Source organism: Mesorhizobium sp. M0029, assembly GCF_040323735.1.
GTDB lineage: Bacteria > Pseudomonadota > Alphaproteobacteria > Rhizobiales > Rhizobiaceae > Mesorhizobium.
In genome coordinates this window covers 1-55988 of record NZ_JAMYVF010000012.1, presented here as the reverse complement: position 1 = coordinate 55988, position 55988 = coordinate 1, and the positions used below count along the sequence as shown (strand labels likewise).

Annotated in this window: 53 protein-coding genes and 4 tRNA genes (1 of these 57 running past the window's edge); 42 read left to right on the top strand and 15 right to left on the bottom strand. The window is 62.1% G+C overall.

All coding sequences use genetic code 11. The features are described 5' to 3' along the window. From prfB to NKJ76_RS20040, 3 genes are all read left to right on the top strand, one after another. The gene (prfB, locus tag NKJ76_RS20050) for a peptide chain release factor 2 (RefSeq protein ID WP_155922402.1) occupies positions 1-75 on the top strand; it begins 1057 nt to the left of the window's first position. Within the gene, positions 1-75 belong to an annotated coding region that runs on past the window's edge; the region does not span the whole gene. Positions 76-194: 119 nt separating this feature from the next. Continuing rightward, positions 195-614: a GFA family protein gene (locus tag NKJ76_RS20045; RefSeq protein WP_352538197.1), complete on the top strand. Its 420-nt coding sequence runs from the start codon at positions 195-197 to the stop codon at positions 612-614. Between the two features lie 287 nt (positions 615-901). Continuing rightward, entirely contained in the window at positions 902-1300 is a 399-nt protein-coding gene (locus tag NKJ76_RS20040; RefSeq protein WP_352538196.1) for a hypothetical protein, read from the top strand. A gap of 54 nt (positions 1301-1354) precedes the next feature. Here NKJ76_RS20040 and NKJ76_RS20035 read toward each other — a convergent pair whose 3' ends face one another. Continuing rightward, positions 1355-2224, bottom strand: coding sequence for an NmrA/HSCARG family protein (locus tag NKJ76_RS20035; RefSeq protein WP_352538195.1), 870 nt, complete (start codon positions 2222-2224; stop codon positions 1355-1357). Between the two features lie 103 nt (positions 2225-2327). On the opposite strand from NKJ76_RS20035, the gene NKJ76_RS20030 reads away from it, so the two are divergent. The 4 genes from NKJ76_RS20030 (at position 2328) to NKJ76_RS20015 (ending at position 5381) form a co-directional block, all read left to right on the top strand. Beyond that, on the top strand, positions 2328-3218 hold the full coding sequence (locus NKJ76_RS20030) for a LysR family transcriptional regulator (RefSeq protein WP_023681487.1): 891 nt from the start codon (positions 2328-2330) through the stop codon (positions 3216-3218). A 148-nt stretch (positions 3219-3366) separates the two neighbouring features. Then, on the top strand, positions 3367-3735 hold the full coding sequence (locus NKJ76_RS20025) for a GFA family protein (RefSeq protein ID WP_023667471.1): 369 nt from the start codon (positions 3367-3369) through the stop codon (positions 3733-3735). 150 nt (positions 3736-3885) lie between these two features. Then, positions 3886-4536 (top strand): YiaD family glycine zipper/OmpA-like lipoprotein, encoded by a 651-nt coding sequence (locus NKJ76_RS20020; RefSeq protein WP_023667470.1) that lies wholly within the window; start codon positions 3886-3888, stop codon positions 4534-4536. 236 nt (positions 4537-4772) lie between these two features. After that, complete coding sequence (locus NKJ76_RS20015) at positions 4773-5381, top strand: hypothetical protein (RefSeq protein WP_352538194.1); 609 nt, start codon at positions 4773-4775, stop codon at positions 5379-5381. A gap of 237 nt (positions 5382-5618) precedes the next feature. Here the strand turns inward: NKJ76_RS20015 and NKJ76_RS20010 are convergent, their stop codons facing one another. Both NKJ76_RS20010 and NKJ76_RS20005 read right to left on the bottom strand, forming a co-directional pair. Further along, positions 5619-5888, bottom strand: a complete 270-nt coding sequence (locus NKJ76_RS20010) for a DUF2798 domain-containing protein (RefSeq protein ID WP_352538193.1) — start codon at positions 5886-5888, stop codon at positions 5619-5621. Next, entirely contained in the window at positions 5888-6820 is a 933-nt protein-coding gene (locus tag NKJ76_RS20005; RefSeq protein WP_352538192.1) for an NmrA/HSCARG family protein, read from the bottom strand. The genes NKJ76_RS20010 and NKJ76_RS20005 overlap by 1 nt, the downstream gene beginning before the upstream one ends. A gap of 119 nt (positions 6821-6939) precedes the next feature. On the opposite strand from NKJ76_RS20005, the gene NKJ76_RS20000 reads away from it, so the two are divergent. After that, positions 6940-7833 (top strand): LysR family transcriptional regulator, encoded by an 894-nt coding sequence (locus NKJ76_RS20000; RefSeq protein WP_023691233.1) that lies wholly within the window; start codon positions 6940-6942, stop codon positions 7831-7833. Positions 7834-7999: 166 nt separating this feature from the next. On the opposite strand, the gene NKJ76_RS19995 is transcribed toward NKJ76_RS20000, so the two are convergent. From NKJ76_RS19995 to NKJ76_RS19985, 3 genes are all read right to left on the bottom strand, one after another. Next, a complete protein-coding gene (locus NKJ76_RS19995) occupies positions 8000-9613 on the bottom strand; it encodes a DEAD/DEAH box helicase (RefSeq protein WP_352538191.1) in 1614 nt (537 codons plus the stop codon). A gap of 192 nt (positions 9614-9805) precedes the next feature. Further along, positions 9806-10573 carry an NAD kinase gene (locus NKJ76_RS19990; RefSeq protein ID WP_023667464.1) on the bottom strand — a complete coding sequence of 256 codons (768 nt, stop codon included), beginning with the start codon at positions 10571-10573 and terminating at the stop codon, positions 9806-9808. Between the two features lie 445 nt (positions 10574-11018). Continuing rightward, the gene (locus NKJ76_RS19985) at positions 11019-13994 is read right to left on the bottom strand and encodes a caspase family protein (protein WP_352538190.1); all 2976 of its coding nucleotides are present in this window, start codon (positions 13992-13994) and stop codon (positions 11019-11021) included. A gap of 285 nt (positions 13995-14279) precedes the next feature. Between NKJ76_RS19985 and NKJ76_RS19980 the strand changes: the two genes are divergently transcribed. The 4 genes from NKJ76_RS19980 (at position 14280) to NKJ76_RS19965 (ending at position 18292) form a co-directional block, all read left to right on the top strand. Beyond that, positions 14280-15314 carry an extracellular solute-binding protein gene (locus tag NKJ76_RS19980; RefSeq protein WP_023688398.1) on the top strand — a complete coding sequence of 345 codons (1035 nt, stop codon included), beginning with the start codon at positions 14280-14282 and terminating at the stop codon, positions 15312-15314. A gap of 97 nt (positions 15315-15411) precedes the next feature. Further along, positions 15412-16839, top strand: coding sequence for an amidase (locus tag NKJ76_RS19975; protein WP_023738916.1), 1428 nt, complete (start codon positions 15412-15414; stop codon positions 16837-16839). Positions 16840-16908: 69 nt separating this feature from the next. Further along, a complete protein-coding gene (locus tag NKJ76_RS19970; protein WP_023681477.1) occupies positions 16909-17598 on the top strand; it encodes a TetR/AcrR family transcriptional regulator in 690 nt (229 codons plus the stop codon). Positions 17599-17764: 166 nt separating this feature from the next. Then, the gene (locus tag NKJ76_RS19965) at positions 17765-18292 is read left to right on the top strand and encodes a DUF2569 family protein (protein ID WP_352538189.1); all 528 of its coding nucleotides are present in this window, start codon (positions 17765-17767) and stop codon (positions 18290-18292) included. Positions 18293-18420: 128 nt separating this feature from the next. Here the strand turns inward: NKJ76_RS19965 and NKJ76_RS19960 are convergent. After that, a tRNA-Thr gene (locus tag NKJ76_RS19960) sits at positions 18421-18496 on the bottom strand. A 157-nt stretch (positions 18497-18653) separates the two neighbouring features. Here NKJ76_RS19960 and NKJ76_RS19955 point away from each other — a divergent pair. The 3 genes from NKJ76_RS19955 to NKJ76_RS19945 all read left to right on the top strand — a co-directional run bounded on the left by NKJ76_RS19955 (position 18654) and on the right by NKJ76_RS19945 (position 19674). Then, positions 18654-18821 (top strand): hypothetical protein, encoded by a 168-nt coding sequence (locus NKJ76_RS19955; RefSeq protein ID WP_023695307.1) that lies wholly within the window; start codon positions 18654-18656, stop codon positions 18819-18821. 128 nt (positions 18822-18949) lie between these two features. Continuing rightward, positions 18950-19162: a hypothetical protein gene (locus NKJ76_RS19950; protein WP_023695306.1), complete on the top strand. Its 213-nt coding sequence runs from the start codon at positions 18950-18952 to the stop codon at positions 19160-19162. A 203-nt stretch (positions 19163-19365) separates the two neighbouring features. Next, a complete protein-coding gene (locus NKJ76_RS19945) occupies positions 19366-19674 on the top strand; it encodes a BA14K family protein (RefSeq protein ID WP_023667455.1) in 309 nt (102 codons plus the stop codon). Between the two features lie 74 nt (positions 19675-19748). Here the strand turns inward: NKJ76_RS19945 and NKJ76_RS19940 are convergent, their stop codons facing one another. Both NKJ76_RS19940 and bhcR read right to left on the bottom strand, forming a co-directional pair. After that, positions 19749-20159 (bottom strand): hypothetical protein, encoded by a 411-nt coding sequence (locus NKJ76_RS19940; protein WP_352538188.1) that lies wholly within the window; start codon positions 20157-20159, stop codon positions 19749-19751. Continuing rightward, positions 20159-20977 (bottom strand): HTH-type transcriptional regulator BhcR, encoded by an 819-nt coding sequence (bhcR, locus tag NKJ76_RS19935; protein WP_352538187.1) that lies wholly within the window; start codon positions 20975-20977, stop codon positions 20159-20161. The genes NKJ76_RS19940 and bhcR overlap by 1 nt, the downstream gene beginning before the upstream one ends. Before the next feature lie 204 nt (positions 20978-21181). Between bhcR and gcl the strand changes: the two genes are divergently transcribed. The 3 genes from gcl (at position 21182) to NKJ76_RS19920 (ending at position 24976) form a co-directional block, all read left to right on the top strand. After that, a complete protein-coding gene (gcl, locus tag NKJ76_RS19930) occupies positions 21182-22963 on the top strand; it encodes a glyoxylate carboligase (RefSeq protein ID WP_352538186.1) in 1782 nt (593 codons plus the stop codon). 168 nt (positions 22964-23131) lie between these two features. Continuing rightward, positions 23132-23929 carry a hydroxypyruvate isomerase gene (gene hyi, locus NKJ76_RS19925; RefSeq protein ID WP_352538185.1) on the top strand — a complete coding sequence of 266 codons (798 nt, stop codon included), beginning with the start codon at positions 23132-23134 and terminating at the stop codon, positions 23927-23929. A gap of 162 nt (positions 23930-24091) precedes the next feature. Beyond that, positions 24092-24976 carry a 2-hydroxy-3-oxopropionate reductase gene (locus NKJ76_RS19920; RefSeq protein ID WP_352538184.1) on the top strand — a complete coding sequence of 295 codons (885 nt, stop codon included), beginning with the start codon at positions 24092-24094 and terminating at the stop codon, positions 24974-24976. Positions 24977-25031: 55 nt separating this feature from the next. Here NKJ76_RS19920 and rlmB read toward each other — a convergent pair whose 3' ends face one another. Continuing rightward, positions 25032-25883, bottom strand: a complete 852-nt coding sequence (gene rlmB / locus NKJ76_RS19915) for a 23S rRNA (guanosine(2251)-2'-O)-methyltransferase RlmB (protein WP_352538183.1) — start codon at positions 25881-25883, stop codon at positions 25032-25034. Between the two features lie 210 nt (positions 25884-26093). On the opposite strand from rlmB, the gene NKJ76_RS19910 reads away from it, so the two are divergent. Beyond that, positions 26094-26178: transfer RNA gene (locus NKJ76_RS19910), tRNA-Tyr, on the top strand. 28 nt (positions 26179-26206) lie between these two features. After that, a tRNA-Gly gene (locus tag NKJ76_RS19905) sits at positions 26207-26280 on the top strand. 8 nt (positions 26281-26288) lie between these two features. On the opposite strand, the gene NKJ76_RS19900 is transcribed toward NKJ76_RS19905, so the two are convergent. Next, positions 26289-26678 (bottom strand): VOC family protein, encoded by a 390-nt coding sequence (locus tag NKJ76_RS19900; RefSeq protein ID WP_023695300.1) that lies wholly within the window; start codon positions 26676-26678, stop codon positions 26289-26291. A gap of 98 nt (positions 26679-26776) precedes the next feature. On the opposite strand from NKJ76_RS19900, the gene NKJ76_RS19895 reads away from it, so the two are divergent. After that, a complete protein-coding gene (locus NKJ76_RS19895) occupies positions 26777-27664 on the top strand; it encodes a helix-turn-helix transcriptional regulator (protein WP_352538182.1) in 888 nt (295 codons plus the stop codon). Here NKJ76_RS19895 and NKJ76_RS19890 read toward each other — a convergent pair. Further along, entirely contained in the window at positions 27661-28137 is a 477-nt protein-coding gene (locus NKJ76_RS19890; protein WP_023667447.1) for a YidB family protein, read from the bottom strand. The genes NKJ76_RS19895 and NKJ76_RS19890 overlap by 4 nt on opposite strands. Before the next feature lie 131 nt (positions 28138-28268). Here NKJ76_RS19890 and NKJ76_RS19885 point away from each other — a divergent pair, with 131 nt between their 5' ends. Next, on the top strand, positions 28269-28526 hold the full coding sequence (locus NKJ76_RS19885) for a GlsB/YeaQ/YmgE family stress response membrane protein (RefSeq protein WP_023667446.1): 258 nt from the start codon (positions 28269-28271) through the stop codon (positions 28524-28526). Positions 28527-28591: 65 nt separating this feature from the next. Here NKJ76_RS19885 and NKJ76_RS19880 read toward each other — a convergent pair whose 3' ends face one another. Further along, complete coding sequence (locus NKJ76_RS19880) at positions 28592-29479, bottom strand: DMT family transporter (protein ID WP_023681464.1); 888 nt, start codon at positions 29477-29479, stop codon at positions 28592-28594. A gap of 312 nt (positions 29480-29791) precedes the next feature. Here NKJ76_RS19880 and tuf point away from each other — a divergent pair, with 312 nt between their 5' ends. The 16 genes from tuf (at position 29792) to NKJ76_RS19800 (ending at position 50328) form a co-directional block, all read left to right on the top strand. Then, a complete protein-coding gene (gene tuf / locus NKJ76_RS19875; protein ID WP_023723394.1) occupies positions 29792-30967 on the top strand; it encodes an elongation factor Tu in 1176 nt (391 codons plus the stop codon). Positions 30968-31249: 282 nt separating this feature from the next. Beyond that, entirely contained in the window at positions 31250-32749 is a 1500-nt protein-coding gene (locus NKJ76_RS19870) for a COG3904 family protein (RefSeq protein ID WP_245272012.1), read from the top strand. Between the two features lie 14 nt (positions 32750-32763). Further along, a complete protein-coding gene (locus tag NKJ76_RS19865) occupies positions 32764-34734 on the top strand; it encodes a COG3904 family protein (RefSeq protein WP_352538181.1) in 1971 nt (656 codons plus the stop codon). A 92-nt stretch (positions 34735-34826) separates the two neighbouring features. Then, a complete protein-coding gene (locus tag NKJ76_RS19860) occupies positions 34827-35309 on the top strand; it encodes a group II truncated hemoglobin (RefSeq protein ID WP_352538180.1) in 483 nt (160 codons plus the stop codon). A gap of 159 nt (positions 35310-35468) precedes the next feature. Next, positions 35469-35544, top strand: a tRNA-Trp gene (locus tag NKJ76_RS19855). Positions 35545-35972: 428 nt separating this feature from the next. Next, positions 35973-36437 (top strand): Hsp20 family protein, encoded by a 465-nt coding sequence (locus NKJ76_RS19850; RefSeq protein WP_023695292.1) that lies wholly within the window; start codon positions 35973-35975, stop codon positions 36435-36437. Positions 36438-36510: 73 nt separating this feature from the next. Further along, positions 36511-36909: a hypothetical protein gene (locus NKJ76_RS19845; RefSeq protein ID WP_352538179.1), complete on the top strand. Its 399-nt coding sequence runs from the start codon at positions 36511-36513 to the stop codon at positions 36907-36909. A 557-nt stretch (positions 36910-37466) separates the two neighbouring features. Then, a complete protein-coding gene (gene secE / locus NKJ76_RS19840; RefSeq protein ID WP_352538178.1) occupies positions 37467-37670 on the top strand; it encodes a preprotein translocase subunit SecE in 204 nt (67 codons plus the stop codon). A gap of 27 nt (positions 37671-37697) precedes the next feature. Next, positions 37698-38225: a transcription termination/antitermination protein NusG gene (gene nusG, locus NKJ76_RS19835; RefSeq protein ID WP_006333333.1), complete on the top strand. Its 528-nt coding sequence runs from the start codon at positions 37698-37700 to the stop codon at positions 38223-38225. A gap of 172 nt (positions 38226-38397) precedes the next feature. Beyond that, positions 38398-38826: a 50S ribosomal protein L11 gene (gene rplK, locus NKJ76_RS19830; protein ID WP_006333334.1), complete on the top strand. Its 429-nt coding sequence runs from the start codon at positions 38398-38400 to the stop codon at positions 38824-38826. Positions 38827-38830: 4 nt separating this feature from the next. Beyond that, the gene (gene rplA / locus NKJ76_RS19825; protein ID WP_023667438.1) at positions 38831-39529 is read left to right on the top strand and encodes a 50S ribosomal protein L1; all 699 of its coding nucleotides are present in this window, start codon (positions 38831-38833) and stop codon (positions 39527-39529) included. A 374-nt stretch (positions 39530-39903) separates the two neighbouring features. Next, a complete protein-coding gene (gene rplJ, locus NKJ76_RS19820) occupies positions 39904-40422 on the top strand; it encodes a 50S ribosomal protein L10 (protein WP_023667437.1) in 519 nt (172 codons plus the stop codon). Between the two features lie 54 nt (positions 40423-40476). Then, positions 40477-40854 (top strand): 50S ribosomal protein L7/L12, encoded by a 378-nt coding sequence (gene rplL, locus NKJ76_RS19815; protein ID WP_023667436.1) that lies wholly within the window; start codon positions 40477-40479, stop codon positions 40852-40854. Between the two features lie 248 nt (positions 40855-41102). Continuing rightward, positions 41103-45239 carry a DNA-directed RNA polymerase subunit beta gene (gene rpoB, locus NKJ76_RS19810; RefSeq protein WP_023686024.1) on the top strand — a complete coding sequence of 1379 codons (4137 nt, stop codon included), beginning with the start codon at positions 41103-41105 and terminating at the stop codon, positions 45237-45239. A 147-nt stretch (positions 45240-45386) separates the two neighbouring features. After that, entirely contained in the window at positions 45387-49583 is a 4197-nt protein-coding gene (gene rpoC, locus NKJ76_RS19805; protein ID WP_023667434.1) for a DNA-directed RNA polymerase subunit beta', read from the top strand. A 79-nt stretch (positions 49584-49662) separates the two neighbouring features. Continuing rightward, positions 49663-50328 carry an O-methyltransferase gene (locus NKJ76_RS19800; protein ID WP_023667433.1) on the top strand — a complete coding sequence of 222 codons (666 nt, stop codon included), beginning with the start codon at positions 49663-49665 and terminating at the stop codon, positions 50326-50328. 46 nt (positions 50329-50374) lie between these two features. Here the strand turns inward: NKJ76_RS19800 and NKJ76_RS19795 are convergent, their stop codons facing one another. Both NKJ76_RS19795 and NKJ76_RS19790 read right to left on the bottom strand, forming a co-directional pair. Then, positions 50375-51310, bottom strand: a complete 936-nt coding sequence (locus NKJ76_RS19795; RefSeq protein ID WP_352538177.1) for a Gfo/Idh/MocA family protein — start codon at positions 51308-51310, stop codon at positions 50375-50377. Positions 51311-51415: 105 nt separating this feature from the next. Next, positions 51416-51697 carry a hypothetical protein gene (locus tag NKJ76_RS19790; RefSeq protein WP_023746378.1) on the bottom strand — a complete coding sequence of 94 codons (282 nt, stop codon included), beginning with the start codon at positions 51695-51697 and terminating at the stop codon, positions 51416-51418. A 495-nt stretch (positions 51698-52192) separates the two neighbouring features. On the opposite strand from NKJ76_RS19790, the gene rpsL reads away from it, so the two are divergent. The 4 genes from rpsL to NKJ76_RS19770 all read left to right on the top strand — a co-directional run. Beyond that, positions 52193-52564 carry a 30S ribosomal protein S12 gene (rpsL, locus tag NKJ76_RS19785; RefSeq protein WP_006333356.1) on the top strand — a complete coding sequence of 124 codons (372 nt, stop codon included), beginning with the start codon at positions 52193-52195 and terminating at the stop codon, positions 52562-52564. 76 nt (positions 52565-52640) lie between these two features. Beyond that, positions 52641-53111, top strand: coding sequence for a 30S ribosomal protein S7 (gene rpsG / locus NKJ76_RS19780; RefSeq protein ID WP_008875664.1), 471 nt, complete (start codon positions 52641-52643; stop codon positions 53109-53111). A gap of 30 nt (positions 53112-53141) precedes the next feature. Then, entirely contained in the window at positions 53142-55232 is a 2091-nt protein-coding gene (fusA, locus tag NKJ76_RS19775; RefSeq protein ID WP_023667430.1) for an elongation factor G, read from the top strand. A gap of 65 nt (positions 55233-55297) precedes the next feature. Beyond that, positions 55298-55988, top strand: a 691-nt coding sequence (locus tag NKJ76_RS19770) for a GTP-binding protein (RefSeq protein WP_352538176.1), incomplete at its 3' end; no start/stop codon positions are given.

Sequence of the window (55988 nt, the reverse complement as noted above, 5' to 3'; positions counted from 1 at the left end):
GACGACTTCATGGAAGCCTCGTTGTCGCAGCGCATCGAGGGCGGTGCCGGTGAAGCCGTGGCCGACCTCGACTAGGATATGTCCATATTCAGGTGAGGCCGGGCTGCGAATGGCTGATTCCTGCGCTTCCGCCACTCTCGACTCGGCCGACTTGAATCAGAAGGATCCCTGGGAGGGGGAGCGAAGGAGGAACCATGAGTCGCAGGCTCACCGGCAAATGCTTTTGCGGCCCGGTCCAGTATGAAGTGGCGGACGAGTTCGTCTATGCCGCCAACTGCCATTGTTCAAACTGCCGGCGCACCACAGGTTCCGCCTTCAAGCCTTTCGCCGGCATCGAGCGCGAGAAACTTGCCCTTGCCGAAGGGCATCACGGGCTCATCCATTTCGGCGATGACAGCGGCCACGATGCGCATTGCAGCCGCTGCGGCTCGTTGCTGTATTCGCTGGTCCGCGACGGCGCCTATGTCCACGTCGCCATGGGCACGCTGGTCGACGATCCAACGATCCGGCCGACCGCGCACATCTTCGTCGGCTCCAAGGCGCCATGGTTCACCATCGCCGACGACTTGCCGCAATATGAAGGGCATGTGATCGCCGGTCCAGGCGACGTATAGGCTGGAACCACATACGGCCAATCCCGTTGTTTCGTTGCCCGTCTGCCGGGAGTTGAGCCTGGCCTTGGATCTCGTCAGCGGTTGCAGATAGCGGCGTAGATGTGCGGCCTCGCGCAGCAACTTCTTGCGCCGGCCAAGGAATCAGCCCAGCATCCGAGGGCTGGAAGAGAAAAAGCATTTATGGCCGGACGCGGCATATCTGCGACCTGACGATCCGGCCACTGGGAAGACACGTTCCGGGAACGGGCAAGCGAAACGCTTGATGCTCGTTTGAAAGGAACGCTTCCATGTCTGCTGCCACTCTCCGACCGGCTAGAGCCGTTCAACCGGCTGGCCGACTCCTGTTTTCCTTGTTCGTCACCCCGATCTTTGCAATCGCGATGCTTGCTATGGCGGTGCTGACGGCACCCGCCTTCGCACATGACGCCAAGCCCACGGCGGCGAAGCCGCAAGGCTGGAGTTATCCCTTCGCCTGCTGCGCAAACTACGACTGCCGCACCACCCACACCGGCGAGGTGCTGGAAAAGCCGGAGGGCTATGTCATCGCCGGAACGGGGGAGGTCGTTCCGATGAGCGACAAGCGGGTCAAGGACTCACCCGACGGCGATTTCCACTGGTGCGCGCACCAGGCCGGCCTCGACGCAGGCAAGACGATCTGCCTGTTCGTGCCACCGCGTTCCTACTGAGTTCTGTTGGCAGTTCTCATCGGAAGGCCGGCCTTGGTGCTGAAGGCGCTTGCGTCAGACGGAAGCAGCGAGTGCTGAGGCGAAGTCGCGATACGGGCGCAGTGGGCGACCCAGAAGTGCCGTCAGGCGCTCGACGTCGCCGGCCTCAGGCAGCATCCCGTCGGTGAAGAAGCGCTCGCCCATCAGACGCATGTCGTAGGCCATCCAGGCGGGCAAGAACTGCTTGAGATTTTGCTCATAACCCTCCGTATTGTCGCCGCTGTAGCTGATCGGGCGGGCGAGTACGTCTGACCAGATTGCGGCAATGTCCGTCCCGGTCAGTGTCTGCGGACCGACGAGGTTGATCCGCTCGAACGCAAGCGGCTCATTGGACCGTTCGCGACGCAGCAGCTCAAGAGCGGCGATCTCGGCGATATCGCGGGCATCGATCATGGCGAGACCCTTGGGGCCGATCGGCATTGGGTAGGTGCCGTAGCCGGTGATGACGTCTTCGACCGTCAGATCGTTCTGAATGAAGTAGGCCGGGCGCAAGATCGTAGCTTTGAAGTCCATCTGTTCGATCATTCGCTCGACGCCGAACTTGCCCGCGAAATGCGGCACGTTCACATAGACGTCAGCGTGGATCACCGAGAGATAGACGATCCGCTCGATGCCGGCCGATCGGGCGACATTCAAGGCGATCAAAGCCTGGGTGAATTCGTCCGGCACCACGGCGTTCAAGAGGAACAGCGTGGAAACGCCAGACATGGCTTTGCGCAGCGAATCGACATCGAGAAAGTCGCCTTGCACGACGGATACGCCTGCCGGAAAACTGGTTTTCGACGGATCGCGCACGAGAGCACGCACATCGGCGCCGCGCTTGGCGAGCTGTTCGACGACTTGGCGGCCGATATTGCCGGTGGCGCCGGTAACGAGAATGGTCATGGAATTTCTCCTGTTGGGTTGCTTGACAGCCCTAATATGTGTGGCTCACAAAGAGCCCAGTAGACGGCAGTTTTAGACACGTCGTCTCACTGGTGGGACAGTCATGGATCTTTTAGCCCTTGCCGATTTTAACCTCGTGGCTCGCCATGGCGGCTTCGGCAAAGCGGCAAGGTCCACCGGCCGGCCCAAAGCAACATTGTCCCGGCGCGTTGGCGAATTGGAAAGCAGTCTCGATCTGCGTCTGTTCGAACGGGGTGCGCGTAACCTGAAGCTGACCGAAGAAGGACGGGCGCTCTTCGAGCGGACGGGGGCGTTGCTTGCCGAGCTGGACGAGACGGCATCGGCGATTGCCTCGGGCGGCCAGAGACCCAAGGGCAGATTGCGGATCAGCGCGCCTTTGCATTTTTCGCAGACTGCAATGGGGAGGATCGCCGCGGGATTTGCCCTGAGGTATCCTGAGGTGAGGCTTGAAGTGACCACCGAAGACCGGCATGTCGACATGATCGAGGAAGGCTACGATCTGGTAATCCGGGTCAATCCGGATCCCGATGAAAGCCTGGTCGGACGGGCGTTTCTCCGCGACCGCCTGGTCGTCGTCGCGAGCCCGGACCTTCCTCGCCCGGCCGACGGGCTCGCCGCTCCTGGCGTTGCGCGCGGGACGGGCGAGCGGCAAACATGGCAGGTGAAGACACCAGGTGGCCGGGCAACACTTAGAATCGAGCCGGTCCTCGCCTTGTCGACGCTCATCATGGTCCGGGATGCGGTGCGAGCCGGCATCGGCGCAGGACGGCTTCCCATTTCGTTGGTGGCCCACGACCTGGCTGACGGCACACTGGTGAATTGGGGGGATATCGACGGCCCGGAGATCTCTCTATGGACGCTCTACCCGTCGCGGCGGCTGCTCAGCGCGCGCGTGTCGGCGTTCCTGGATTTTCTGAAACAGGCTTTCCCAAACGGGACGCCGGACGAACTGGCCGCCTATATCGGCAGGTGACGACGATTGGGAGGTGGCGACGGGGCCTGCTTCAGCCAGAGCGCCGCTCGGCTCGATCGACCGGAGCCTGCTGACAGACAGTTGTCAGGAGCCTTCCTTTATGGTGCCTTGCCGCATGGGTGGCGAGCAACGGAGAGGAAAGCTTTTCATGACCATCAAGGCCAGCTGTCATTGCAAGGCGACGACGTTCGAGGTCTCGCAGGCGCCCGAGACGGTAACGCAATGCACCTGCTCGTTCTGCTCCAAGCGCGGTTCGCTGTGGGCTTACTACGTTCCGTCGCAATTCAAGCTCACCAGCTCGCCGGAAAACGTTTCCTTCTATCAATGGGGATCGAAGACCGTCAAACACGGGTTTTGCGCCATTTGCGGCTGCGGCACCTTCACCGAAACGCCGGACTGGTCAACCGGCAAACCGGACTTCGACAATCCCAAGATATCAGTCAATTCGCGGCTGTTCGACGATTTCGACCTCGATAAGGTCGAGGTGGTCGTCATTGACGGCAAGAACCTCTGGTAGGCCAGCACCAGCCACCGAAGCGGAAGAGTGGCGCGAGCGGGGAAAATCCGCTTTCGTCGCTCGGTTTTTCGCCGCATTTCATGTTACAAGACCGGAGAAGGGCTTATATGCGCGAGCCGCAAAGGCCGCGCTTTGGAGAGGGACGATTCTATGAAAAAGACTGTGCTCGTCGCCGTTGCGACGGCTGTGCTGGTGAGTGCCTGCACCACGACCGATCCGTACACCGGCGAGCAGAAGGTTTCGAACACCGCAGCCGGCGCCGGCCTTGGCGCCCTGGCGGGTGCGGGCCTCGGCCTGCTTGCCGGCGGCAATGACCGCCGCAACGCGCTGATCGGCGCCGGTATCGGCGCGCTGGCCGGCGGCGCCATCGGCGCGACCATGGACCAGAACGAGGCTGAACTGCGCCGCCAGCTCGAAGGCACCGGCGTCAGCGTCACCCGCACCGGCGACCAGATCATCCTCAACATGCCGTCCGACATTACTTTCAACGTCGACCAGGATGCGGTGAAGCCCGGCTTCTACCAGGTGCTGAACTCGGTTGCGCTGGTGCTGAAGAAGTTCAAGCAGACCACGGTCGACGTGTTCGGCCATACCGATTCGACCGGTGGCGACGAACACAATTTCGATCTGTCGCAGCGCCGCGCATTGGCGGTCGCCAACTATCTCTCAGGCCAAGGTGTCGATTCGCGCCGCTTCGCCGTCACCGGTTTCGGCAAGACCCGTCCGATCGCGTCCAACGGAACGGCGGCCGGCCGTGCGCAGAACCGGCGCGTCGAGATCCAGCTTTCGCCGCTGACCTGAATTGTTCGGCATCGAAATGCGAAGGCGGCCCCCGCAAGGGGCCGCTTTCTTTTTGGGCTCCTGTGGTCCGTCAAAAGGTCTAACGCATTAGAGATTTCTAATAATTCCTTTCCGGAGGCCTTGGAAGGGATTAGCATTGGTGCGGTTCCAGAGGGGATGGGGCGATATAAACGGCCGCGCAGTAACTTAGTCGGCCCCGGTCCTGCACGGCCAGATAGAAAATCTGGGAGGAATGCATGACAAGAACAGCTCGTCTTGGGCGTTGCGGCGTCCTCATTTTGACAGGTCTGGTCTCCGCTTGGTGCGCAGCGGCCACGGCTCGAGCCGAGGACGCCAACAAAGCCGACATTGAAGCGTTGAAGAAATCGCTCGCCAAATATGAAGACTACACGGTCGCCGTCCGCGACCTTTATCTGTCGACTGTCGGGTGCGTCTATTACAGCGGGGACAGGATCGAGGGCGCAATGGACTATCCGAAGGGCGCTATGGGCGTCCATTTCGTCAACGTCCCGAGTGTCGGTCAGAAACTCGATCCGATGCGCCCCAATGTGCTGATCTACGAGCCGACCAAGAAAGGCTTGAGATTGGTTGGCGTGGAATGGCTGGTGCCCCTGACGCCAGACACCAAGGAACCTCCAAAACTATTTGGCCAGACCTTCATGGGACCGATGGAAGGGCACTATCCGCTCATTCCGAGGGAGTTCGTCCACTACGACCTTCATGCCTGGCTGTTCAGAGACAATCCGAACGGCATGTTCAGTCCGACCAACCCGAACGTGAAATGCAGCAAGGCAGAGTTTCCGATGCTGGAAAAACCGACCAAGATGATGCCCGGCCCTATGTGACGGACGGGCCAGGATAGGAGCGTGCCAAGAGTGCAAGCTGGCCGGCTGCATTTGAGAGCGCTCGGGATCGGGCTCGGACGACGATCGGCATGAGGGCCGGCGCGCATGAAGGCTGCCCGCTTGAAGACGGGTATCTGGTCGCGGAAGCCGACAATGGCGCTGCGAGCCGTCAGTCGAAGGTAAAAGCGGCCCGCAAGGGCCGTTTTTGTTTGGCATGTCGGACCTTGTAATCAAGGCCTACGAGGTCGGCTGATCGACAATTGCCGCAACGATACGGCGCACGATCGGCAAGACCGGCAGCAGACTTGGAAAGCCCACTAGCCATGATGCTCCCCATGCATACGGCCAGGTCGCCACGAAACCGGTTGTCCAGCCGGCATTGATCAGCGTCGCTACCGCGGAAACAATGCACGACATCAGGATGGAAAGTACGAATGGCATTACCAGCGCATTGTAGGAGGCCGGTAGCTTCCTCGATTTCAAAACCTTGTGGGATGACGGTCGCATCACCTATCTCCTTCTCGAAAAGTGAAAGTATGCGCGGCTGGGCGCAGCCAGGCGGCCTGCGCCATTTGCTGGGCCAGGTTCCGAATAAAGCCGCGCAACGAACGCGGTTCGCGGCCCAGGGCGGCGCGCAATGTCAGACTGTTTCCGCCAAGGCCATAGTGGGCATAGTGGGCGTATATTTTGGCCAGCACCTGCATTTGGCGGTCATTGTAGGGAAGGCGTGCCTCGGCCGCCCACTCGCCAAATGTCGGCTCACCAGAAGAGATGGGTCGGCCAAGTTCCTCACTCATCATCGCAACGAGGTCTTCCCGGCTGTGCATGCCGTCAGCGCACAGATCGAGGGTCGCGTAGGACAATCGCGCTTCGGTTAGGGCGATCGCCGCCACCTCAGCGACATCGCGGTAGTCGACGCGGGCCAGCTTCGCCGTCTTTGGAAACGGTTCCGAGAAAACACCATGTTCAACGACGGACGGCCAGGCCGCTGCGAGGTTCTGCATGAAATTGGCAGGGTGCAGAATCGTATATTCCATCGTCGTCGAGTAGAGAGCAGCCTCGACAGGCACCTTGCTGGCATGGTTCTTCAGTCGCGTATTGGTAGGCTGGATCACCGACGAGAAGACGAACTTTCGAACTCCTGCTCGCGTGGCGGCCTCAACCATGGCAACGCCCATGGCTGCTTCATCGGGAGCAAAAGCCGGCCCAATGTGAAAGACGCCGTCGACGCCCGCGACCGCCCTTTCGAGGCTCTGACGATTTCGCAAATCTCCTGTCGCAACCTCGGATGCCCCCAGCTTCCGGGCCTTTTCGGCATTCGCAGGGTCGCGAACGAGCGCTCGAACATTGGCATTGCGGCGGACAAGTTCAGGCACGACAAGTCCCGCAACTCGGCCTGTGGCACCAACAACCAGAACAGTTGGATTGGCTACTTGCATGACGATTTCCTTCCATCAAGCCTGTCCTCGCGGGACAACTTGCAGAGAGGTACGACGTCGCAATTGTCGTTACAATTACCCTTTTTTGCGATATATTATGTCGAATTTCGGGAGAATGCATGAGCCGGATGGACGATTTCGAGGCTTTCATCGCGATCGTCGAGCATGGAAGTCTGACGACTGCCGCACATCGGCTGAACCGCTCGCTGCAGTCGGTCAGCCGGTCCCTGGCGGCACTGGAGCAATCAGTCGGCGTCGAGCTGATCCACAGGACAACGCGTCGCTCGACACCGAGTGAAGTCGGAGCAGCCTTTTTCAACCGGATCAAACCCGCGGTCGACGAAATAAACGACGCAAGACTTCAGGCGATCAATCAACGATCGGAGCCGGCAGGCGTCCTGCGCATCGGGGCGCCGGTTCTGTTTGGCCCGAACGTCCTGATGCCTGTCATCGCGGAATACATGCGGACATTTCCCCGGGTCGAGGTCGATCTTCAACTTTCCGATGGATTTGCCGATCTTGGCGCCGAAGGTCTCGACCTGGCAATACGCATCGGCGATTTGCCGGATTCCAACTTGAAAGCCAAACGCCTGGGAGCGTTGCGGCGCGTTGTGTTCGGCGCGCCTTCCTATTTCGCGCGGTGCGACCGGCCGGCCCATCCCTTCCAGCTGAGTGAGCACAGTTGCATCATCAGAACCGCTAACGAGCGTCCAGGTGAATGGACGTTTCAGATCGACGGGAAACCCCGGACCGTGAAGGTCGCAGGCGCTTTTCGCTCCAATCTGATGACCTCGGTCTATGCCGCCGCAATCCACGGACTGGGTTTGGGCTTCTCGCCTCTGTGGCAGATAAGACATTTGGTCGACGACGGTCTCGTCGAACTGGTTTTGACGGAATTCGAGCCGGCACCGGTGCCGATCCATGCCTTGTGGCAGGAAGGCCGGTCATCTTCGGCCAAGGTTCGGGCATTTCTGGATTTATTGGCATCCCGCCTGGAACTCAAAAGCCTGTAGCATCGACGGGTATTTGAAGCGCTCCAGGCCGGAAGAGATCGGGCAGATCGAGCCTGTTTTGCGATTACCGCGCATGGCGCTGATTGATCCTGAGCGGGCTCCAGATCTCACATCCCCGTCGCGTCCAGGAAAGCCGCGCGTCCTCGGGACGCCGCGGCTCATGGAATCAGACCTTGGCGACGATCTTCATGAAGGCCGGCATGTCGTCGCCGAAGCCGACGGTGCCGTCATTGTCTTCACCGCGGTTGTTGCCGCGGGCAGGGCGGCTGTTGCTGGCGCGCTGCGGCCTTGTGTCGCCGCGTTCCGGGGCGCGGTTCTCGTTGTTGCGATCGGAGACCTTGCGGTCGCTGTTTTCGGAGCGGATCGCTTCCTTGCGCTGATGCCGTTCGCCGATGTCGGCGACCGCGGCCTCGGCTACCACCGGCTGTTCCTCGCGCGCGGCATCTGCCGCTGGCGCGTCGTCGCTGCGCTTGGCATGGCGTTCGCGCGGCTTGCGCTCGCCACCCTCCTTGCGATCATGGGGCTTGCGGTCCTCGTCCTTGCGGCCGGCGCGGCGCGGAGCGCCACGGCCACGGCGGGGCGCTTCGTCCTCGCCGCCTTCGCTGGCGACCACGGTCGACAGGTCGCCGTCATGCCACTCGATCTTGTTGCCGATCAGCCGCTCGATGGCGTCGATGTATTTGGTGTCGGACTTGGTGGCGATGGTGAAGGACTTGCCCGAGCGGCCGGCACGGCCGGTGCGGCCGATACGGTGGACATAGTCTTCGGCGTGGATCGGCACGTCGTAATTGAAGACGTGGCTGACGTCGGGAATGTCGAGGCCGCGCGCGGCGACGTCGGACGCCACGAGATAGCGCAATTTGCCATCGCGGAAATTGGCCAGCATCTGCATGCGGGCGCGCTGGTCCATGTCGCCATGCAGGGCGCCGGCGTCGAAGTCATACTTCAACAGCGAGCGGAACAGCTCCGCGACCTCGACCTTGCGGTTGCAGAAAATGATAGCGTTCTTCAGCTCGGCGTCTTCGGCCTTTATCAGATTGCGTAGCGTCTCGCGCTTGTCCCACGGCTTGGAGCCGGACTTGACCAGGCGCTGGATGATGTTGGTGGCAGCGGATGCCGCCTTGGACACCTCGACGCGCACCGGCGCATGCAGGAATTTCTCGGTGAGCTTGGTGATCTCCGGCGGCATGGTCGCTGAGAAGAACAGCGTCTGCCTGGTGAACGGGATCATCTCGCAGATGCGCTCGATGTCGGGGATGAAGCCCATGTCCAGCATGCGGTCGGCCTCGTCGATGACGAGGATCTCGACGCCGTTGAGCAACAGCTTGCCGCGCTCGCGGTGATCGAGCAGACGGCCGGGTGTGGCGATCAGCACGTCGGCGCCGCGCTCGAGCTTCTTGTCCTGCTCGTCGAAAGAGACGCCGCCGATCAGCAGCGCGATGTTGAGCTTGTGGTTCTTGCCGTATCTGATGAAATTCTCTTCGACCTGCGCGGCGAGCTCGCGCGTCGGCTCGAGGATCAGCGTGCGCGGCATGCGTGCACGGGCCCGGCCTTTTTCGAGGCGGGTCAGCATCGGCAGCACGAAGGAGGCCGTCTTGCCGGTGCCGGTCTGTGCTATGCCCAGAATATCCTTGCCGAGCAAGGCATGCGGGATGGCCCCAGCCTGGATCGGCGTCGGCACGGTGTAGCCGGCATCGGTGACTGCGGAAAGGACCTTCGGCGACAGGCCGAGGTCTGAAAAGGTCAACGCTTCTGGAGCGGTCGTGGTGTCTGAGGACAAGAGTTGCTGTCTTTGGCTGGTTCGGGGAAGCGCAACGGCATCCGTCGCGGCAAGCACAGCGTGCCTGCAAGATTGGTATTGCGATTAGGCGCAAGCCCGCGATTTGTCAACAGAAACGGGCGGGATTGGCACGATTGTGAAAACGTAAGCTTAATCGCGATGCTTAATTAGGTAGTCACTCTTTGCGCCGGCTCAATAGCGAAATTGCTCGGCGAGAATGCGTTCGTTCCACGAATGGTTGGGATCAAACAGCAGCGTCGCTGTCGCAGTCGGCGATTCCCGGACCGTCACGGAAGCCACCGCCTTGACCTCGGTATGGTCGGCGGCGGTGTTCACCGGGCGCTTTTCCGACTCCAGAATATCGAAGCGTACGGTCGCCTTGTTTGACAACAGGGCACCCCGCCAACGGCGCGGCCGGAACGGGCTTACCGGGGTCAGCGCCAGCAGCGGCGCATCCAGCGGCAGGATCGGACCGTGCGCCGACAGATTGTAGGCGGTCGAGCCGGCCGGCGTCGCGATCATCACGCCGTCGCAGTTCAGTTCCTCGATTCGTACCTGCTCATCGACGGTGATGCGGATCTTTGCCGTCTGGTAGGACTGACGCCACAGCGCCACCTCGTTGATGGCGAGTGCCGAAACCGTCTCACCCTCATGCGTCACCGCCAGCATTTCCAGCGGGCGGATCGTTTCGGCGACCGCGGCAGCAATGCGCTCGGTGAGGCCGCCGACGCGGTACTCGTTCATCAGGAAGCCGATGGTGCCACGGTTCATGCCGTAGACCTTCTTTCCCGTGCTCATCGTGTCGCGCAAGGTCTGCAGCAGGAAGCCGTCGCCACCCAGCGCCACCACCACCTGGGCGTCGTCGAAGGATGCCTGGCCATAGCGGGCCGACAGGCTCTCCATCGCCGCCTTGGCATCGGCAGTGTCGGAGGAGACGAAGGCGAGATTGGCTTTGCTCATGACATTCCGATGGCGGTCGGCCGATGGCGGTCGGCGGCGGTTGCGTGGGGTAGCATGGGCAAGCGCATCTGCAAAGGGAGGCATCGTCCGGCGCAGTTGCGGCCGCGGCGAAACGAAATCGGCGGCTCGCGCTTCATGTCGCCGGAACGGCGAATGTGATGGTTAAGAGCGAGCTTAAACACTCGTAAAGCCTGATCGATCATGTTAGCCGACAGAGGATGGGTGGCTGGGGGGCTAGCCAGTCGAGACCTGTCTATTGCCGGTGACACGCCTGATTATCGTCTTCCTTGTGATGGGAAGTTTCGCCCTTCTGTTTGCGGAGCTTGTGCGGCAGTCCGAAGACATGAGCTCCAGGCCGATGGCCTCACGCTGCGGCGGCGCCGGCGTGCCATGCCCCCAAAACGCGTTGTAGGCTGAAGCCAATCTGCCAACGAAGATCCGTCGCCTACTGCGCGACAATCCTCAGGTTGGCGTTGCCGTAGAATGTGTAGGCGAGATAGGTCGGATCGCCGGTCTGGTAGAATTCTCTGCGGACATCCTGCAGGATCTCGGCCAGATAGACCGGCCCGTCCGTGATCCGCGTGCTGATGCCGCCATAGAAATCGGTCGAGAAGGCCGCTGCCGCGCGGTCGGTCAGTGGCCACATGCCGCCGATGAAGCCGGAAGCGCCGCCCGCCAGCACTGCCGGACCCCAGCCCTGCACGAAGCCGCCGAGCATCTGCGAACGGCCGGTGTCGCAGGCGTTGAAAAAGTAGAACGGATTGCCCTTGCCATGCGCGGTCGCGACCAACGCAGCCCATGTATCCGGGTCGAGCGACTGATCGACGAGATCGATGGCAAAGACCGGCCGGCCGCTGCTCGGCTGGTTGACCTCGCCGTGACCGGAGAAATGAATGAAACCGGTCGAGACTTCACCGACCAGTTTCTCGAAAGAGATGAAATCGCCATCGAAGCGGCGGTAGCCGGCAAGCTTGCTCAGTGCCGCGATCTCGTCCTGCTGAAAGCGCAGCGACTGCTTGTCGACATAGGAGGGCGCGACGGCCGCGACGCCGGTGAAGGTCATGCGGTCGAGCGGGTTGTCGACCTGTGAGGCACTGCTGCGCGGAGCCCAGCGCGCCAGCCGGTAGCCCATGCCGAGAAAACCGTCGGCTATAGCGCCGTCGACGCTGCGCGGACGGATCAATTCCCAGGGCAGTGTCGGGCTGTTCGAGGTGATCTGGATCGAATGCAGCTCGCCTTTGCCGCGCAGCGACCAGAACACGTCCTTGAACGCTTTCGGCACATAGTCGCGGTAGAGCGCATCGCCAAAACCTTCGGCGGCCAGCGTGACAAAGCGCTTTTGCGCGCCCGGATCGCTGCTTGCGGCAGGCTGCTGCAGCGAAACCGCGCCGCGCAAGCTCAGGCCGAGCTGCAGCAGGCGGCGGTATTCGGAGTCCAGCCACGCCGCCATCTCAGGTGGCGTCGAGAAGGTATCGGTCACCGGACCGGCCAGATGCGGCGAATGGATGATGATCTGCCCCGAACCCAGCCCGCTCGGATCGTCATAGAGGATGGTCACGTCGAGATCGGGAACGTCATCGCCGCCCGCGCCGCCAAGCGTGACATCGCCTGTCACCGCCGGTTGCGGCGGCGCTGCGGCCAGCATCAGCATGGCAGGTGCTGCGGAGCGTTCGGCTGCGGCGCTCCGAGCGGCTGCCTCGACAGGCGCCGTGCGACGGATGACAACGGACCGCGATGCCGATCCCAGGAACCTCCCGGCGCTGTAGATGCGCGCGATGAACTGGGCCGGCTTGCTGTCCTTGGCGATCGGCCGCGCCTTGACGTCGAAGCGGACGAAGTCGCTGTCGCCCTGGCGGTAGAGCGTCGTCCGTCGGCTCCATTTGCCGCCGTCAGCGAGATCGAAGCCGGAGGCGAACAGATCGATATCGATCGGCCATTGCTCGGCTCCCGCCGGCATCGCCATGGCCAGGGCGCCATCTTCTGTCACCGACGAGCCCGGCGCTGCCTTTACCTTCACTTCGGGCGTCAATTGCTCCTCGGTCAGAGCGATCGAAACGGTCACCGTCCCGCCGGCGACAATCTCATCCGGCGCATCGATGGTTGGATGGCGCACCACCTCGACAGCGCCCGTCTCGGGTTGTGGAAGGGCGCCGCCGGAAGGAGGGCTTTGCGTCTGGTCGATGGGCGGCGGCGCTGGTTTCGGTTGCGCCTGCGCCTCCGGCTGACTTTCGGCGCCGGTCGCGGGTGGCGGGGCCGATGTCATGCCGTCCTCAGGGGGGATCCCTGCCTTATCGGGGGGCGGTTCGGCGCCGGTGGCTCCGCCATCCTGCGGATAGGTCCCGCCGAGATTGTTCTGGGCAGCGGCCGCAGCCGCGTCTTCAAGACGTTGCTTTTCCTCTTCGTATCGTTGCCGAGCCTGCTCTTCCTGCAATTGGCGCTGCTGTTCCTGGCGTTTGTATTCCTCGTAGAGCGCCGCCTCCTTGGCGCTGTCGCCCATCGCGGCATCGGGACTGCCGGAGCCCGGTGCAACGTCCATGGGGTAGGGCTCCTGACCGCTGCCATCGGCGTAGTCGCTGCCATCAGGCTCCCAACCGCCACTCCCGGAGATGTAGCCGCCGCTCGCCATCGCCGGCGGTGCCGGTTCCGGCACAAGCGGCAGCGCCGGTGCCGCGCCGGCCACCTGGTCCGGCGTCAGCACAAAGGCAGCGTCTGCCGAGCGGCCATATGCCATCCATGGCCACTGGGCGCCTGACGTTTTGTCGATAGTGGTTTGCCTGACCGAGGCGAGGATGATGGCTATGTCCGCGCCGCGCTTGACCAGCGCAGCGGTGAGCGCATCGGCAAATACGGTGACGGGGCGGGCTTCGTCCAGTGCAACGGTTCCGGGTTTGGCCGACAGGGCGACGATGGCGTGGGTGAGGGGATCGACCGCCGCCAGACCCTGCATCACGCCGGAAGTAGGGTTGTGGCCATCGCCGGGATTGTCGAGCAGAACCACCTTCAATGTCGGGGTTGCCTCGAGCGCCTGCATGAACAGATCGAGGGGCAATGCCGTCTGGTCGACCGTTTCCTTTGAATCGATCCGGGTGCCGCGCGTCAGTAAATAGTTCCTGCCGTTGGCCTGCGCGGTGTGGCCGACATAGTAGAAGATGCCGATTGAGTCCGGATTGGCCAGGGATTGGGCGAAATCATGCATGGCGCGCGCGACATCGGCGCGGTCGCCATCCGACACCTGCCGGACGGTGAAGCCAAGCGATCGTAGTGTCGCTGCAACGAGTTCGGCACTGAGGTCGGCGTTGGCGATTGCCGGTGAGCCCTCATAGGCCGGATTGGCGACAACCAGCGCTATCCGCTCTTCGCCGCGCGCAGCGGAGAAGAGCGCCATGGTCATCAGCAGCACGACCGCCAGAAAAAGGCGCATGACCGTGATCCAAGCCCTGCAGGCTGCGGCGCTCACGCCACGGCTTGCCCCAATTCATCAATGGCCCAACCTTGACCATATCATGTCGGCTTCGCCGGCGCACTGCCGGTGCCGATGATGCAGTTGTGTCGCTAAAAGATATTGACTGTATGTTTAGTAATTAATACCGTTGCCCGAGATACCGAGTTGGTCAGCCGGCATTCGCCGGTGAATGATCACCAGGACGAAGGGAACTTAGGGGCTCGAGGCGCAATCCCGCCGGTCCCAACAATGGGAGACACAAGCATGCAGTTGAAATCGACCGCCACGGCGCTCGGCCTGTCGCTGCTGGCGATGACCGGCATTGCCCGCGCCGAGGGCGAACTCCAAATCTACAATTGGGGCAACTACACCAGCCCGGACCTGATCAAGAAGTTCGAGGAAACCTACAAGGTCAAGGTTACCGTCACCGACTACGATTCCAACGATACGGCTCTGGCCAAGGTCCGCCAGGGCGCTTCCGGCTATGACATCGTCGTTCCATCGGCCAGCGTGATGCCGATCTGGATCAGCGAAGGCCTGCTCTTGGAAACCGATCCCAACACGATGGAGAACTTTAGAAACGTCGATCCGAGATGGGTCGACGTGCCGTTCGACCCCGGCCGCAAATATTCGGTGCCGTGGCAATGGGGCACGACCGGCATCTCGGTCAACAAATCGGTCTATGCGGGCGATCCGAACACCTCGGCGATTTTCCTCGATCCGCCGCCGGAACTCGTGGGCAAGATCAATGTCGTGCCCGAAATGGGAGACATCATGTTCCTCGCCATTGCCTATGAGGGCGGTAAGTACTGCACCGACGACAAGGTGCTTTTGAAAAAGGTGCATGACAAGCTCATCGAGGCGAAAGCGAAATGGCTGTCGCTCGACTATGCGGCCGTCGACGGTCTCGGCAGGGGCGACATTGCCGCCGGCGTCAACTGGAACGGCATATCGCTGCGCGAGCGGCTGGAGAACGACAAGATCGTCTACGGCTATCCCAAGGAGGGCTTTCCAATCTGGATGGACAATGTCGCGGTGCTCAAGGATGCCAAGAACGTCGAGAACGCCAAGCTCTTCCAGAATTTCATCATGGACCCCAGGAATGCAGCGATGATCTCGGCCTTCGCGCACTACGCCAACGGCATCAAGGGCTCCGAGCCCTTCCTGCCGGCCGATATGAAGGGCGCGCCCGAAGTGGATGTTCCGGCCGAATTTGCCGACAAGGGCCAATTCATGTCGGCCTGTCCCGCCGACGTCCAGGCGCTCTACACCAGGATCTGGACCGATCTGCAGAAATAGCAGCGCCGCCGGCCGAAGCTGACCAACATCGGGCCGCGGATCGCGGCCCTGCCATCGCCAATGCCAGATGCCGTAAAGCCGCCGCGGGAGATTTTCGATGTCCGATCTCGACCTTTGCTACATGCCGGCCAGCGAGGTGTTGCGGCTGTTCAAGGCGAAGAAACTGTCGCCTGTGGAACTGATGCAGGCCACCATCCGCCGCGCCGAGGCGACCAAGGCGACGATCAATTGCCTTACCTTCACGCATTTCGACGAGGCGATGGCTCTCGCCAGAAAAGCCGAAGCGAAATACGCCAGGGGCGCCAGGACCGGCGCACTCGAGGGCCTGCCGATCGGCATCAAGGATGAGAGCTACATCAAGGGCAAGCCGACCTCGCATGGCTCGCTGCTGTCCGGGGACGCGCTTGGCGGCCATACCTCGACGATGAACGAGCGTGTCATGAAGGCCGGCGGCATCGTCCACGCCCGCACGGCGACGCCCGAATTCAGCTGCGCCGGTTATACCTGGTCGAAGCGCTGGGGCGTCACGCGCAACCCCTGGAACCCGGATTTCACGCCGGGCGGGTCGTCGGGAGGTTCGGCGGCAACGCTGGCCTCCGGCACGTCGTCGATCGCAACCGGCTCGGACATAGCGGGCTCAATCCGCATCCCTGCCTCGGCCTGCGGCCTGGTCGGCTTCAAGCCGCCTTACGGCCGCAATCCCGATGAGCCGCCGTTCAATCTCGATTTCTACTGCCACACCGGGCCCTTGGCCCGAAACGTCGGGGATGCGATCCTGCTGCAGAACGTCATGGCCGGGCCGAGCCCGCTCGACATCGCCACGCTGCGCCCGAAACTGCGCCTGCCGCTCGACTACAAGCCGATCAAGGGTTGGAAGATCGCATTCTCCATGGATCTCGGGTCCTTCGAGGTGGATGCGGACGTGCGCAAGAACACGCTCGCTGCCTGCGATGTGTTCCGCTCGCTCGGCGCCACCGTCGAGGAGGTGGACCTCGGCTGGGGCGACGAGGTGCTCAAGGCCGGCATGGCCTATCTCGAACATCTCTTCGGCGCCTCGCTGTCGCCGCTGCTCGCCAAGCACGGCAAGGACATGACCAGCTATGCCAGGCAGTTTGCGCAGGACGGCCAGAAGTCGAAGGCCACGGACTTTGTCGCAACTTTGGACGTGGCGGCCAGGATGTACCAGACGCTGGGGCCGTTGCTGGAAAAATACGATGTGCTGATCTGCCCGACCAATGCGCTTCCCGCAGTGCCGGCGGAATTCGATCAGACCAAAGGCAAGGTCGAGATCAATGGACGAGAGGTGAACCCGTCGCTGGGCTGGGTGATGACGACGCCGTTCAACATGCTGAGCCGCTGCCCGGTTCTGTCGATCCCGTCGGGCCGCGCCGCCAACGGCGTGCCGACAGGCATCCAGATTGTCGGCCGCACCTATAGCGACGCTGACGTGTTCCGGGCGGGTATGGCCTATGAGACGGCTCGTGGTCAGTGGTACACGAATGCCGGGACACGCCCGACGCTGTGAGTCCGCAGGGCGCCGGCATGCCAAGGCAGCGGCGGGATGTTTCGGCCGCCGGGGAAAGGACTGACGACAATGGCGCAACGCATAGCCACTCCGGATGCGGGAAAAAGCAAGGCGGCAAAGGGTGCGGCGAACGACGCCGCGCCCAAGGACCGCCGGCGCGAGCGCGGCGAAGCGAGCGTCCAGCGCATCATCGACGCCACCATCGAGCTCATCGCGGAGGAGGGGCTGGCCAGCGTCACCATGCAGCGCATTGCCGGGCATGTCGGCTCGTCCAACGCACTGGTGGTCTTTCATTTTCGCAGCAAGGAGAACCTGTTCCGGGCCGTCCTGCAATATCTCAGCGACCAATATGACGCGCTGTGGCTGACGCTGGTGCGGGCGCCCGGCCTGTCGCCGGTCGAGCGGGTCTTGGGCGCGGTCGATTGCGCGCAACGCTTTGCCCGCCAGCATCCGAATTGGGTGTCGGTCTTCGTCGTGTTCTCCAGCGACCGCAAGAGCATGCAGCTCTACAACGAGATAGGCCTGCCCAGCGATCTCGCCTACACGGCCGAAGCGCGCGAACTGCTGATCGAGATTTCGCGCAGCGGCGGTTACACCGGCGTCGACATAGACACGCTGTCGGAGAGCCTGAATTATCTGGTTCACGGCGCCTGGTATTGGGACCATCTCAACCCGTCCAGCCGCGACACCGACGTGCTGCGCAAGACCATGCTGCTCCTGCTGCACCAGGCCTTTCCGCGGCATTTTGACTTGGGGTGAGATGCGGCCATTGCGAGCGACGACAGCGTCCTCTGCAAACCTAACCCGAAAATCTCTACGATGCCTTGATCTCTGTAAAAACGCTTGCACAATCCAGAGGTGGCGAGCTAAACAACCCAGGGATGCATTCGAGGGTGGGTAAATGTGGCATTGGGCGATACTTCTGTTGCTGATTGGCGTGCCGGTTTTCTTCGCCGTCCGGTCGTCGCGCAAATCCTCACAGAGCCCAGATGACCTCGTGGGGTTCGGCGGCTGGCTGATCCTGCTGGCGATCAGCCTGTCCCTTTCGCCGTTGCGCACACTTGTCGATATGGCCAGTCTGGTCAAAACCTACCAACAGCTTGTTACAGTGCCCAACGGGGCCTTGGCCATCTATGGCGAGGCAGCCCTCAATCTGGCATTTCTGGTGCTTCAGCTGGTCGTGCTTGTTTCGATGCTGCGGCGAAGCCACCGCTTCCCGCAGCTGTTCATATGTCTGTGGTTTGCGATCCCTCTCTTGTTCATACTGGACGCAGTTTGGATATCGACTGTGCTTGGTGTCCCGGTAAACCGTTTGCTTGCCGGAGGAGCTCTGGTTACACCTTTGGCATCCTTCATAGTCACAGGGATCTGGGCCGCCTACGTCTACAGGTCGGTCAGGGTGAGAAACACGTTCGGCGATACGGCGGCCATACAGGCTGCGACATTTTCCTAGAAGGTCCGACGGCTGCGAGTTGGCCTGATGTCGTGCTGCCAGCTCCGCCGAATAGAACCGTCGGCAGTCCTCCTTCGTCTACGAGCTTCGAAGGATGGCCCGCCATCCGAAGCTCGAAGAGCGAAGGATGGTGCCCCCGGACGGAATCGAACCGCCGACCTTCGGTTTACAAAACCGCTGCTCTACCAGCTGAGCTACAAGGGCACGGCGCTCCGGTTAGCATATTTCGTGCGCCAGTAAAGACAAAACTCCGTTTCGATCGCTAATGGACCCCGCCGAGGTGGGCGGGCCGCCATGCTGAAAACCGCCAATGCGATCCCTACATATCTCTCAGGTGCAAACGCATCGAACGGGGTGTCGCATGATCAGACTTGTCATCATCCTGCCGCTTGTCGTCATTGCCTGGCTGCTTGCGGTAAAGCTCATCAGGGACGTGAAGAGCGCCAATGTCGACTGGACCGGCATCGCCGCCATCGTCGGTTTTATCGCGATGGCGTTTTGGCTGCGGCATGTGACTGGGATGGGATGAATGGTGAATGGGCAAACGCCTTTCGGACGATTGACTATTCACAATCCACCCAAAGCCTTCGAACCTTTCACCACGTCACCGCAACTGATCTCCAGAGGCGAATGGTCGCCTCGATCAAGGAGATCATCATGTTGAAGCGCACTCTTACTTCGGGCCTGGTCGCCATCTTCCTCGCCACCGGCGCGCTCGCCGGTACCGTCCAGTCGTCCTCCGCTCACGGCCATCATCACCACCATCATCACAAGCACCACGACAAGCCCTGGTGGTGGTGGAACCATCACCACAAGCACCATCACCACAAGCATCATCATCACCACGGGAAGGTGATCATCTTCCTTTGAGCGAGACGACCTGCCTCGCGGAAAGGGCGGCTTCGGCCGCCCTTTTTTGCGTTGAGCGCTCGATCGATCAGATCATGGTTTCCATCGGCTGATTTCCAGCCTTCAAGAAAATCCCAAATTCTTTCGAACCTTTTTCCGCGCCGAAACGACAGATGATCAAGAGGCGGATGGATCGCCTCTCGCAACGAAACAAGGAGATCGTCATGTTCACGCGCAAAATCGCTTCTGCCCTCATCGCCAGCACCGTCGCCGCCACCTCGCTGGTCGGCACCGTCCAGCCGTCGGCCGCCCACAGCCATCACCACAACCGCGAAATCGGCATCGGCATCGCCGCCGGCGTCGGCGGCTTCGTGCTCGGCAGCCTGCTCAACCAGCAGCCCCGCACCGTCTATGTCGACGACGAGGGTGGTTCCTGGCACGTCCGCCGCTGCGCCAACCGCTACGCCAGTTACGATCCTTACTCCGACACCTATGTCGGCTATGACGGCTACCGCCACTATTGCCGCCTCTAAGAGAGGGAAGGCACACAATACGGAAAGGGGGGCTGTACGCAGCCCCTCCTTTCTGCATTTGAGTGCGGTGCGGGCTATGGTTTGGAGATCGGCAATCCCGCTGCACGGCAGATGCGGGCAACACTCGCATTCTGCGATTGATCGCCCATGGCGATGAGTTCGAAGCTGCTTCCTTCATCCGGATAGATCTTGGCGGCGAACGGTTGGTCTGTTGTATGACCACCGGACGACGTCTTTGCAGCGACATGGCCGCAGACCAGGATTTCGCGGCGGCCGTCAAGCGTTCGCTCGCCGGCACGCATCGTCCCGAATTTGGCGGATACAGGATCCTGCAAATGCTGGCGAATGCCGATCGTGATTGTCTCCTCCAAAGCGAGCGAGATCGGAATCTCGCTGACTTGCTGGGAGACAGGGGCGGGCTCGGGCGCCGTCGCCACGCATCCGCACAGTGAAGCGGCGAGCAAAAGCTGAAGCGTTCTCCTCATTATGGTCGGAACCCGCCGATCATCCTCGTCACCTCAGCGGCGGCGTCGTGCACCAGCGGCCCGATCTCGTCCAGCCGCTCCATCGTCACCCGCACCGTCGGTCCGGAGACCGAGACGCCGCCAATTGGCTCGCCGAACTCGTTGAAAATGGCGGCGGCTACGCAGCGCATGCCGGGATGCCGCTCCTCGTCGTCGACCGACCAGCCGCGGTGCTTGATGACAGCCAGGTCATGGGCCAGCGCCGAAATGTCGGACAGCGTCTTGTCGGTGAAGCGCTGCAGGCCCGACTTGCGCAGGATGGCGGCGACGCGTTCCGGCTCGAGCTGCGCCAGCACCGCCTTGCCGATGCCCGAGGCATGGAACGAGCTGCGCGTGCCCGGGCGGAAGAAGGCGCGGATTGCCTGATGCGTCTCGACCTGGCTGACGAAAACGACGCAATCGTCCTCGGCGACGCCGAGATTGGCTGTCTCGCCGGTCTTCTCCATCAATTCCTGCATGACCACGCGGGCCCGGTCGACAAGCTTGCGGCGGCGCAGGAAGGCGGCACCCATGCGGTAGGTCTCGACGCCGATCGACCACAGCTGGTCCGATGTATCGAACTCGACCATGCCGTGGTTCTGCAGCGTCGTCAGCATGCGGTAGGCGGTGGACGCCGCGAGCTCGCTACGCGCCGAAATCTCGCTCAGCGACAGGCCACTGCCTTCGGCGACGATGGCCAGGATGCGCAAGGCCCGGTCCAGCGACTGTACAGAACCGGCCTCGGACGGACCGTTGAAAGCGCGCGGCCGGCCGCGCTGGCGTTTTTCGCTGGTTTCCATGGCGGCATTGTCGCCGGTTTCGCCGAAATCGCAATGAAAAATTTTTTCATCGATTTTGATGGCCGGATTTATGGAAAACGAAAAAGCCAGGGGAATCAGTGTATAGAAGCGGTTTTCTCGAAATGAAAAATTATTCTGAAAAAATTGAAAAATGAAAACGACACTGGCATTGTCAACCAACCAACAATCTTGAGGAGGCTGGACATGGCCAGGATGCGCGCTGTCGATGCAGCGGTTCTCGTTCTCGAAAAGGAAGGCGTTTCCTGCGGCTTCGGCGTGCCGGGCGCGGCGATCAATCCGTTCTATTCGGCGCTGAAGGCGAGGGGCTCGATCCGCCACATCCTGGCGCGCCATGTCGAGGCGGCCTCGCATATGGCCGAAGGCTACACGAGAGCCAAATCAGGCAATATCGGGCTGTGCATCGGCACGTCGGGCCCGGCCGGCACCGACATGGTCACCGGGCTCTATTCGGCGGCGGCGGACTCCATCCCGATCCTGTGCATCACTGGTCAGGCGCCGCGGGCACGGCTCAACAAGGAGGATTTCCAGGCGGTCGATATCGCCGCCATAGCCGCACCCGTCGCCAAATGGGCGGTCACGGTCATGGAGCCCTATCTCGTGCCGATGGCGCTGCAGAAGGCATTTCACCTGATGCGCTCGTCGCGACCGGGCCCGGTGCTCATCGACCTGCCGGTCGACGTGCAATTGGCCGAGATCGAATTCGATATCGATGCCTATGAACCGCTGGTCCCGTTCAAGCCGGCAATGTCGCGCGCCCAGGCCGAAAAGGCCTTGGCGATGCTCAATGCCGCGGAAAAGCCGCTGATCGTCGCCGGCGGCGGCATCATCAACGCCGATGCGTCGGATCTGTTGGTCGAATTCGCCGAGATAACGGGCGTGCCGGTCATCCCGACGCTAATGGGCTGGGGCGCGATCCCCGACGACCACCGGCTGATGGCCGGCATGTGCGGGCTGCAGACCTCGCATCGCTACGGCAATGCGACGATGTTGGAAGCCGATTTCGTCTTTGGCATCGGCAATCGCTGGGCCAACCGCCACACCGGTTCGGTCGATGTCTACACCAAGGGCAAGAAATTCATCCATGTCGACATCGAACCGACCCAGATCGGCCGGGTGTTCGCGCCGGATCTCGGCGTCGTCTCGGACGCCGGTGCGGCACTAAAGATGCTGCTCGACGTCGCCACCGAATGGAAGACGGCAGGAAAGCTGCGCGACTGGTCGGGCTGGGCGAAGGAATGCCAGACCCGCAAGAAGACGATGAAGCGCAAGACGCATTTCGAGCAGGTGCCGCTGAAGCCGCAGCGCGTCTATGAGGAGATGAACAAGGCGTTCGGCCGTGACACCACCTACGTCACCACGATCGGCCTCTCGCAGATCGCCGGGGCCCAGTTCCTGCATGTCTACAAGCCGCGCAACTGGATCAATTGCGGCCAGGCCGGCCCGCTCGGCTGGACGCTGCCGGCAGCGCTTGGCGTGCGCGCCGCCGATCCGGATCGCACCATCGTGGCGCTGTCGGGCGACTACGACTTCCAGTTCATGATCGAGGAACTGGCGGCCGGCGCACAGCACAAACTGCCGTATATCCATGTCGTCGTGAACAATGCCTATCTCGGCCTGATCCGCCAGGCGCAGCGCGGTTTTGCGATGGATTTCGAGGTCAGCCTCGCCTTCGAGAACGTCAACCGCGCCAACGATCCGGAGGCCGGCTACGGCGTCGACCATGTCGCGGTCGCAGAAGCGATGGGCTGCAAGGCGGTCCGGGTGCGCAAACCGGAAGAGTTCGCCGGCGCGTTCAAGGAAGCGCAGCGGCTGATGAAGGAATACCAGGTGCCGGTGGTGCTCGAATTCATCCTCGAGCGCGTCACCAACATTTCCATGGGCACGGAAATCGACAAGATCACCGAATTCGAGGAACTTGCCGAAAGCCATGAGGATGCGCCGACGGCGATTGTGTTGCTCGATTAGGCGCGCCGATATTCAGGTGAGGCAGGCCTGCAAACGGCGCCTTCCTGCGCTTCCGGTGCTCACGTACAGAACGTACGTTCCGCTCCGGTTCTCGAAAGTCACCGTTTTCGACTCTGCCTGACCTGAATCTCAACACGCCTAGGGCCAAGCAGAAGAAGGAGAAAAAGAATGCCGCGTTTTTCAGCCAATCTGTCGATGCTCTTTGGCGAGCACGACTTTCTCGACCGTTTCGATGCCGCCGCCCGCGCCGGCTTCAAGGGCGTCGAGTATATCGGCCCCTACGACCATGCGCCTGACGTGGTCGCGGCGCGGTTGAAGAAGAACGGCCTGACGCAGGTGCTGTTCAATCTGCCGGCCGGCGACTGGGGCAAGGGCGAGCGCGGCATCGCCGTTTTGCCCGACCGCGTGCCGGAATTCCGCCAGGGCATCGCCAAGGCGATCAGCTATGCTCACGCGCTGGGCTGCGAGCAGGTCAATTGCCTCGCCGGCATCGCGCCGCAGGGCGTGGATCGTTCGGTGCTGGAAAATACCTTTGCCGAAAACCTGGCGTTTGCGGCCGAGAAACTGGAGCAGGCCGGCATCCGGCTTTTGATCGAGCCGATCAACACGCGTGACATCCCGGGCTTCTTCCTGAACTATTCGAACCAGGCGCTGGCGCTGATCGACCGCGTCGGCTCGAAGAACCTGTTCCTGCAATACGACATCTATCACATGCAGATCATGGAGGGGGATCTCGCCCGCACCATCGAGGCCAACCTCGGCCGCATCGCGCATATCCAGCTTGCGGACAATCCCGGCCGTCACGAGCCGGGGACGGGCGAGATCAATTATCCCTTCCTCTACGAGCATATCGACAGGATCGGCTATTCCGGCTGGGTCGGAGCGGAATACAAGCCGAAGGCGGGGACGGAGGCTGGGCTGGGGTGGTTTCGGGAGCTTAACGGGCAGGGGAGCGCGGCGGCTTAGGCGTCGCAGCCCCCTCATCCGGCCCTTCGGGCCACCTTCTCCCCGAGTGGAGAAGAGATAGATCGCCGAGGTTAGCGCCAGCCTCTTCTCCCCAACGGGGAGAAGGTGGCCGCGTAGCGGCCGGATGAGGGGGCGTTTCACACAGTCATTTGGAGAACAACAATGGAAACCATCGGCTTCATCGGTCTCGGCATCATGGGCGCGCCGATGGCGGGGCATTTGCTGGATGCCGGCTACACCGTCATCGCCAGCGACCACCGCTCGAAGCCGCCGGCCGATCTCGTCGCCAAGGGCTTGAGAAGCATCACCGGCCACGCGGCAGTGGCCAAGGCCGCGGATATCGTCATCACAATGGTCCCAGACACGCCGCAGGTAGCCGAGGTGCTGTTCGGCGAGAACGGTGTCGCTTCCGGCCTGAGCAAGGGCAAGCTGGTCATCGACATGAGCTCGATCTCGCCGATCGAGACCAAGGTTTTCGCCAAGAAAATGAACGATCTCGGCTGCGACTATCTTGACGCGCCGGTGTCGGGCGGCGAGGTCGGCGCCAAGTCGGCGTCGCTGACCATCATGGTCGGCGGCGAGGACAAGGCGTTCGAGCGCGCCAAGCCCGTCTTCGAAAAGATGGGCAAGAACATCACGCTTGTCGGCCCGAACGGCGTCGGCCAGACCACCAAGGTTGCCAACCAGATCGTCGTGGCCCTGACCATCGAGGCGGTCGCCGAGGCGCTGGTCTTTGCCTCAAAAGCCGGCGCCGACCCCGCCAAGGTCCGGCAGGCGCTGATGGGCGGGCTGGCGGCATCGCGCATCCTCGAAGTGCATGGCGAGCGCATGATAAAGCGCACCTTCGCGCCGGGCTTCCGCATCGAACTGCACCAGAAGGATCTCAACCTGGCGCTGGAAGGCGCCAAGGCACTCGGTGTCTCGCTGCCCAATACGTCGACGACGCAGCAGCTGTTCAACTCATGCTCGGCGAATGGCGGGGCAAAAGAGGATCACTCAGCGCTGGTTCGTGCGCTGGAGCGGATGGCGGGACATGAAGTGCGGTGAATGGTGAATGGTAAGAACGCTTCCATTCACCATTCACCATTCACTATTTCACCATTCACTTTCCAAGGAATTTCCGTGCCGCATAAAGGCTCACCGCCGCGGCGTTCGACACGTTGAGCGAGCGGATGGCGCCGGGCATGTCGAGGCGGGCGAGTGTCGTCACCGTCTCGCGCGTTTTCTGGCGCAGGCCCTTGCCTTCGGCGCCGAGCACCAACGCTATCTTTTCGCCTGAAAAACTCGTTTCGAGCTCCGCTGGCCCATCGGAATCGAGGCCAATGGTCTGGAAGCCGGCTTCGTGCAACTGTTCCAGCGCGTCGGCCAGGTTCTTCACCTCGATCTGGTCGATATGTTCCAGCGCGCCGGAGGCGGATTTGGCCAGCACGCCGGATTCCTGCGGGCTGTGGCGGGCCGTGGTGATCAGCGCACCGGCGCCGAAGGCGACCGCCGAGCGCAGGATGGCGCCGACATTGTGCGGGTCGGTGACCTGGTCGAGCACCAGCACCAGTTTGGTATCGCCGAGCGCATCGAGGCGCTTGGGCTTCAGCGGCTCGGCCTCGATCAGCACGCCCTGGTGGACGGCGTCCGAACCGGTGATCTTGTCGATGTCCTTCGGCTCGACCAGTTCGGCCTTGAACGGCAAAGCGGCGAGGTCGGCGATCGCCAGCCGCTCGGCGGCATTGCGCGTCACCAACATCTTTCTGATCCGCCGGCGCGGATTGTCGAGCGCGGCGCGCACCGTGTGCAGGCCATAAAGCCGCACCAGCCCGTCGACGGCGTTCTCGCCCGGCGGCACCGGCTGGCGCGGCCGGAAGGCGGGCGCGCCGCCGGCCTTCTCGTCGCGGTGGGCGCGACGCAGCTTGGCGTAATGGGTGTCTTTGGCGGTCTTGGGCGTGTTGTCATTGCTCATGGCCGGCTTCTATAGCCGCGTCGCCGGGCCATGGATACAGGCAGAAAGCCGGCTTGCCGGGTGAGCTGTCAAAATCAGCGCATTTTGCCTTGCGGTGCGGTTGACACCCACTGGCCTTGCCGCCATAAGGCGCTTCGCTGATTTCGGACAAAACCCTGGTTTCGACCTGATCGGCGAGAATGCCTCGTTGCAAGGCTTCGACGGCAGGCTGGAGAGGTGCCCGAGTGGTTAAAGGGGACGGACTGTAAATCCGTTAGCTTAGCTTACGTTGGTTCGAATCCAACCCTCTCCACCACTGCCAGCCCGCGAACCTTGAGGACGATGCGGGTATAGCTCAGTGGTAGAGCAGCAGCCTTCCAAGCTGAATATGCGGGTTCGATTCCCGCTACCCGCTCCAAACACTCATCAGATCTCTGCGAATATCTCGACAACGTTGCCGTCCGGATCGCGGAAGAACACTGTCCTGTGGCCCCATTCCTGGTCGGTGAGCGGCAGGACCGGCTGCACGCCCTTGGCCTGAAGCGCCTCGGCGCAGGCAGCGACCATCTCCGGCGCCACCCGGAATGCCAGCTGCAGCGACAGCGCATCCCGCTGCTGCGGCGTGTCGTTGAACATCATGCCGAGGCTGGTTAAGGCCAGCGTGTTCGGGCCGACCCGATATTCGATCCACCTGTCGCCGAGTTCGCGCTGCGGCTCAAATTCCATCACGTCCCCGTAGAAGTGCCGCATGGCGGCCATGTCGCGGGCGAAGATGACGGTGTAGTCGATCTGACGGATTTCATTGAGCGCGTTCATTGTCGAAGTTCCGTGGCTGATGTTGCGATCGCTCGCAACCTAGCTTTCCTTTAAAATGATACAAGACTATAGCTTATACTGGTATTGACGGTGACAGAATGACGTATGGCGGCCCACGGCACGACGAGCTTGCCCGCTTCCTGCGCGAGCGGCGGGACCGCTTGCCGCGGATCGATGGCGCCAATGGCCGCCGCCGGGCGCCGGGCCTCAGGCGCGAAGAGGTCGCCGCCGAGGCGGGGATCAGCACCACCTGGTACACCTGGCTCGAGCAGGGACGGGAGGTGAACGCGTCGCCGCAGGTGCTTCGCTCGCTGGCGCGGGTGCTGAGACTGAGCCGGTCGGAGCAGGCCTATCTCTTCCAATTGGCGCGGCCCGATCTCGATTGGCGAAACCGGCTCGGCGCGCAAGGCCTGCCCAGCGCGCCGTTGCTCAGCCTGCTCGACGGGCTGGCGCCGCACCCGGCATATGTCGTCAATCGCTACTGGCAGGTCGTCGCCTGTAACCATCCGGCGGCGGTGCTGCTTGGGGATTTCGAGACGGATGATGAGTGGTCCGGCAGCCTGCTCGCCCGGCTGTTTCTCGACCTGGAATGGCGGCAGCGCTTTGTCGACTGGCCGGAGGTTTCGCGCTCGGCGGCGGCGCAGTTCCGGCTTGCCACTGTCGCCATGACTCGCGATCCGGTGCTGGCTGCGCTGGTTTCGTCACTGGAAGCGGCAAGCGAAGCGTTCGCCACGTGCTGGAACAGCCGCGACATCGCCGAGCCACCGATCTGGCGGAAATCCATCCGGCACCCTGTCGCCGGCGCGATGTCCTTCGATTTCGCCACGCTGCAGCCGGGCGGCCGCGACAGTGATTTCTCGGTTTCCGTCTACACGCCGGTCGATGCGTCGACTGCCAGGCGGTTCGCCGCGCTGGTCGGAGCAACGCCCGACAGCCGCAAGGCGGTGCCGGGCGTGTTTGCGCGTGATGCAGGCGCAGAAGTCTAGCTGTTGAAAGCGGACGCGACCTGGTGTTGCTGCGGCACCTGTCCGTTCGGCGTCAGTCTGTCGACAATGCCGGGCAGGGCTGTGGACAATTGCTTGAGCAACTCCTGCTCGTCCAGTCCGGTCCTTTGCGCGATCTCTCGAATGACCTGCGGGCCGATCGCCTTGCCCAGATCATTGGCGTTGATCGGCTGGTTCTGCCCGGTGCCGACCCATGAGTCAGCAACATTGCCTTGGCCGGCATTCTTGAGCTTGTCGAGCAGTCCGCCCAGTCCGCCAAGCAGGCCGCCGTCGCCTGAGGCCGTGGTTCCGGTGGGGGCTGGCGTTTGAGGCTGGGCGGGCTCGCCCGTCTCTTCGGCACTCGTCTGTTCGGCGCTTCTGCCGCTCAGCATCTTTCCCACCAGCAGCGCGCCGAGCGCGATCATCAGCGGTTTGGTGATGTTGCCGCCAGGTACGGCGTTGTCAAAAAGTCCCATAGGTCAATCCTCCATAACGACCAAGCCCGTCCCGCCGGCTACAATGGAGCATGCGGGCGGAAATTCAAGTTGGCTTGAGCTTTTGACAATCATGTGACCATGATCGGCCGGCGGGGGAATGGAGAGGAAAAATGGGCATTATCAGTTGGATCATCCTCGGCGTCATCGCCGGCTTTATCGGCAGCAAGATCGTCAACAAGACCGGCCAGGGCCTGATCATGGATATCGTGCTCGGCATTGTCGGCGCCATCGTCGGCGGGCTGATCTTCAGCGCCTTTGGCGCCACGGGCGTGACCGGCCTCAACATCTGGAGCCTGATCGTCGCCGTCATCGGCGCGGTGGTCGTGCTGTGGGCCTATCACCAGTTCTCCGGCAAGCGAACGCTTTAGGCACCAGTCTGCCGACTGGCTGACCGCAGGACGGCCAAACCTGCTTCGACGCGTTGACTTGAAGGTCAGGCGACGACGGTCAGCCTGCGTTTGCGTTCATCAAGCGAGACGATGGTCAGCCCGCTCGCGACCACCAGCAGGATGCCGCAGACCGCCAGGGCATTCGGGAACTGCCCGAATACCAGCACGCCTGAGATGACCGCCCAGACGGTAAAGCAGTAGTAGAACGGCGCCACCACGCCGGTCGGACCGACGCGATAGGCCATGAAGATGAAGAAATGGCCGAAGATCAGGAAGAATCCGGCGCCGGCCATGAGCAGCAGGTGCCGGGCTTCCGGCATCACCCAGCGCTCGGAAACGAGATGCGCGGCGCCCGCGCCGATCAGCACCACCACGACGGCGGAAATGGCGACGATCATGCCCGGCACTTCGGCCGCGACCCGCCTGCCGGCAAGATCGCGCGCCGCCGCCAATGCCGCGTTGCCGAGCGCCAGCAACGCATAGACCGAGATGCCCTGCATGGTCGGCTGGGCCACCATAAGCGCACCGATGAAGCCGAGCCCGATCAGCGCCATGCGCACGCCGCCGATCCGTTCGCCGAACAGGATGGAGGAGCCGACCAGCATCAAAAGCGGGGTGATCTGCCCGAGCGCGGTCGAATCGGCGATCTGCATGTTGGCCAGCGCCACGACGTAGCAAAGGATGGCCGCCAGCTCGAGCAGGTTGCGGCGCAGCACGCGTTTGTCGAAGATCAAAGGGATCTGCCTGCCATAGCCCAGCAGGAACAGCAGCGGCATGCCCCATAGCGTGGCCGCGACCCCGCGCAGGAACAGCACTTCATAGGACGGCAATCCCGCTGTGGCGAGCTTCATCATCGTGTCGTTGACGAGGTACGACCCCGTCGAAACGATCATGAACAGCGGGCCGCGTATGGAGGTCGGTATGAATTGCATGGGGCAACCAAATCAGACCGCCGCCGCAGCGGCAATGGGCCAGGCGCCGGCTGCACATCCGGCAGGCAAAGGCCAGGACATGGGCGGGACAGGACATGGGCGGGAATAGCAAACAGGTGCTGGAGCCCGCAGCCCCCATTTCATTTCCGCTCGCGCGTTCCTATATCAGCGCCACATCCCGCAATCGGATCATCGGTTGAGACCGAGTGGACAGCGCACCCGGCCACAAGGCACTTGTGTTTTTCGGCCGTAGTCGCTAATCGCCCCGCATTCGACTGAACTGAAGGTCAAGGCCGTCCAAGGAAAGAGACTATGGCAAAAGGTAAATTCGAGCGTAACAAGCCTCATGTGAACATTGGCACGATTGGCCACGTCGATCATGGCAAGACGTCGCTGACGGCGGCGATCACGAAGTATTTTGGCGAGTACAAGCGCTACGACCAGATCGATGCGGCGCCCGAAGAGAAGGCCCGCGGCATCACGATTTCGACGGCGCACGTCGAATACGAGACGGCAGCGCGCCACTACGCCCACGTCGACTGCCCCGGCCACGCCGACTATGTGAAGAACATGATCACGGGCGCCGCGCAGATGGACGGCGCGATCCTGGTCGTGTCGGCCGCCGACGGCCCGATGCCGCAGACCCGCGAGCACATCCTGCTTGCCCGTCAGGTCGGCGTGCCGTCGATCGTGGTGTTCCTGAACAAGGTCGACCAGGTCGACGATGCCGAGCTGCTCGAACTGGTCGAGCTCGAGGTTCGCGAGCTTCTGTCGAAGAACGAGTTCCCCGGCGACGACATTCCGATCGTCAAGGGTTCGGCGCTGGCTGCTCTGGAAGATTCCAACAAGACCATCGGCGAAGATGCGATCCGCGAGTTGATGGCTGCGGTCGATGCCTATATCCCGACGCCGGTTCGTCCGCTGGACAAGCCGTTCCTGATGCCGATCGAAGACGTGTTCTCGATCTCGGGCCGTGGCACGGTCGTGACCGGCCGCGTCGAGCGCGGCATCGTCAAGGTCGGCGAGGAACTGGAAATCATCGGCATCCGTCCGACGACCAAGACGACCTGCACGGGCGTCGAGATGTTCCGCAAGCTGCTCGATCAGGGCCAGGCCGGCGACAACATCGGCGCGCTGCTGCGCGGCGTTGATCGTGAAGGCGTCGAGCGCGGCCAGGTTCTGGCCAAGCCCGGTACGGTGAAGCCGCACAAGAAGTTCGTGGCCGAAGCCTACATCCTGACCAAGGACGAAGGTGGCCGTCACACGCCGTTCTTCACCAACTACCGTCCGCAGTTCTACTTCCGCACGACCGACGTGACCGGCATCGTGTCGCTGCCGGAAGGCACGGAAATGGTTATGCCCGGCGACAACATCACGGTCGATGTCGAGCTGATCGTGCCGATCGCCATGGAAGAGAAGCTGCGCTTCGCCATCCGTGAAGGCGGCCGCACCGTCGGTGCCGGCATCGTCGTCACCATCAAAGAGTAATCGAGCCCGGCATCGCCGGATCGAAACGGATAGGGGCGGCCCTCGGGCCGCCCTTTTTCGTTGGCCAGATGTGCCTGTTTGGGGTCCCAATCTCTGTTGCAAGTCTGTGAGCCTCTACAGTATAGATTGGGTTGAGGGCTTGGTCGGATGGTTCCACAGCACCGTTTGCATAGTCGGCCATGGTTGGCACTGGGGCTGATCTGCCTGGTGTCGATGCTTGCCGTGGGCAGCGCCGCCTTCGCGGCCGAGACAAAAAATTCAGAGCCGGATCCGGATCCGCCGATGCGGTTCGTCGTCGTGCGTAGCGACGCGGCGGGCTGTGAGCCGACCTGTCCGGAATGGATATCGGCCGAGGGTGCGATATCGGCCAAGTCGCCGGCGCTGCTCAAGGCTGCCCTGAAAACGCTCGGCGGCCGCAAATTGCCGATCGTCATCAACTCTCCGGGCGGCGATGTCGATGCGGCCATCGCCATGGGCCGGATGATACGCAAGAACAAGCTCGACATCGCGGTCGGCAGGACGTGGTTCGTCGGCTGCGAGCCGGGGATGAAAAACTGCAAGGAGAACGACGCCAGAGGCGCGCACTATATCGGCAGCCCCTATGTGCTCGGCAGCTATTGCGCGTCCGCTTGTCCAATGATGCTGGCCGGCGGCACCAGGCGCCTGGTCGGGCCGCTGGCCTATCTCGGCGTCCACCAGATCACGACCACGATCGTGCAGATGAACGTGCAGTATCAGGTCCGCTACCGGATCGTGAAAGGCAAGAAGCGGGTCATCAGCAAGAAGGTCGTCAGCCGCAAGAACACCGGCAGCTACAAGACCTACGAGATGAGCAAGGGGGTGGAGCGCAAGCTGTCCGCCTATTTCAAGGAGATGGGTGTCGACCTCAGCATCATCGAGACGATGAAGAGCACGCCGGCCAGCGACATCCAGCAGATCGACCTCAGCGACATGCTGACAATGAAGCTGGTCACCAGCGACGACGCTGCAGATTTGCTGACCAGCGCAAGCCTGTGCAGGCTGAACCTTCCGGCTCCGAATTGCCGGGAGATACCGGAGAACAAGCCAGCCGGCGGCCTGCCGGACGTGGCAAAGGCTGCGCCGCTGCCGGTGAAGCCGGAGAGCGCGCCGCACGATGACGGCATGCGCTTTGTCGTGGTTCGCGGCAGCAACCCGCTCTGCAATCCCGACTGCCCGGAATGGATTGCAGCGCAAGGCGCGATTACGCCCCAGACGCCGCAGAAACTCAGCCAATTGCTCGCCACGCTTGGCAACCGGCGGCTGCCGGTGGTGATCAGCTCGCGAGGCGGCGACCTCTCCGGCGCCCTGGCGGCGGGCCGGATCATCCATGAAAAGAAGCTCGACGTTGCCGTTGCCCGCACCGATTTCGTCGGCTGCGACCCGGCAGAGTGGAATTGCCTGGCCAAGGACGGCGCCTATGCCGGGCTGAGCGTCGATGGCGACGGCGAGTGCGATTCGGCCTGCGCGCTCATGCTGGCCGGTGGCGCCAGGCGGCTTGTCGGTTCCCAGGCGCGGCTCAGCCTCTATCTGATGGGGCAGAAGCAGGCGGTCAAATCCTACCTCGACGAGATGGCGATCAGCCCCGCTTTGTTCCGGGCGCTCCAGGGCAGTTCGGTCGAGCGTCAGCTCGAACCCGACATGATGCTGGAGGTCGGCCTGACGACCGGGCGCCAGTCGGTGGATGCGCTGACGGGGTCCAGCATCTGCAGATCGGCGCCGAAACCTGAGAATTGCCGCGTGGTGCCGTCGTCCAATGGCTGATCGCGCCTATCGTCATGGAAGAGAAGCCTTGCTTCGCCTTCCGTGAAGGCGGCCGCACCGTCGTGCCGGCGTCGTCATCACCATCGAGAAATAGTCGAGCCGGTGTCAGCCGGATGGACCAGGAAAAGGGCGGTCTTTGGGGCTGCCTTTTTGTTTCCGGCGTTGCGCGGCACAAGTATTGCACGATTGTTTCAAAGCTATTGCAAGCACCGTCGCCGCAACTATTATGGATTGCATTGAGGGGTTTGCCGGGCGTGGTTTTGGGACAACGTTCAGACACTGTGGGACGGTGGCGGCGCGGGCTGGTCCGGCTGTCGACGGTGGCCGCGATGGCGATGGCTGCCTTCGCCGCGAAGGCCGAGGATGCCTCCCCCGGGACATGGCAGACAGTACCCCCTCTGCAGGGAGTGCTCTATCCGACCGATCCGACGATATGGACCGACGATCACTCGGAGATGAAGTTTGTCGTCACGCGCAGCAGCGCACCTGGCTGCGAGCCCAATTGTCCGGAGTGGATCTCCGCCGAAGGCGACATCTCAGCCGGCACGCCAGCCTTGCTCAAGCGTACCTTGAAGAAGCTTGGCAGCCGCAAACTGCCCATCATCGTCAATTCCTTTGGCGGCAACGTCAATGCAGCGCTCGAACTTGGCCGGATAATCCGCAAGAACAAGCTCGATATCGCCGTAGGCAAGACCGAGTTTTCCGTCTGTTGGCCCGGGACGGATGGTTGTGGTTTTAGTTACGGCAAAGGTTCCGCCTATCTCGGCCGGGCGTCTGATGGCGCCAGCTGCAACTCCGCCTGTCCGCTGATGTTTGCCGGTGGCGTCCGCCGCGTGGCCGGCGGCTGGAACTATCTGGGTGTTCATCAGATCACCACCACCTGGTTCCCCTCCACAACGCACTACCGGACCACATATCGCGTCAAACGGGGCAAAAAATATCGGGTCACCACGCAAACGGTCACTCAAGGTGAAAGCTACAAGACCTATGAGATGAGCAAGGGGTACGCGAGAAAGATCTCGGCCTATCTCCGAGAGATGGGTATCGGGCAGGGCGTGCTGGACTTGATGAAGGCGACGCCGGCGAGCGACATCAGGCAGATCGGCCTCCACGATATGCTGACGATGAAACTGGCGACCAGCACGGACACTCTTGAGCTGTTTACCAGAGCAAGTTTGTGCATGTTCGACCCGCCGGCTCCCAATTGCCGGGAAGTGCCTGGACCGGCAGGCAAGCCGACGCCGCCGGTCGCTGCCACGACGGTCGCAGTCAAGCTCGCGAATGTGGCAGCCAAGCCCGCCGCTGTCACAAAGCCTTTGCCGGACCCCGCAGCGGCTCGTGTGGATATGAGCTTTGTCGTGGTCCGCGGCAGCGACCAGCATTGCACGCCGCAGTGTCCGCAATGGATTTCTGCGCAAGGCGCGATCACGCCTCAGACACCGCAAAAATTGCGCCAATTACTCGACACGCTTGGCAACCGGCGGCTGCCCGTGGTGATCAGCTCACGAGGCGGAGACTTGTTCAGCGCTCTGGCGACCGGACGGATCATCCATGAAAAGAAGCTCGACGTCGCCGTTGGCCGCACCGATATCGGTGACCCGGTCGAGGACGGCATCTATGCCGGGCTGAGCTTCGACGCCGGAGCCGACTGCGATTCGGCCTGCGCGCTCATGCTGGCCGGTGGCGCCAGACGGTTTGTCGGCCCCCAGGCGCGACTCAGCTTCTACCTGATGGGACAGAAGCAATTGGTGAAGACGTATCTGAATGAGATGGCGATCAGCCCCCGTCTGTTCACAGCGCTTCAGGACCGTTTCGCCGAGCGTGAGCTCGACCCTGATATGATGCTGGAGGTCGGGCTGACGACCGGGCCCCAGTCGGTGGATGCGCTGACGGGTCCCGGCATCTGCAAGTCGGTGCCGAAAGCTGAGAACTGCCGCGTGGCGCCGTCGCCCAACGCCCAGGCCGAAGCGCCGGCCAAATTGTAGCGCGGCGGGTTCACACTCGCCATCGAGGCAGGTTGAGCAGGGCGCGATTTCCGCTATCGTCGTGCCGGCGCCGGGCTGGCGGAGGATCGACAATGAGCCAGGACATCCCGACACTCTACGAATGGGCCGGCGGCATCGAAGCCCTCAACCGGCTGACGGAAACCTTTTACGACAAGGTGTCGCGCGACCCGGTGGTCGGCCCAGTGTTCAAACACATGTCGCCGGATCATCCCGCGCATGTCGCGGCCTTCATCGGCGAGGTTTTTAGCGGACCCAAGACCTACAGCGAACAGCATGGCGGCCATCGCGAGATGGTCATGCATCACTTGGGCAAGCATCTGACGGAGGAACAGCGCCGCCGCTGGATCAGCCTGCTTGCCGATGCCGCCGATGCGGTCGGGCTGCCGGACGATCCCGAATTCCGTTCCGCCTTCATGGGCTATGTCGAATGGGGGTCACGGCTTGCCAAGATGAATTCCACCCTCGGCGAGACCTGCGACCCGCAGACCGAACCGATGCCGGCCTGGGGCTGGGGCGTGCCGGGCGGGCCGTACAAGCCGCCGGCCGGGGGCTGAGCGCCGGCATGCGGCTTCAGGCAGGCGAAAAATCGAGATAGGCAGGGACAGGCTGGTCATCACCTATTCGGATTTTGGCAAAGGATCTGAAAGCGCGTCAGACAACTCTTTACAGCGCGCCCGGAAGCTTTTAGGAAGCGCCTGCGCTGAAACGCGCGTACGGGCATAGCTCAGTTGGTAGAGCGGCGGTCTCCAAAACCGCAGGTCGTAGGTTCGAGCCCTGCTGCCCGTGCCATTTTCCTCGTTGGAATCCGGCATTTTAGAAACGCCTTGTTTTGGCTCCTCGTTTGGTTGGGCTGAAGCCGCGTACTCGACGAGCGACGTTCCGAAGGCATGCGCAGAGCGAGAGCGCTGATGCGCAATGCCGAAGTCGGCGTATTTCCACGAACCGATTTCCTTGATCCAACTGCCATTGGCGAGCCAATTGCCATTTGCGTTCACAATTCAGAATAGGCATATTTTGCTGCCGCCGGCTGCTTTTCAGCGGCTGCGAATTATTGGAAGCGGGATGCTGGCCTGGCTTCTGAAATTTTCTGAACAGGGCTCTTGAACCCGTTTTCGGCCCTTCCTAATTCGTTTCGCGCCGAGGCCGATTGGCTTGGCAAAAGACGGCGCTGCTGGGCGGCGCCCTTGTACCCATGTTGCTTCAAGGAGGATGTGGCTATGAGAACCTTTGATACTCTCTATCGGACCACCGTCGGTTTCGACCGGCTTTTCGACATGCTCGACAGCGGCACGCGTCCAGACTGGCCGCCCTATAACATCGAGAAGGTCGACGAGAACGATTACCGTATCTCGATGGCCATCGCAGGCTTCAGCCAGGATGAGGTTGAGCTGACCCAGCATGGACCCGAACTGGTCGTGGTAGGCCAGAAGGCTGATGATCAGAGCGGACGCCAGCTGCTGCACCAGGGCATCGCCTACCGCAGTTTCAGGCAGACGTTCAAGCTTGCCGACCACATGAAGATCAAGGCAGCAAACCTTGAGAAGGGTCTCCTGACCATCGACATCGTCCGTGAGATTCCCGAAGAGCTGAAGCCGCGCCGCATCAGCATCGGGGCCGGCGACGCTCAGGTGGGCGGCAAGCAGATCGCCCAGGATACGGAACGCACCCGCAAAGCGGCCTGATCGTATCGATTCAGTTATCCCTGCGGTCCGCCTCCCGGCTTCGGCCGGGAGGCCCAGATTGCGGAGAATGGAGATGGACAACTTCTACGAGACACCGACACTTTCTGCGGCACGCTCGGGCAAAATTGAAACTTCTTTGTGCCTGCTCGACAATCCAGACGACGTCATCAACCATCCACGCCTCAGCCGTGGAGAAAAGCGGGCACTGCTTTCCTCGTGGGCGTCCGATGCCTGCGCGGTGGAAAACCAGCCTGCCTTGCGCCGCCTGGACAACGGCACGGTAATCCCTGTCGACCAGATTCTGAGGGCGTTGAAGGCTCTGGATGAGAAACCCACGCTGGGGAAAGAGACTTCAGGCCGGGTGCTGCCTTGGCGACCCTCCTCGCGCCGCAGCGGTCTCAAAGCTTCGCGGCGTCGTGGCCGTTCTTTCGGCCCGACGATGACGACGACCCGCCCCCGTGCCCGGCAGTGATCGCGCCGCGCCCACGCCCACCATGCGGAATGGGCGCAGTGGCCGGGGTCGAACTCGCCTGTGCCTAACTAACCCTGGGTTGATCCAGCTGCCTCGGCATGGGCAGCTGGATTCCAATCTTGCGTGCGCTTCATTTGGTTTCCAAAACAGCAGGTCGCAGGTTCGTCCGCAACGCCATTTCCTCGAACTTGTAATAGCGTGCCTGATTTCCGGATCCACCTCCTGGAATTGGGGTCCGGCATTGAAAAAGGGCAGGTGGCTTGCCATATTGGGCGAACTGAGGCATAAGGCCCCGATAGCCGGGACGGGACGACTGGATGGTTCCGAGGCGGCGTTTGGTCATAAAGCGGACACTTGCCACTTGCGTGGATCAAGAATCGGTTTTATGTAGACACAACAGACACGCGACGCGTGGAGCTGGGAAGCCGGCTTTACGCGTCCGATTTGCATGGGCGAAATGGCGCTGATTCGGCGTCGACTTGAACCCAGGCGGCACGTCCCGGCCAGCGGGATCATCCAGGAGACCCGGCCAACGGGTCTTGAAGACAGAGCGGCATATGGCTTCGAAAACCACAAATCCTTTCGTCTTTCTCCAGCAGGTCCGCGCGGAAACTGCCAAGGTGACTTGGCCGTCGCGCCGGGAGGCGATGATCTCGACGGTGATGGTGCTCGTATTCGCGGTCATCGCGATGATCTTTTTCTTCACCGCCGACGTGGCCATGGGCTACGCGATCGAGCGGTTACTGAGCCTCGGCCATTAAGTCCGGCGATTACGGAGAAGTCTTGAAATGACCGCGCGCTGGTACATCGTCCACGCCTATTCGAACTTCGAAAAGAAGGTCGCCGAGGACATTGAGAACAAGGCCAAGCAGAAGGGCCTGTCCGCCGATATCGAGCAGATCGTGGTGCCGACCGAGAAGGTCGTCGAAATCCGCCGCGGCCGCAAGGTCGATGCCGAGCGCAAGTTCTTTCCGGGCTATGTGCTGCTCAAGGCCAATCTGACCGATGCGGTGTTCTCGCTGGTCAAGAACACGCCGAAGGTCACCGGCTTCCTCGGTGACTCCAAGCCGGTGCCGATCACCGAAGCCGAGGCGCAGCGCATCCTGAACCAGGTTCAGGAAGGCGTCGAGCGGCCGAAGCCCTCGGTCACTTTCGAGATCGGCGAGGCGATCCGCGTTTCGGATGGTCCGTTCGCCTCGTTCAACGGTTTCGTCCAGGAAGTGGACGAGGAGCGGGCGCGGCTCAAGGTGGAAGTTTCGATCTTCGGGCGCGCCGTGCCGGTCGATCTGGAATTCGGACAGGTCGAAAAGGGCTGATCCGAAAACCCTGCGCCGGTTCGCCGGCAAGGGGAGGCGGCGCGGAAAGCGCGCGGCCATGAACGGGTGGGAGGCGAATGCGGCTTTAGCCGGCCGCGCGGACCGCACCACCAGACTGCAACCGCCGGTGTTCCCGATACTGGGGCCGGCATGAGATAAAGGCAGGAAAGAGATGGCTAAGAAAATTGCAGGCCAGCTCAAGCTCCAGGTCAAAGCGGGATCGGCTACGCCGTCTCCGCCGATCGGCCCGGCACTTGGTCAGCGCGGCATCAACATCATGGAATTCTGCAAGGCGTTCAACGCGCAGACCCAGGAAATGGAAAAGGGATCGCCGATCCCGGTCGTCATCACCTATTACCAGGACAAGTCCTTCACCTTCGTCATGAAGACGCCGCCGGTGAGCTACTTCCTGAAAAAGGCGGCGAACTTGACTTCGGGTTCGAAAGAGCCGGGCAAGATCAAGGCCGGCACGATCGGTCGCGACAAGGTGCGCGCCATCGCCGAACAGAAGATGAAGGATCTGAACGCAAACGACGTCGAGGCGGCCATGCGCATGGTCGAGGGCTCCGCCCGCTCGATGGGTCTGGAAGTGGTGGGCTGAGATCATGGCAAAGATTGCAAAGCGTGTATCGAAGTCCCGCGACGGCATCGACCCCAACAAGGCCTATGCCCTTGGTGAGGCGCTGAAGCTGCTCAAGGACCGTTCGACGGTGAAGTTCGACGAGACCATCGAAGTTGCGATGAACCTCGGCGTCGACCCGCGCCATGCCGACCAGATGGTCCGCGGCGTGGTCAACCTGCCGAACGGCACCGGCCGCTCTGTCCGCGTCGCCGTGTTCGCACGTGGCGGCAAGGCCGATGAGGCTCGCGCCGCCGGCGCCGACATCGTCGGTGCCGAGGATCTGGTCGACATCGTCCAGAAGGGCACGATCGACTTCGATCGCTGCATCGCCACGCCGGACATGATGCCGCTGGTCGGCCGTCTGGGCAAGGTGCTCGGCCCGCGCGGCATGATGCCGAACCCGAAGGTCGGCACCGTCACCACCGACGTCGCCGCCGCCGTCAAGGCATCGAAGGGCGGCGCTGTCGAGTTCCGCGTCGAGAAGGCCGGCATCGTTCATGCCGGCGTCGGCAAGGTCTCGTTCGACGTCAAGGCGCTGGAAGAAAACGTCCGCGCCTTCGCCGATGCCGTGACCAAGGCAAAGCCGGCTGGCGCCAAGGGCAACTACGTCAAGAAGGTGTCGGTCACCTCGACGATGGGCCCGGGCCTCAAGCTCGACGTCTCGACGCTCGCAGCGTCTTGATACGAACATCTGGATCGGCTGCCAAGGCGTTGATCCGCAAGTGAATTCCGGGCCTCCGACTTGTCGGCGGCCCGGTACCGGAAGTCGAGAGGCTTCCGGACATCCTGTCCGAGATTGCAGGCGGCCCAGAAGCCTTAATCGAATTGGGCCTGCATGAGACGGGTGAAAACCGGACAACGGAGCGACAAGCTCCAATGAAAGGTTCGAACCGTGTTTGCCTTTTGTCTGCGCATCTCCGGCTTGCCGTCGATGTGGCGAAAGGGGGCAGGATCCTCGAGCGTCGTTCGGGAGATCTGTAATGGATGGCCCGGCCGGCAAAAAGGCAACCCGACGCCTGTCCCACTAGCGGGGCAGGGGTCAACTGGAGATAGGCAGTGGACAGAGCGGAAAAACGCGAACTCGTCACGGGCCTGAATGGTGCTTTTGCAGGCGCTGGTTCAGTCGTCGTGGCCCACTACGCCGGTATCACCGTCGCGCAAATGAACGACCTTCGGTCGAAAATGCGCGCTGCCGGTGGCACCGTCAAAGTCGCGAAGAACCGTCTCGCCAAAATCGCTCTTCAGGGCACGGACTCCGCATCGATCATCGACCTGTTCAAGGGACAGACGCTGATCGCTTATTCGGAGGATCCGATTGCGGCGCCGAAGGTCGCGTCCGATTTCGCCAAGGGAAATGACAAGTTGGTCATTCTCGGCGGCGCAATGGGCACCACCTCGCTCAACGCCGACGGTGTGAAGGCACTCGCCACACTTCCGTCGCTCGATGAGCTGCGCGCCAGGCTGGTTGGCATGATCGCCACGCCGGCAACCCGGATCGCCCAGATCGTCAATGCGCCAGCGGCTTCGGTCGCGCGCGTCATCGGCGCTTACGCCCGGAAGGACGAGGCGGCATGAGGCCGTTCCTCGCTATCACAAACACACGTTCGAACCTGATGAAGGAATACAACAATGGCTGATCTGGCAAAGATCGTAGACGACCTTTCGAAGCTGACCGTCCTCGAGGCGGCCGAGCTGTCGAAGCTTCTGGAAGAAAAGTGGGGCGTTTCGGCTGCTGCTCCGGTGGCGGTTGCCGCTGCCGGCGGCGCTGCCGCTGCTGCTGCTCCGGCTGAGGAAAAGACGGAATTCGACGTCGTCCTCACCGAGGCAGGCGCTCAGAAGATCAACGTCATCAAGGAAGTCCGCGCCATCACCGGCCTGGGCCTCAAGGAAGCCAAGGATCTGGTCGAAGCAGCTCCGAAGCCGGTCAAGGAAGCCGTTTCCAAGGCTGACGCTGAGAAGTTCAAGGCCCAGCTGGAAGCAGCCGGCGCCAAGGTCGACCTGAAGTAAGCGTAAAAGCGGCGGGCGGCCTCGCGCCGTCCGCCACTCCCTTCATCAGAGGGGAGGATGCGTAGCGCGAGATGTACGAGAACCTCTTTCCTGAGGGCCGAAACCGGCCTTCAGGAAACGGGTTTTCTCCCGTTTTAGCCGTCGCCGCCAGGCGGCGGGAAACAGATCAGGGGCCGCCGCCGAGGTGGCCGCGCATGCAAGGTGAGCCGCGGCGAGGCTCGCCCCGAGTTTATAGCTAAGGAGCGACGATGGCCCAGACCCAGACTTTCAATGGCCGCAGACGCGTACGCAAGTTCTTCGGAAAGATTCCGGAAGTTGCGGAGATGCCGAACCTGATCGAGGTTCAAAAAGCATCCTATGACCAGTTCCTGATGGTGGCGGAGCCCAAGGGTGGGCGTCCGGACGAGGGACTGCAGGCCGTTTTCAAGTCGGTTTTCCCGATCTCCGATTTCTCCGGCTCCTCGATGCTGGAGTTCGTGAAGTACGAGTTCGAAGGACCGAAATTCGACGTTGACGAATGCCGTCAACGCGACCTGACCTATGCCGCGCCACTCAAGGTGACGCTGCGCCTCATCGTGTTCGATATCGACGAGGATACCGGCGCAAAGTCGATCAAGGACATCAAGGAGCAGGACGTCTATATGGGCGACATGCCGCTCATGACGCTCAACGGCACCTTCATCGTCAATGGCACGGAGCGCGTCATCGTCTCGCAGATGCACCGTTCGCCGGGCGTCTTCTTCGACCATGACAAGGGCAAGTCGCACTCCTCGGGCAAGCTTTTGTTTGCGGCGCGCGTCATTCCCTATCGCGGTTCGTGGCTCGATATCGAGTTCGATTCCAAGGACGTCGTGCACGCCCGTATCGACCGCCGCCGCAAGATTCCGGTGACGTCGCTCTTGATGGCGCTCGGCATGGACGGCGAAGAAATCCTGTCGACCTTCTACAACAAGATCACCTACAAGCGCGCCGGCGACCACTGGCGCATCCCGTTCAACGTCGAGCGTTTCCGCGGACTGAAGGCCGTTGGCGACCTCGTCGATGCCGACACCGGCGAAGTTGTCGTCGAGGCCGGCAAGAAGATCACCGCCCGCCAGGCAAGAGCGCTTGGCGAAAAGGGTCTGAAGGCGATCAAGGCGACCGACGAGGATCTGCTCGGCAATTACCTGGCCGAGGACATCGTCAACTACGGCACCGGGGAGATTTTCCTCGAAGCCGGCGACGAGATTGACGAAAAGACGCTGAAGGTGCTGCTCGGCACGGGCGAAAGCGAGATCAAGGTTCTCGACATCGACCACGTCAATGTCGGCGCCTACATCCGCAATACGCTCAACGTCGACAAGAACGAGAGCCGCCAGGACGCACTGTTCGACATCTACCGTGTCATGCGCCCGGGCGAGCCGCCGACGCTTGAAACCGCCGAAGCCATGTTCAACTCGCTGTTCTTCGACTCGGAGCGCTACGACCTGTCGGCCGTCGGCCGCGTCAAGATGAACATGCGCCTCGAGCTCAAGGCTGAGGATACCGTGCGCGTGCTGCGCAAGGACGACATCCTGGCCGTGGTCAAGACGCTGGTCGAGCTGCGCGACGGCAAGGGCGAGATCGACGACATCGACAATCTCGGCAACCGCCGCGTGCGTTCTGTCGGCGAGCTGATGGAGAACCAGTACCGCGTCGGCCTGCTGCGCATGGAGCGCGCGATCAAGGAACGTATGTCCTCGATCGAGATCGATACGGTGATGCCGCAGGACCTGATCAACGCCAAGCCGGCGGCTGCCGCCGTGCGCGAGTTCTTCGGTTCCTCGCAGCTGTCGCAGTTCATGGACCAGACCAACCCGCTGTCGGAGATCACCCACAAGCGCCGGCTGTCGGCACTTGGACCGGGCGGTCTTACCCGCGAGCGAGCCGGCTTCGAGGTGCGCGACGTGCACCCGACGCATTACGGCCGCATCTGCCCGATCGAGACGCCGGAAGGCCCGAATATCGGTCTGATCAACTCGCTGGCGACCTTCGCGCGCGTCAACAAGTACGGCTTCATCGAAAGCCCGTACCGCAAGATCGTCAACGGCAAGCTGACCAATGAGGTCGTCTATCTCTCCGCTATGGAAGAGTCCAAGCACCACGTCGCGCAGGCCAATGCCGAGCTCGACAAGAATGGTGGTTTCGTCGACGAATTCGTCATTTGCCGCAGCGCCGGCGAAGTGATGATGGCGCCGCGCGAAAACGTCGATCTCATGGACGTGTCGCCCAAGCAGATGGTGTCCGTGGCCGCGGCGCTGATCCCGTTCCTCGAGAACGACGACGCCAACCGCGCGCTGATGGGCTCCAACATGCAGCGTCAGGCCGTGCCGCTGGTGCGCGCCGAAGCGCCGTTCGTAGGCACCGGCATGGAGCCGATCGTTGCCCGTGACTCGGGCGCCGCCATCGGCGCCCGCCGCGGCGGCATCGTCGACCAGGTGGACGCGACGCGTATCGTCATCCGCGCCACGGAAGATCTCGATCCCGGCAAGTCGGGCGTCGACATCTACCGGCTGATGAAGTTCCAGCGTTCGAACCAGAACACCTGCATCAACCAGCGTCCGCTGGTGCGCATGGGCGACCGCGTCAACAAGGGCGACATCATCGCCGACGGTCCGTCGACCGAGCTCGGCGATCTGGCGCTCGGCCGCAACGTGCTGGTCGCGTTCATGCCGTGGAACGGCTACAACTACGAGGACTCGATCCTGCTCTCCGAGCGCATCGTGGCCGACGACGTCTTCACCTCGATCCACATCGAGGAATTCGAGGTCATGGCCCGCGACACCAAGCTCGGACCGGAGGAAATCACGCGCGACATTCCGAACGTTTCGGAAGAAGCGCTGAAGAACCTCGACGAAGCCGGCATCGTCTATATCGGCGCGGAAGTGCAGCCGGGCGACATCCTGGTCGGCAAGATCACGCCGAAGGGCGAAAGCCCGATGACGCCGGAAGAAAAGCTCCTGCGCGCCATCTTCGGTGAAAAGGCGTCCGACGTTCGCGACACCTCGATGCGCATGCCTCCGGGCACCTTCGGCACAGTCGTCGAAGTGCGCGTGTTCAACCGCCACGGCGTCGAGAAGGACGAGCGCGCCATGGCGATCGAACGCGAGGAGATCGAACGCCTCGCCAAGGACCGCGACGACGAGCAGGCGATCCTCGACCGCAACGTCTATTCGCGCCTTTCCGACGTTCTCGTCGGCAAGGAAGCGATTGCCGGGCCGAAGGGCTTCAAGAAGGGCTCGAAGTTGTCGAAGGACACGCTTGACGAGTATCCGCGTTCGCAGTGGTGGCAGTTTGCGGTGGAGAACGAAAAGCTCCAGAGCGAACTGGAAGCCCTGCGTGGCCAGTACGACGATTCCAAGAAGGCGCTCGAGCAGCGCTTCATGGACAAGGTCGAGAAGGTCCAGCGCGGCGACGAAATGCCTCCGGGCGTCATGAAGATGGTCAAGGTCTTCGTGGCCGTGAAGCGCAAGATGCAGCCGGGCGACAAGATGGCGGGACGTCACGGCAACAAGGGTGTCGTGTCGCGCATCGTTCCGGTCGAGGACATGCCTTTCCTCGAGGACGGCACGCATGCCGATATCGTGCTCAACCCGCTGGGTGTGCCGAGCCGCATGAATGTCGGCCAGATCCTGGAAACGCATCTGGGCTGGGCATGCGCGGGCATGGGCAAGAAGATCGGCGAGCTGATCGACGCGTACAAGACGGCTGGAGACATCAAGCCGTTGCGCAAGACGCTCGAGAGCTTCATCCCAGCCAACGACCGCAACGAGCCGGTCCGCGAATATGACGACGAGAGCATCGTTCGCCTCAGCGAGCAGATGCGCCGCGGCGTCTCTATCGCGACACCGGTGTTCGACGGCGCGCATGAAGTCGACATCAACATCATGCTGGAGCAGGCGGGCCTGCACACCAGCGGTCAGTCGCAGCTCTATGACGGACGCACCGGCGAGCCGTTCGATCGCAAGGTGACGATGGGCTATATCTATATGCTCAAGCTTCACCACCTGGTGGACGACAAGATCCACGCGCGTTCGATCGGTCCGTACTCGCTCGTTACCCAGCAGCCGCTGGGCGGCAAGGCGCAGTTCGGTGGCCAGCGCTTCGGCGAAATGGAGGTCTGGGCGCTGGAAGCCTATGGCGCCGCCTACACGCTGCAGGAAATGCTGACGGTGAAGTCGGACGATGTCGCCGGCCGCACCAAGGTCTACGAGGCGATCGTGCGCGGCGACGACACGTTCGAGGCCGGCATTCCCGAGAGCTTCAACGTGCTCGTCAAGGAAATGCGGTCTCTCGGCCTCAATGTCGAGCTGGAGAATACCAAGCTCGACGACAACCCTGTCCGGCTGCCAGATGCTGCCGAATAGGGGCGCGGCCGAGTAAGCAAGACATCCGGTCGCGGAACGCCGCGACCGGATGCAACAAATTCTACGGCCAGTGGGCCGACCACTCAGCGGGCATTTGGCCCGCGTTAGATGCAAGGGGTTTTCGAGGACCCCGAAAAGGAGAACGGCATGAACCAAGAGGTCATGAATCTCTTCAATCCGCAGGCGCCGGCGCAGGTGTTCGATTCCATCCGGATATCGCTCGCCAGCCCTGAGAAGATTCTGTCCTGGTCGTTCGGCGAGATCAAGAAGCCGGAGACCATCAACTACCGCACCTTCAAGCCGGAGCGTGACGGTCTGTTCTGCGCGCGCATTTTTGGCCCGATCAAGGACTATGAATGCCTGTGCGGCAAGTACAAGCGCATGAAGTACAAGGGCGTCATCTGCGAAAAGTGCGGCGTCGAAGTCACGCTGTCGCGCGTTCGCCGCGAGCGCATGGGCCACATCGAGCTGGCGGCACCTGTCGCTCACATCTGGTTCCTGAAGTCGCTGCCGTCGCGCATCGGCACGCTGCTCGACATGACCCTGAAGGACATCGAGCGCGTCCTCTACTTCGAGAACTACATCGTTACCGAGCCTGGCCTCACCGCGCTGAAGGAGCACCAGCTGCTCAGCGAAGAAGAGTACATGATCGCCGTCGACGAGTATGGCGAGGATTCGTTCACCGCCATGATCGGCGCCGAGGCCATTCATGACCTTCTGGCCGGCATGGACCTGGAGAAGATCGCCGGCGATCTGCGTTCGGAACTGGCTTCGACCACGTCCGAGCTGAAGCAGAAGAAGTATCTGAAGCGGCTCAAGGTCGTCGAGAACTTCATGGAGTCCGGCAACCGTCCGGAATGGATGATCATGAAGGTGGTTCCGGTGATCCCGCCGGACCTGCGCCCGCTGGTTCCTCTGGATGGCGGCCGTTTCGCGACGTCCGACCTGAACGATCTCTATCGCCGCGTCATCAACCGCAACAACCGCCTGAAGCGGCTGATCGAGCTGCGCGCCCCCGGCATCATCGTGCGCAATGAAAAGCGCATGCTGCAGGAAGCCGTCGATGCGCTGTTCGACAACGGCCGTCGCGGCCGCGTCATCACCGGCGCCAACAAGCGTCCGCTGAAGTCGCTGTCCGACATGTTGAAGGGCAAGCAGGGCCGGTTCCGCCAGAACCTGCTCGGCAAGCGCGTCGACTATTCGGGCCGTTCGGTCATCGTCACCGGTCCGGAGCTCAAGCTGCACCAGTGCGGCCTGCCGAAGAAGATGGCGCTCGAACTGTTCAAGCCGTTCATCTACGCCCGCCTCGACGCCAAGGGGTTCTCCTCGACCGTCAAGCAGGCCAAGAAGCTGGTCGAGAAGGAGCGTCCGGAAGTCTGGGATATCCTCGACGAGGTCATCCGCGAGCATCCGGTGCTCTTGAACCGTGCACCGACGCTGCACCGCCTCGGCATCCAGGCGTTCGAGCCGATCCTGATCGAAGGCAAGGCGATCCAGCTGCATCCGCTGGTCTGTACCGCCTTCAACGCCGACTTCGACGGTGACCAGATGGCTGTTCACGTGCCGCTGTCGCTCGAAGCGCAGCTTGAAGCCCGCGTGCTGATGATGTCGACCAACAACATCCTGCACCCGGCTTCCGGCGCGCCGATCATCGTGCCGTCGCAGGACATGGTCCTGGGTCTCTACTATCTCTCGATCGTCAATCAGAACGAGCCGGGCGAGGGCATGGTGTTTGCCGACATGGGCGAACTCCAGCACGCGCTCGAGACCAAGGCGGTGACGCTGCACTCCAAGATCAAGGGTCGCTTCCGCACGGTCGACGCCGAAGGCAAGGTCGTGTCGAAAATCTACGACACCACGCCTGGCCGCATGATCATCGGCGAGCTGCTGCCGAAGAACGTCAATGTGCCTTACGAGACGGCCAACCAGGAGATGACCAAGAAGAACATCTCCAAGATGATCGACACCGTCTACCGCCACTGCGGTCAGAAGGAGACGGTCATTTTCTGCGACCGCATCATGGCCCTCGGCTTCAGCCACGCCTGCCGCGCCGGCATTTCGTTCGGCAAGGACGACATGCTGATCCCGGACGCCAAGATCAAGCTGGTTTCCGACACCGAGGCTTTGGCCAAGGAATACGAGCAGCAGTACAATGACGGCCTGATCACGCAGGGCGAGAAGTACAACAAGGTCGTCGACGCCTGGGCGAAGTGCTCGGAAAAGGTCGCCGACGAGATGATGGCCCGCATCAAGGCCGTCGAGTTCGAGGACAGTGGCCGTCAAAAGCCGATGAACTCGATCTACATGATGTCGCATTCGGGTGCGCGTGGTTCGCCCACCCAGATGCGTCAGCTCGCCGGCATGCGCGGCCTGATGGCAAAGCCCTCGGGTGAAATCATCGAGACGCCGATCATCTCGAACTTCAAGGAAGGCCTGACCGTGCTCGAGTACTTCAACTCGACCCACGGCGCCCGCAAGGGTCTGGCCGACACCGCCTTGAAGACGGCGAACTCGGGTTACCTCACCCGTCGTCTGGTCGACGTGGCGCAGGACTGCATCGTCAACTCCGTGGATTGCGGCACCGACAAGGGCCTCACCATGCAGCCGATCGTCGATGCCGGTCAGGTCGTCGCTTCGGTCGGCCAGCGCGTGCTGGGCCGCACCTCGCTCGACGACATCACGCATCCGGTTTCGGGCGAGGTTCTGGTCAAGGCCGGAACGCTGATGGACGAACGTGACGTGGAAAAGATCGAAAAGGCCGGCGTGCAGTCGGTCCGCATTCGCTCGGCACTGACCTGTGAGGTCAGGATCGGCGTCTGTGCGGTCTGCTACGGACGCGATCTTGCCCGCGGCACCCCGGTCAACCAGGGCGAAGCCGTCGGCGTCATCGCGGCGCAGTCGATCGGCGAGCCGGGCACCCAGCTCACCATGCGTACCTTCCACATGGGCGGTACGGCGCAGGTGGTGGACAGCTCGTTCCTTGAAGCCTCGTATGAGGGCAAGGTCGAGATCCGCAACCGCAACGTGGTGCGCAACTCGGACGGCCAGCAGATGGTCATGGGCCGCAACATGGCGGTGCTGATCCTCGACGAAGCCGGCAAGGAGCGTGCCTCGCATCGCCTTACCTATGGTTCGCGCATCTTCGTGGACGATGGCGACAAGGTGAAGCGCGGCCAACGTATCGCCGAATGGGATCCCTATACCCGCCCCGTCCTCACCGAAATCGAGGGCAAGGTGTCGTACGAGGATCTGGTCGACGGCATTTCCGTTCAGGAAACGGCCGACGAATCGACCGGCATCACCAAGCGCGAGGTCATCGACTGGCGCTCGACGCCGCGCGGCAACGACCTCAAGCCGGCGATCGCCATCCTTGACCCGAAGGGCAAGGTCGGCAAGCTGTCGAAGGGCGGCGACGCCCGCTTCCTGCTCTCGGTCGAGGCCATTCTTTCGGTCGAGCCGGGTTCGCAGGTTCGTCCCGGCGACGTTTTGGCGCGTATCCCGATGGAAAGCGCCAAGACCAAGGACATCACCGGCGGTCTGCCGCGTGTTGCCGAACTGTTCGAGGCACGTCGTCCGAAGGATCACGCCATCATCGCCGAGATCGATGGCACGATCCGCTTCGGCCGCGACTACAAGAACAAGCGCCGCATCATCATCGAGCCGCATGACTCGACGCTTGAGCCGGTCGAATACCTGATCCCGAAGGGCAAGCCGTTCCATCTCCAGGACGGCGACGTCATCGAGAAGGGCGACTACATCCTCGACGGCAATCCGGCGCCGCACGACATCCTGGCGATCAAGGGCGTGGAAGCACTTGCTTCCTACCTCGTGAACGAAATCCAGGAAGTCTACCGTCTGCAGGGCGTGTCGATCAATGACAAGCACATCGAGGTGATCGTTCGCCAGATGCTGCAGAAGGTCGAGATCACGGTGCAGGGCGACTCGACCTACATTCCGGGCGACCACGTCGACGTGATCGAACTGGAAGAGGTCAACGAGCGCCTGGTCGAGGACGGCAAGAAGCCGGCCGAAGGCCAGCCGGTGCTGCTGGGCATCACCAAGGCCTCGCTGCAGACGCCGTCCTTCATCTCGGCCGCCTCCTTCCAGGAGACGACCAGGGTGCTGACCGAAGCTGCGGTTGCCGGCAAGACCGACATGCTGCAGGGCCTGAAGGAAAACGTCATCGTCGGCCGGCTGATCCCGGCCGGTACCGGCGGCACGATGAGCCAGATCCGGCGCATCGCCACCTCGCGCGACGAACTGATCATCGACGAGCGCCGCAAGGCCTCCGGTGTCGAGGTCGCCGAGCCGATGCTGACCGACATGGTCAACGCCGCGCAGTAAGCGCGGTAGGACGAGAAGAAGGAAAGGGGCCCAAGTGGCCCCTTTTCGCGTTTTGACCCCCAATCGAATCGAGGAAAACATGAGCAAGAAGGTTTGGACTGACGTCGACGACTACATCGTTTCCTCTCTCTTCGAGGCAGATCCCATCCTCGAAGCGGTGCTTGCGGCCAACCGCGACCAGGGCCTGCCGGCCATCGACGTATCGCCGGCGCAGGGCAAGCTGCTGTCGCTGCTGGTCCGCATCAGCGGCGCCAGGAAGGTGCTGGAGATCGGCACGCTTGGCGGCTACTCGACCATCTGGATGGCAAGGGGATTGCCCGTCGGTGGCAAGATCGTGACGCTCGAACTCGAGCCGCATCATGCAAAAGTCGCGCACTCGAATCTCGAGCGGGCAGGGGTGCCGGACAAGGTCGAGCTCAGGATCGGCCCCGCGCTTCAGTCGCTTGAGACGCTGGCTGCCGAAAATGCCGGTCCGTTCGATCTGATCTTCATCGACGCGGACAAGCCGAACAACCCGAATTATCTGTCATGGGCCATGCGCCTGTCGCGGCCGGGGACGGTCATCATCTGCGACAACGTCATCCGCGACGGCACCGTGCTCAACGACGATGGCCGTGACGCGTATGTCGAAGGCGCACGCGGTGCGTTTTCCTTCATCGGCGGCGACAAGCGCCTGGACGGCACCGCCATCCAGACCGTCGGCGCCAAAGGCTATGACGGGTTTGCGATTGCGATCGTCGAGTAAGGCTGCATGATGAGTGTCCGGACTGCGGTCCGGCAGAACTCATCGCTCAATCGAAGAACGCTTCCACCACATTGCGCTTGCCGAGCATGAAGGCGTCGGCCACGTGCTGCAGGGGTGCCAAATCGACATCGGAGACGCCGGCGGGTACGATTTCAGCGAAGCGCCGGTAAAGCTGGGGATATTCGGCTTCCGGCTCGTCGTGAACCACCTTGCCGTCGATGGCGAGCTTGGTGCCGCCGCCGGACAGCACCATCTTGCCCTTGTCGGTGTCGGCCAAGATGTCCCAGCTCTGTGGTCCCGTCTGCAGCCAGTCGAGCTCCATGGTCACCGGCAACCCATCCGAGGTACGGAAGGTCACGTGGGCCGCCACAGGCGAGGCGCGGTTTTCCGGGAAGTCGAGGACGGCCGAGGTGATGAACATCGCCGGCAGGATGTGGGTTGCGATCGACAGTGCGTTTATGCCGGGATCGAAGACGCCGAAACCGCCCGGCGCCCAGATCCAATCCTGGTTCGGATGCCAGCGGCGGACATCTTCCTTCCAGGCGATGGCAGCCGAGTTGACCTTGGCCGACGCTAGGAAGGCGCGCGCGGCCTCCACTGCCGGCGCGTAGCGCGAATGCCAGCTGGCGAACAGTGAAACGCCATTGGCTGCCGCCAGCTGCTTCAGGTCCTCGACCTCACTGACGGTGGCGCCCGGCGGCTTCTCCAGGAAAACATGCTTCTTCGCAATCAGCGCCGTGCGTGCCGCGTCGTAGCGGAACTGCGGCGGCATGCACAGCGAGACGGCCTCGAGGTCGGGCACCGCGTCGAGCATCGCCTCAATGGTCGGAAAATTCGGGATGCCGTCCACCTTGCCGTGCCGGCTGGCAGCGGCGATGAGGCGGTAGTCCGCATCCTTGGCCACTGCCGGCAGATGCTGGTCGCGCACGATCTTGCCGACGCCGACGATGCCGAGCTTGATGGGACCATTGTTCGAGGGCATGGGAACTCCGCGGATTCGAATTTGGCTTGTTAAGTCGCTTGGTTCTTAGCAGAGAACCGGTGCCGGGCAAGCCGGCGCGGTACAGGCGCAAGCAGCCTGTGACGCTCAGAGCGGCACGTCAAACGTGACGATCGACACCTCACCTTCGAGGGCACCCTGAAAGGCTGACAGATGCGGCTCCTCGTCGGGTTCGCCGTCCATATCGCCGATCTGGTCGAGCTCGACTTCGGCATAGCCTTCGGCCGCAAGCGATTCGAGCACCCGGCGCACGGCCGAATCGTCGTCGGGCGCAACCAGCATCACATGGACGCCTTCCGGCTTGCCGCCCTTCTTTTTCCAGACGCGGCCGGTGATGATGGTGACCGGGCGTTCCTCATTGTCGTTCACGGGCTGATTCCTCTTGAGACGGGGGCGGGCGAGGGGTTTTGGGCTGTCCATGGCGCCTTTTGCCATGAAGAACCCGCGCATGACAGCCAAAAGCCGGTCACTTTCTTGTCTGCCCCGGTCACTTTCTTCCTCTGCCTTGCAAAATGAAGAAAGAAAATTACATGCGTTTTTCGCATGGCTGCCAAGCCGTCGTCAGCGCGCAATATTTGGCGTGCCGGGGTTGACGGTTCACGGTCTTGCGAGTAGAAGCCGCCCAGTCAGAACCGATGTGAGGCTCTCCCTTCCGAAGCGACACGCTTTGGAGTTTGCCTCAAACAGGGTTCGTTTTACGAGCGAAAAGACATTTCCGGCGCGCATGAAGCGGTTCCCGCTTCCTCTGCATTTTGTTCGGGCAGGACCGCGAGGCGCGGTTTATGGCCCGAATTTGCGTATGGAATTGGCGCTTTGAGCGGCCCTGACCGGGCGAGACACGGAATTGAGAGACAAGAGGGTTTAATGCCTACCGTCAACCAGCTGATCCGCAAGCCGCGCATTGCGCCGGTGAAGCGCAACAAGGTCCCGGCCATGCAGCAGAACCCGCAGAAGCGGGGCGTCTGCACGCGCGTCTATACAACGACGCCGAAGAAGCCGAACTCGGCACTGCGCAAGGTGGCCAAGATCCGCCTGACCAACGGCTTTGAAGTGATCGGCTACATCCCCGGCGAAGGCCACAACCTTCAGGAACACTCCGTGGTCATGATCCGCGGCGGCCGCGTCAAGGATCTTCCGGGCGTGCGCTACCACATCATCCGCGGCGTGCTCGACACGCAGGGCGTGAAGAACCGCAAGCAGCGCCGTTCGAAGTACGGCGCCAAACGTCCGAAGTAAGGGGCGTCCGAAGTAAGATTTTCCGGCCCTGGCGCTGCTTGAATGCGTCGGGCTACGAGATTGAGAGACAAAAGCCATGTCCCGTCGTCACAGTGCAGAAAAGCGTGAGATCAATCCGGACCCGAAGTTCGGCGATCTGATCGTTACCAAGTTCATGAACGCCGTCATGTATGACGGCAAGAAGTCGGTTGCCGAGACTATCGTCTACGGTGCGCTCGACCAGGTTCAGTCGAAGACTAAGCAGGAGCCGGTCACCGTCTTCCATCAGGCGCTCGACAATGTCGCGCCGCATGTGGAAGTCCGGTCGCGCCGCGTCGGCGGCGCAACCTACCAGGTTCCGGTCGATGTGCGCCCCGAGCGCCGCCAGGCCCTGGCGATCCGCTGGCTGATTGCAGCTGCGCGCAACCGCAACGAGACCACCATGGTCGACCGCCTCTCCGGCGAGCTGATGGACGCGGCTAACAACCGCGGCACCGCCGTGAAGAAGCGTGAAGACACCCACAAGATGGCAGAAGCCAACCGCGCTTTCGCGCACTACCGCTGGTAAAGCGCGAACGAGACTGAGAAGGCATCCACGATGGCCCGCGAATACAAAATCGAAGACTACCGCAATTTCGGTATCATGGCGCATATTGACGCCGGCAAGACGACGACCACCGAGCGCGTCCTCTATTACACGGGCAAGTCGCACAAGATCGGCGAAGTCCACGACGGCGCTGCCACCATGGATTGGATGGAGCAGGAGCAGGAACGCGGCATCACCATCACGTCCGCCGCCACCACGACCTTCTGGAAGGGTCGCAGCGGCAAGATGTACCGCTTCAACATCATCGACACTCCCGGACACGTCGACTTCACCATCGAAGTCGAGCGTTCGCTGCGCGTGCTCGACGGCGCCATTGCGCTGCTCGATGCCAATGCCGGTGTCGAGCCGCAGACCGAGACTGTCTGGCGCCAGGCCGACAAGTATAAAGTTCCGCGCATGATCTTCTGCAACAAGATGGACAAGATCGGCGCCGACTTCTACCGCTCGGTCGAGATGATCGGCTCGCGTCTTGGTGCGCATGCCGTCGTCATGCAGTTGCCGATCGGCGCCGAGACCGAGTTCAAGGGTGTCGTCGATCTCGTCGAGATGAACGCGCTGGTCTGGCGCGACGAGACGCTGGGCGCTGCCTGGGACGTCGTCGAGATCCCGGCCGACCTCCAGGCTCGCGCCGAAGAATACCGCGAGAAGATGATCGAAGCCGCTGTCGAAATGGACGAGACGGCCCTCGAGAATTACCTCGAAGGCAAGATGCCGTCGAATGACGAGATCCGCGCGCTGATCCGCAAGGGCACCATCGCGGTCAAGTTCTACCCGATGTTCTGTGGCTCGGCCTTCAAGAACAAGGGCGTGCAGCCGCTGCTCGACGCCGTCGTCGAATATCTGCCGTCGCCGGCCGATGTTCCCGCCATCAAGGGTGTCGACGCCAAGACCGACGCCGAGATCGAGCGTCATGCCGACGACAACGAGCCGCTGTCGATGCTGGCCTTCAAGATCATGAACGACCCGTTCGTCGGTTCGCTGACCTTTGCCCGCATCTATTCGGGCAAGCTGACCAAGGGCATCTCGGTCGATAACACCGTCAAGGGCAAGAAAGAGCGCATCGGCCGCATGCTGCAGATGCATGCGAATTCGCGCGCCGACGTCGAAGAAGCCTTTGCCGGCGACATCGTTGCTCTGGCTGGCCTCAAGGACACGACCACCGGCGACACGCTCAGCGATCCGCTGCACCCGGTCATCCTCGAGCGCATGGAATTCCCCGATCCGGTCATCCAGATCGCCATCGAGCCGAAGACCAAGAACGACCAGGAAAAGATGGGCCTCGCCCTTCACCGCCTGGCCGCCGAGGATCCGTCCTTCCGCGTCAAGACCGACGAGGAAAGCGGCCAGACCATCATTTCGGGCATGGGCGAGCTTCACCTCGACATCATCGTCGACCGCATGCGCCGCGAGTTCAAGGTCGAGGCCAATGTCGGCGCGCCGCAGGTGGCTTACCGCGAGACCATCACCCGCAGGCACGAGCAGGACTACACCCACAAGAAGCAGACCGGCGGTACCGGTCAGTTCGCCCGCGTCAAGATCGTGTTCGAACCGAACCCGGAAAGCTCGGAGTTCGAGTTCGAGACCAAGATTGTCGGCGGTGCGGTTCCCAAGGAATACATCCCGGGTGTCGAAAAGGGCATCAACAGCGTCATGTCGTCGGGTCCGTTCGCGGGCTTCCCGATGATCGGCGTCAAGGCGACGCTTATCGACGGCGCTTACCACGATGTGGACTCCAGCGTTCTGGCCTTCGAAATCGCCGGCCGCGCCTGCTTCCGTGAAGCCGCACCCAAGCTTGGCGTGCAGCTGCTCGAGCCGATCATGAAGGTCGAAGTCGTGACGCCGGAAGACTATGTCGGCAGCGTCATCGGCGACCTGAACGGCCGTCGCGGCCAGATCCAGGGCCAGGAAGCGCGTGGCGTGGCTGTCGTCATCAACGCGATGGTGCCGCTGGCCAACATGTTCAAGTACGTCGACAACCTGCGCTCGATGAGCCAGGGCCGCGCGGCCTACACGATGCAGTTCGATCACTATGAGCCTGTGCCGACCGCGGTCGCCCAGGAAGTCCAGAAGAAATACGCGTAACCTGAACGGGTTGCATCGGTAACTTAATTCAAGGCCCGTACGGGCGAGCAGATTGGAGACATCACATGGCAAAAGGTAAATTCGAGCGTAACAAGCCTCATGTGAACATTGGCACGATTGGCCACGTCGATCATGGCAAGACGTCGCTGACGGCGGCGATCACGAAGTATTTTGGCGAGTACAAGCGCTACGACCAGATCGATGCGGCGCCCGAAGAGAAGGCCCGCGGCATCACGATTTCGACGGCGCACGTCGAATACGAGACGGCTGCGCGCCACTACGCCCATGTCGACTGCCCCGGCCACGCCGACTATGTGAAGAACATGATCACGGGCGCCGCGCAGATGGACGGCGCGATCCTGGTCGTGTCGGCCGCCGACGGCCCGATGCCGCAGACCCGCGAGCACATCCTGCTTGCCCGTCAGGTCGGCGTGCCGTCGATCGTGGTGTTCCTGAACAAGGTCGACCAGGTCGACGATGCCGAGCTGCTCGAACTGGTCGAGCTCGAGGTTCGCGAGCTTCTGTCGAAGAACGAGTTCCCCGGCGACGACATTCCGATCGTCAAGGGTTCGGCGCTGGCTGCTCTGGAAGACTCCAACAAGACCATCGGCGAAGACGCGATCCGCGAGCTGATGGCTGCGGTCGATGCTTACATCCCGACGCCGGTTCGTCCGCTGGACAAGCCGTTCCTGATGCCGATCGAAGACGTGTTCTCGATCTCGGGCCGTGGCACGGTCGTGACCGGCCGCGTCGAGC

What these genes read in the sequence shown, in the direction of transcription:
- NKJ76_RS20030 (WP_023681487.1), top strand. Translation starts at nt 2,328, where the DNA reads ATGGATCTTTTAGCCCTTGCCGATTTTAACCTCGTGGCTCGCCATGGC.
- NKJ76_RS19870 (WP_245272012.1), top strand. Translation starts at nt 31,250, where the DNA reads ATGCGGTTCGTCGTCGTGCGTAGCGACGCGGCGGGCTGTGAGCCGACC.
- NKJ76_RS19850 (WP_023695292.1), top strand. Translation starts at nt 35,973, where the DNA reads ATGAGAACCTTTGATACTCTCTATCGGACCACCGTCGGTTTCGACCGG.
- rplK (WP_006333334.1), top strand. Translation starts at nt 38,398, where the DNA reads ATGGCTAAGAAAATTGCAGGCCAGCTCAAGCTCCAGGTCAAAGCGGGA.
- gcl (WP_352538186.1), top strand. Translation starts at nt 21,182, where the DNA reads ATGGCCAGGATGCGCGCTGTCGATGCAGCGGTTCTCGTTCTCGAAAAG.
- rpoB (WP_023686024.1), top strand. Translation starts at nt 41,103, where the DNA reads ATGGCCCAGACCCAGACTTTCAATGGCCGCAGACGCGTACGCAAGTTC.
- NKJ76_RS19950 (WP_023695306.1), top strand. Translation starts at nt 18,950, where the DNA reads ATGTTGAAGCGCACTCTTACTTCGGGCCTGGTCGCCATCTTCCTCGCC.
- rplA (WP_023667438.1), top strand. Translation starts at nt 38,831, where the DNA reads ATGGCAAAGATTGCAAAGCGTGTATCGAAGTCCCGCGACGGCATCGAC.
- NKJ76_RS19895 (WP_352538182.1), top strand. Translation starts at nt 26,777, where the DNA reads ATGACGTATGGCGGCCCACGGCACGACGAGCTTGCCCGCTTCCTGCGC.
- NKJ76_RS19945 (WP_023667455.1), top strand. Translation starts at nt 19,366, where the DNA reads ATGTTCACGCGCAAAATCGCTTCTGCCCTCATCGCCAGCACCGTCGCC.
- NKJ76_RS20015 (WP_352538194.1), top strand. Translation starts at nt 4,773, where the DNA reads ATGACAAGAACAGCTCGTCTTGGGCGTTGCGGCGTCCTCATTTTGACA.
- rplL (WP_023667436.1), top strand. Translation starts at nt 40,477, where the DNA reads ATGGCTGATCTGGCAAAGATCGTAGACGACCTTTCGAAGCTGACCGTC.
- NKJ76_RS19920 (WP_352538184.1), top strand. Translation starts at nt 24,092, where the DNA reads ATGGAAACCATCGGCTTCATCGGTCTCGGCATCATGGGCGCGCCGATG.
- NKJ76_RS19795 (WP_352538177.1), bottom strand. Translation starts at nt 51,310, where the DNA reads ATGCCCTCGAACAATGGTCCCATCAAGCTCGGCATCGTCGGCGTCGGC.
- NKJ76_RS19900 (WP_023695300.1), bottom strand. Translation starts at nt 26,678, where the DNA reads ATGAACGCGCTCAATGAAATCCGTCAGATCGACTACACCGTCATCTTC.
- NKJ76_RS19865 (WP_352538181.1), top strand. Translation starts at nt 32,764, where the DNA reads ATGGAAGAGAAGCCTTGCTTCGCCTTCCGTGAAGGCGGCCGCACCGTC.
- NKJ76_RS20005 (WP_352538192.1), bottom strand. Translation starts at nt 6,820, where the DNA reads ATGCAAGTAGCCAATCCAACTGTTCTGGTTGTTGGTGCCACAGGCCGA.
- NKJ76_RS19955 (WP_023695307.1), top strand. Translation starts at nt 18,654, where the DNA reads ATGATCAGACTTGTCATCATCCTGCCGCTTGTCGTCATTGCCTGGCTG.
- NKJ76_RS19845 (WP_352538179.1), top strand. Translation starts at nt 36,511, where the DNA reads ATGGACAACTTCTACGAGACACCGACACTTTCTGCGGCACGCTCGGGC.
- NKJ76_RS20000 (WP_023691233.1), top strand. Translation starts at nt 6,940, where the DNA reads ATGAGCCGGATGGACGATTTCGAGGCTTTCATCGCGATCGTCGAGCAT.
- fusA (WP_023667430.1), top strand. Translation starts at nt 53,142, where the DNA reads ATGGCCCGCGAATACAAAATCGAAGACTACCGCAATTTCGGTATCATG.
- NKJ76_RS19980 (WP_023688398.1), top strand. Translation starts at nt 14,280, where the DNA reads ATGCAGTTGAAATCGACCGCCACGGCGCTCGGCCTGTCGCTGCTGGCG.
- secE (WP_352538178.1), top strand. Translation starts at nt 37,467, where the DNA reads ATGGCTTCGAAAACCACAAATCCTTTCGTCTTTCTCCAGCAGGTCCGC.
- NKJ76_RS19880 (WP_023681464.1), bottom strand. Translation starts at nt 29,479, where the DNA reads ATGCAATTCATACCGACCTCCATACGCGGCCCGCTGTTCATGATCGTT.
- NKJ76_RS20040 (WP_352538196.1), top strand. Translation starts at nt 902, where the DNA reads ATGTCTGCTGCCACTCTCCGACCGGCTAGAGCCGTTCAACCGGCTGGC.
- tuf (WP_023723394.1), top strand. Translation starts at nt 29,792, where the DNA reads ATGGCAAAAGGTAAATTCGAGCGTAACAAGCCTCATGTGAACATTGGC.
- NKJ76_RS19975 (WP_023738916.1), top strand. Translation starts at nt 15,412, where the DNA reads ATGTCCGATCTCGACCTTTGCTACATGCCGGCCAGCGAGGTGTTGCGG.
- NKJ76_RS20010 (WP_352538193.1), bottom strand. Translation starts at nt 5,888, where the DNA reads ATGCGACCGTCATCCCACAAGGTTTTGAAATCGAGGAAGCTACCGGCC.
- bhcR (WP_352538187.1), bottom strand. Translation starts at nt 20,977, where the DNA reads ATGGAAACCAGCGAAAAACGCCAGCGCGGCCGGCCGCGCGCTTTCAAC.
- hyi (WP_352538185.1), top strand. Translation starts at nt 23,132, where the DNA reads ATGCCGCGTTTTTCAGCCAATCTGTCGATGCTCTTTGGCGAGCACGAC.
- NKJ76_RS19970 (WP_023681477.1), top strand. Translation starts at nt 16,909, where the DNA reads ATGGCGCAACGCATAGCCACTCCGGATGCGGGAAAAAGCAAGGCGGCA.
- NKJ76_RS19860 (WP_352538180.1), top strand. Translation starts at nt 34,827, where the DNA reads ATGAGCCAGGACATCCCGACACTCTACGAATGGGCCGGCGGCATCGAA.
- NKJ76_RS20035 (WP_352538195.1), bottom strand. Translation starts at nt 2,224, where the DNA reads ATGACCATTCTCGTTACCGGCGCCACCGGCAATATCGGCCGCCAAGTC.
- NKJ76_RS20020 (WP_023667470.1), top strand. Translation starts at nt 3,886, where the DNA reads ATGAAAAAGACTGTGCTCGTCGCCGTTGCGACGGCTGTGCTGGTGAGT.
- NKJ76_RS19800 (WP_023667433.1), top strand. Translation starts at nt 49,663, where the DNA reads ATGAGCAAGAAGGTTTGGACTGACGTCGACGACTACATCGTTTCCTCT.
- NKJ76_RS20025 (WP_023667471.1), top strand. Translation starts at nt 3,367, where the DNA reads ATGACCATCAAGGCCAGCTGTCATTGCAAGGCGACGACGTTCGAGGTC.
- NKJ76_RS19990 (WP_023667464.1), bottom strand. Translation starts at nt 10,573, where the DNA reads ATGAGCAAAGCCAATCTCGCCTTCGTCTCCTCCGACACTGCCGATGCC.
- NKJ76_RS19940 (WP_352538188.1), bottom strand. Translation starts at nt 20,159, where the DNA reads ATGAGGAGAACGCTTCAGCTTTTGCTCGCCGCTTCACTGTGCGGATGC.
- rpoC (WP_023667434.1), top strand. Translation starts at nt 45,387, where the DNA reads ATGAACCAAGAGGTCATGAATCTCTTCAATCCGCAGGCGCCGGCGCAG.
- rpsL (WP_006333356.1), top strand. Translation starts at nt 52,193, where the DNA reads ATGCCTACCGTCAACCAGCTGATCCGCAAGCCGCGCATTGCGCCGGTG.
- rlmB (WP_352538183.1), bottom strand. Translation starts at nt 25,883, where the DNA reads ATGAGCAATGACAACACGCCCAAGACCGCCAAAGACACCCATTACGCC.
- NKJ76_RS20045 (WP_352538197.1), top strand. Translation starts at nt 195, where the DNA reads ATGAGTCGCAGGCTCACCGGCAAATGCTTTTGCGGCCCGGTCCAGTAT.
- NKJ76_RS19885 (WP_023667446.1), top strand. Translation starts at nt 28,269, where the DNA reads ATGGGCATTATCAGTTGGATCATCCTCGGCGTCATCGCCGGCTTTATC.
- rpsG (WP_008875664.1), top strand. Translation starts at nt 52,641, where the DNA reads ATGTCCCGTCGTCACAGTGCAGAAAAGCGTGAGATCAATCCGGACCCG.
- NKJ76_RS19890 (WP_023667447.1), bottom strand. Translation starts at nt 28,137, where the DNA reads ATGGGACTTTTTGACAACGCCGTACCTGGCGGCAACATCACCAAACCG.
- NKJ76_RS19985 (WP_352538190.1), bottom strand. Translation starts at nt 13,994, where the DNA reads ATGCGCCTTTTTCTGGCGGTCGTGCTGCTGATGACCATGGCGCTCTTC.
- nusG (WP_006333333.1), top strand. Translation starts at nt 37,698, where the DNA reads ATGACCGCGCGCTGGTACATCGTCCACGCCTATTCGAACTTCGAAAAG.